At 71.1% G+C, this 55283-nt stretch carries 55 protein-coding genes; 31 read left to right on the forward strand and 24 right to left on the reverse strand.

Features of this window, described 5'->3' with window-relative positions; all coding sequences use genetic code 11:
• Positions 1-21 precede the first annotated feature (21 nt).
• The 3 genes from AC0IY1_RS17700 (at position 22) to AC0IY1_RS17710 (ending at position 4086) form a co-directional block, all read left to right on the forward strand.
• A complete protein-coding gene (locus AC0IY1_RS17700) occupies positions 22-714 on the forward strand; it encodes a PRC-barrel domain-containing protein (protein ID WP_471771431.1) in 693 nt (230 codons plus the stop codon).
• Positions 711-2063 (forward strand): MFS transporter, encoded by a 1353-nt coding sequence (locus AC0IY1_RS17705; RefSeq protein ID WP_055957476.1) that lies wholly within the window; start codon positions 711-713, stop codon positions 2061-2063. Before AC0IY1_RS17700 ends, AC0IY1_RS17705 begins: the two co-directional genes overlap by 4 nt.
• 256 nt (positions 2064-2319) lie before the next feature.
• The gene (locus AC0IY1_RS17710; protein WP_055957479.1) at positions 2320-4086 is read left to right on the forward strand and encodes an ABC transporter ATP-binding protein; all 1767 of its coding nucleotides are present in this window, start codon (positions 2320-2322) and stop codon (positions 4084-4086) included.
• 390 nt (positions 4087-4476) lie between these two features.
• Here the strand turns inward: AC0IY1_RS17710 and AC0IY1_RS17715 are convergent, their stop codons facing one another.
• Positions 4477-5691, reverse strand: coding sequence for a polyhydroxyalkanoate depolymerase (locus AC0IY1_RS17715; protein WP_055957482.1), 1215 nt, complete (start codon positions 5689-5691; stop codon positions 4477-4479).
• A 374-nt stretch (positions 5692-6065) separates the two neighbouring features.
• Between AC0IY1_RS17715 and AC0IY1_RS17720 the strand changes: the two genes are divergently transcribed.
• Entirely contained in the window at positions 6066-6722 is a 657-nt protein-coding gene (locus tag AC0IY1_RS17720) for a glutathione S-transferase family protein (RefSeq protein WP_055957486.1), read from the forward strand.
• Positions 6723-6943: 221 nt separating this feature from the next.
• Positions 6944-7213 carry a hypothetical protein gene (locus AC0IY1_RS17725; protein ID WP_055957488.1) on the forward strand — a complete coding sequence of 90 codons (270 nt, stop codon included), beginning with the start codon at positions 6944-6946 and terminating at the stop codon, positions 7211-7213.
• Between the two features lie 125 nt (positions 7214-7338).
• Here the strand turns inward: AC0IY1_RS17725 and AC0IY1_RS17730 are convergent, their stop codons facing one another.
• The gene (locus tag AC0IY1_RS17730) at positions 7339-8772 is read right to left on the reverse strand and encodes an ATP-binding protein (protein ID WP_055957491.1); all 1434 of its coding nucleotides are present in this window, start codon (positions 8770-8772) and stop codon (positions 7339-7341) included.
• Positions 8773-8782: 10 nt separating this feature from the next.
• Positions 8783-9511 (reverse strand): response regulator, encoded by a 729-nt coding sequence (locus tag AC0IY1_RS17735; RefSeq protein ID WP_055957686.1) that lies wholly within the window; start codon positions 9509-9511, stop codon positions 8783-8785.
• A 299-nt stretch (positions 9512-9810) separates the two neighbouring features.
• On the opposite strand from AC0IY1_RS17735, the gene AC0IY1_RS17740 reads away from it, so the two are divergent.
• From AC0IY1_RS17740 to AC0IY1_RS17755, 4 genes are all read left to right on the forward strand, one after another.
• Positions 9811-10089 carry an accessory factor UbiK family protein gene (locus AC0IY1_RS17740; protein WP_055957494.1) on the forward strand — a complete coding sequence of 93 codons (279 nt, stop codon included), beginning with the start codon at positions 9811-9813 and terminating at the stop codon, positions 10087-10089.
• A 303-nt stretch (positions 10090-10392) separates the two neighbouring features.
• A complete protein-coding gene (locus tag AC0IY1_RS17745) occupies positions 10393-10896 on the forward strand; it encodes a type III secretion system chaperone family protein (protein WP_055957499.1) in 504 nt (167 codons plus the stop codon).
• Entirely contained in the window at positions 10893-11720 is an 828-nt protein-coding gene (gene proC / locus AC0IY1_RS17750) for a pyrroline-5-carboxylate reductase (RefSeq protein ID WP_055957502.1), read from the forward strand. The genes AC0IY1_RS17745 and proC overlap by 4 nt, the downstream gene beginning before the upstream one ends.
• A 66-nt stretch (positions 11721-11786) precedes the next feature.
• On the forward strand, positions 11787-12602 hold the full coding sequence (locus tag AC0IY1_RS17755; RefSeq protein ID WP_471771293.1) for a TetR/AcrR family transcriptional regulator: 816 nt from the start codon (positions 11787-11789) through the stop codon (positions 12600-12602).
• A 4-nt stretch (positions 12603-12606) separates the two neighbouring features.
• On the opposite strand, the gene AC0IY1_RS17760 is transcribed toward AC0IY1_RS17755, so the two are convergent.
• Complete coding sequence (locus tag AC0IY1_RS17760) at positions 12607-12960, reverse strand: cupin domain-containing protein (RefSeq protein ID WP_055957505.1); 354 nt, start codon at positions 12958-12960, stop codon at positions 12607-12609.
• A gap of 166 nt (positions 12961-13126) precedes the next feature.
• On the opposite strand from AC0IY1_RS17760, the gene AC0IY1_RS17765 reads away from it, so the two are divergent.
• A complete protein-coding gene (locus AC0IY1_RS17765; RefSeq protein WP_156375837.1) occupies positions 13127-14038 on the forward strand; it encodes a DUF3471 domain-containing protein in 912 nt (303 codons plus the stop codon).
• Between the two features lie 288 nt (positions 14039-14326).
• On the opposite strand, the gene AC0IY1_RS17770 is transcribed toward AC0IY1_RS17765, so the two are convergent.
• On the reverse strand, positions 14327-15466 hold the full coding sequence (locus tag AC0IY1_RS17770) for an HPP family protein (RefSeq protein WP_471771295.1): 1140 nt from the start codon (positions 15464-15466) through the stop codon (positions 14327-14329).
• Between the two features lie 229 nt (positions 15467-15695).
• A complete protein-coding gene (locus AC0IY1_RS17775) occupies positions 15696-16922 on the reverse strand; it encodes an App1 family protein (RefSeq protein ID WP_055957514.1) in 1227 nt (408 codons plus the stop codon).
• 208 nt (positions 16923-17130) lie between these two features.
• On the opposite strand from AC0IY1_RS17775, the gene gntA reads away from it, so the two are divergent.
• From gntA to AC0IY1_RS17795, 4 genes are all read left to right on the forward strand, one after another.
• The gene (gntA, locus tag AC0IY1_RS17780; RefSeq protein ID WP_055957517.1) at positions 17131-17829 is read left to right on the forward strand and encodes a guanitoxin biosynthesis heme-dependent pre-guanitoxin N-hydroxylase GntA; all 699 of its coding nucleotides are present in this window, start codon (positions 17131-17133) and stop codon (positions 17827-17829) included.
• Positions 17819-18442, forward strand: a complete 624-nt coding sequence (locus tag AC0IY1_RS17785; RefSeq protein WP_055957520.1) for a DUF1989 domain-containing protein — start codon at positions 17819-17821, stop codon at positions 18440-18442. Before gntA ends, AC0IY1_RS17785 begins: the two co-directional genes overlap by 11 nt.
• 105 nt (positions 18443-18547) lie before the next feature.
• Positions 18548-19324 carry a ribonuclease HI gene (gene rnhA, locus AC0IY1_RS17790; protein WP_055957522.1) on the forward strand — a complete coding sequence of 259 codons (777 nt, stop codon included), beginning with the start codon at positions 18548-18550 and terminating at the stop codon, positions 19322-19324.
• A 65-nt stretch (positions 19325-19389) separates the two neighbouring features.
• Positions 19390-19935 carry a DNA-3-methyladenine glycosylase gene (locus AC0IY1_RS17795; protein WP_244477441.1) on the forward strand — a complete coding sequence of 182 codons (546 nt, stop codon included), beginning with the start codon at positions 19390-19392 and terminating at the stop codon, positions 19933-19935.
• On the opposite strand, the gene AC0IY1_RS17800 is transcribed toward AC0IY1_RS17795, so the two are convergent.
• A complete protein-coding gene (locus tag AC0IY1_RS17800) occupies positions 19922-21613 on the reverse strand; it encodes a methyl-accepting chemotaxis protein (RefSeq protein WP_055957528.1) in 1692 nt (563 codons plus the stop codon). The genes AC0IY1_RS17795 and AC0IY1_RS17800 overlap by 14 nt on opposite strands.
• Before the next feature lie 443 nt (positions 21614-22056).
• Here AC0IY1_RS17800 and AC0IY1_RS17805 point away from each other — a divergent pair, with 443 nt between their 5' ends.
• Positions 22057-22275 carry a hypothetical protein gene (locus tag AC0IY1_RS17805; RefSeq protein WP_156375838.1) on the forward strand — a complete coding sequence of 73 codons (219 nt, stop codon included), beginning with the start codon at positions 22057-22059 and terminating at the stop codon, positions 22273-22275.
• A 380-nt stretch (positions 22276-22655) separates the two neighbouring features.
• Positions 22656-24791: a carbohydrate porin gene (locus AC0IY1_RS17810; RefSeq protein ID WP_471771298.1), complete on the forward strand. Its 2136-nt coding sequence runs from the start codon at positions 22656-22658 to the stop codon at positions 24789-24791.
• A 22-nt stretch (positions 24792-24813) separates the two neighbouring features.
• Here the strand turns inward: AC0IY1_RS17810 and AC0IY1_RS17815 are convergent, their stop codons facing one another.
• Positions 24814-25107 carry a hypothetical protein gene (locus tag AC0IY1_RS17815; protein WP_146056431.1) on the reverse strand — a complete coding sequence of 98 codons (294 nt, stop codon included), beginning with the start codon at positions 25105-25107 and terminating at the stop codon, positions 24814-24816.
• Between the two features lie 112 nt (positions 25108-25219).
• Positions 25220-25849 (reverse strand): recombinase family protein, encoded by a 630-nt coding sequence (locus tag AC0IY1_RS17820; protein ID WP_055957539.1) that lies wholly within the window; start codon positions 25847-25849, stop codon positions 25220-25222.
• Positions 25850-26222: 373 nt separating this feature from the next.
• Here AC0IY1_RS17820 and AC0IY1_RS17825 point away from each other — a divergent pair, with 373 nt between their 5' ends.
• From AC0IY1_RS17825 to mnhG, 7 genes are all read left to right on the forward strand, one after another.
• The gene (locus AC0IY1_RS17825; protein ID WP_055957542.1) at positions 26223-26483 is read left to right on the forward strand and encodes a hypothetical protein; all 261 of its coding nucleotides are present in this window, start codon (positions 26223-26225) and stop codon (positions 26481-26483) included.
• 344 nt (positions 26484-26827) lie between these two features.
• Positions 26828-29761 (forward strand): monovalent cation/H+ antiporter subunit A, encoded by a 2934-nt coding sequence (locus AC0IY1_RS17830; protein WP_055957545.1) that lies wholly within the window; start codon positions 26828-26830, stop codon positions 29759-29761.
• The gene (locus AC0IY1_RS17835) at positions 29761-30129 is read left to right on the forward strand and encodes a Na+/H+ antiporter subunit C (protein WP_055957547.1); all 369 of its coding nucleotides are present in this window, start codon (positions 29761-29763) and stop codon (positions 30127-30129) included. The genes AC0IY1_RS17830 and AC0IY1_RS17835 overlap by 1 nt, the downstream gene beginning before the upstream one ends.
• A gap of 46 nt (positions 30130-30175) precedes the next feature.
• Positions 30176-31783: a monovalent cation/H+ antiporter subunit D gene (locus AC0IY1_RS17840; RefSeq protein WP_471771301.1), complete on the forward strand. Its 1608-nt coding sequence runs from the start codon at positions 30176-30178 to the stop codon at positions 31781-31783.
• Positions 31780-32268, forward strand: a complete 489-nt coding sequence (locus AC0IY1_RS17845; RefSeq protein WP_055957552.1) for a Na+/H+ antiporter subunit E — start codon at positions 31780-31782, stop codon at positions 32266-32268. Before AC0IY1_RS17840 ends, AC0IY1_RS17845 begins: the two co-directional genes overlap by 4 nt.
• A complete protein-coding gene (locus tag AC0IY1_RS17850) occupies positions 32265-32549 on the forward strand; it encodes a K+/H+ antiporter subunit F (protein ID WP_055957555.1) in 285 nt (94 codons plus the stop codon). The genes AC0IY1_RS17845 and AC0IY1_RS17850 overlap by 4 nt, the downstream gene beginning before the upstream one ends.
• Complete coding sequence (gene mnhG, locus AC0IY1_RS17855) at positions 32546-32887, forward strand: monovalent cation/H(+) antiporter subunit G (RefSeq protein ID WP_055957558.1); 342 nt, start codon at positions 32546-32548, stop codon at positions 32885-32887. Before AC0IY1_RS17850 ends, mnhG begins: the two co-directional genes overlap by 4 nt.
• A 324-nt stretch (positions 32888-33211) precedes the next feature.
• Here mnhG and AC0IY1_RS17860 read toward each other — a convergent pair whose 3' ends face one another.
• Entirely contained in the window at positions 33212-33394 is a 183-nt protein-coding gene (locus tag AC0IY1_RS17860; protein WP_156375839.1) for a hypothetical protein, read from the reverse strand.
• Positions 33395-33703: 309 nt separating this feature from the next.
• Here AC0IY1_RS17860 and soxC point away from each other — a divergent pair, with 309 nt between their 5' ends.
• Together soxC and AC0IY1_RS17870 are read left to right on the forward strand one after the other, a co-directional pair.
• Complete coding sequence (soxC, locus tag AC0IY1_RS17865) at positions 33704-35008, forward strand: sulfite dehydrogenase (RefSeq protein ID WP_471771304.1); 1305 nt, start codon at positions 33704-33706, stop codon at positions 35006-35008.
• Complete coding sequence (locus AC0IY1_RS17870) at positions 34989-35612, forward strand: c-type cytochrome (protein WP_244477444.1); 624 nt, start codon at positions 34989-34991, stop codon at positions 35610-35612. Before soxC ends, AC0IY1_RS17870 begins: the two co-directional genes overlap by 20 nt.
• A 58-nt stretch (positions 35613-35670) precedes the next feature.
• Here AC0IY1_RS17870 and AC0IY1_RS17875 read toward each other — a convergent pair whose 3' ends face one another.
• From AC0IY1_RS17875 to AC0IY1_RS17915, 9 genes are all read right to left on the reverse strand, one after another.
• Positions 35671-36687 (reverse strand): ABC transporter substrate-binding protein, encoded by a 1017-nt coding sequence (locus tag AC0IY1_RS17875; RefSeq protein WP_055957563.1) that lies wholly within the window; start codon positions 36685-36687, stop codon positions 35671-35673.
• 49 nt (positions 36688-36736) lie between these two features.
• Entirely contained in the window at positions 36737-38407 is a 1671-nt protein-coding gene (locus AC0IY1_RS17880; RefSeq protein WP_471771306.1) for a thiamine pyrophosphate-binding protein, read from the reverse strand.
• A gap of 100 nt (positions 38408-38507) precedes the next feature.
• A complete protein-coding gene (locus AC0IY1_RS17885; protein WP_055957567.1) occupies positions 38508-40238 on the reverse strand; it encodes an L-aspartate oxidase in 1731 nt (576 codons plus the stop codon).
• A complete protein-coding gene (locus tag AC0IY1_RS17890) occupies positions 40238-40843 on the reverse strand; it encodes a fumarate hydratase C-terminal domain-containing protein (protein ID WP_055957569.1) in 606 nt (201 codons plus the stop codon). Before AC0IY1_RS17890 ends, AC0IY1_RS17885 begins: the two co-directional genes overlap by 1 nt.
• 56 nt (positions 40844-40899) lie before the next feature.
• Positions 40900-41772 (reverse strand): fumarate hydratase, encoded by an 873-nt coding sequence (locus AC0IY1_RS17895; RefSeq protein WP_055957572.1) that lies wholly within the window; start codon positions 41770-41772, stop codon positions 40900-40902.
• Between the two features lie 26 nt (positions 41773-41798).
• The gene (gene sdhC / locus AC0IY1_RS17900; protein WP_055957575.1) at positions 41799-42179 is read right to left on the reverse strand and encodes a succinate dehydrogenase, cytochrome b556 subunit; all 381 of its coding nucleotides are present in this window, start codon (positions 42177-42179) and stop codon (positions 41799-41801) included.
• Entirely contained in the window at positions 42176-42505 is a 330-nt protein-coding gene (locus AC0IY1_RS17905) for a succinate dehydrogenase (RefSeq protein WP_055957578.1), read from the reverse strand. Before AC0IY1_RS17905 ends, sdhC begins: the two co-directional genes overlap by 4 nt.
• Positions 42502-43287 carry a succinate dehydrogenase/fumarate reductase iron-sulfur subunit gene (locus AC0IY1_RS17910; protein WP_082513235.1) on the reverse strand — a complete coding sequence of 262 codons (786 nt, stop codon included), beginning with the start codon at positions 43285-43287 and terminating at the stop codon, positions 42502-42504. The genes AC0IY1_RS17905 and AC0IY1_RS17910 overlap by 4 nt, the downstream gene beginning before the upstream one ends.
• A 3-nt stretch (positions 43288-43290) precedes the next feature.
• The gene (locus AC0IY1_RS17915) at positions 43291-44352 is read right to left on the reverse strand and encodes an ABC transporter substrate-binding protein (RefSeq protein WP_082513236.1); all 1062 of its coding nucleotides are present in this window, start codon (positions 44350-44352) and stop codon (positions 43291-43293) included.
• Positions 44353-44457: 105 nt separating this feature from the next.
• On the opposite strand from AC0IY1_RS17915, the gene AC0IY1_RS17920 reads away from it, so the two are divergent.
• The gene (locus tag AC0IY1_RS17920; protein ID WP_055957581.1) at positions 44458-45354 is read left to right on the forward strand and encodes a GntR family transcriptional regulator; all 897 of its coding nucleotides are present in this window, start codon (positions 44458-44460) and stop codon (positions 45352-45354) included.
• 191 nt (positions 45355-45545) lie between these two features.
• Here AC0IY1_RS17920 and AC0IY1_RS17925 read toward each other — a convergent pair whose 3' ends face one another.
• Together AC0IY1_RS17925 and AC0IY1_RS17930 are read right to left on the reverse strand one after the other, a co-directional pair.
• Positions 45546-46445: an ABC transporter permease gene (locus tag AC0IY1_RS17925; protein ID WP_055957584.1), complete on the reverse strand. Its 900-nt coding sequence runs from the start codon at positions 46443-46445 to the stop codon at positions 45546-45548.
• Positions 46438-47232, reverse strand: a complete 795-nt coding sequence (locus AC0IY1_RS17930; RefSeq protein ID WP_055957586.1) for an ABC transporter ATP-binding protein — start codon at positions 47230-47232, stop codon at positions 46438-46440. The genes AC0IY1_RS17925 and AC0IY1_RS17930 overlap by 8 nt, the downstream gene beginning before the upstream one ends.
• A gap of 524 nt (positions 47233-47756) precedes the next feature.
• On the opposite strand from AC0IY1_RS17930, the gene AC0IY1_RS17935 reads away from it, so the two are divergent.
• Together AC0IY1_RS17935 and AC0IY1_RS17940 are read left to right on the forward strand one after the other, a co-directional pair.
• Complete coding sequence (locus AC0IY1_RS17935) at positions 47757-47906, forward strand: hypothetical protein (RefSeq protein ID WP_156375840.1); 150 nt, start codon at positions 47757-47759, stop codon at positions 47904-47906.
• Between the two features lie 232 nt (positions 47907-48138).
• The gene (locus AC0IY1_RS17940) at positions 48139-48939 is read left to right on the forward strand and encodes a TerC family protein (RefSeq protein ID WP_055957590.1); all 801 of its coding nucleotides are present in this window, start codon (positions 48139-48141) and stop codon (positions 48937-48939) included.
• A 63-nt stretch (positions 48940-49002) separates the two neighbouring features.
• Here AC0IY1_RS17940 and AC0IY1_RS17945 read toward each other — a convergent pair whose 3' ends face one another.
• Both AC0IY1_RS17945 and AC0IY1_RS17950 read right to left on the reverse strand, forming a co-directional pair.
• Positions 49003-49167, reverse strand: coding sequence for a hypothetical protein (locus AC0IY1_RS17945; protein ID WP_200930235.1), 165 nt, complete (start codon positions 49165-49167; stop codon positions 49003-49005).
• A gap of 230 nt (positions 49168-49397) precedes the next feature.
• Positions 49398-50414 carry an NAD(P)H-binding protein gene (locus AC0IY1_RS17950; RefSeq protein ID WP_471771311.1) on the reverse strand — a complete coding sequence of 339 codons (1017 nt, stop codon included), beginning with the start codon at positions 50412-50414 and terminating at the stop codon, positions 49398-49400.
• A gap of 250 nt (positions 50415-50664) precedes the next feature.
• Between AC0IY1_RS17950 and AC0IY1_RS17955 the strand changes: the two genes are divergently transcribed.
• From AC0IY1_RS17955 to AC0IY1_RS17965, 3 genes are read left to right on the forward strand one after another with little or no spacing between them, the layout of a single operon-like run.
• Positions 50665-51417 carry an NUDIX hydrolase gene (locus tag AC0IY1_RS17955; protein WP_055957593.1) on the forward strand — a complete coding sequence of 251 codons (753 nt, stop codon included), beginning with the start codon at positions 50665-50667 and terminating at the stop codon, positions 51415-51417.
• 29 nt (positions 51418-51446) lie between these two features.
• Complete coding sequence (locus AC0IY1_RS17960; protein WP_055957596.1) at positions 51447-52442, forward strand: SPFH domain-containing protein; 996 nt, start codon at positions 51447-51449, stop codon at positions 52440-52442.
• A gap of 9 nt (positions 52443-52451) precedes the next feature.
• Positions 52452-53345: an NAD(+)/NADH kinase gene (locus AC0IY1_RS17965; RefSeq protein WP_055957599.1), complete on the forward strand. Its 894-nt coding sequence runs from the start codon at positions 52452-52454 to the stop codon at positions 53343-53345.
• Between the two features lie 110 nt (positions 53346-53455).
• Here AC0IY1_RS17965 and AC0IY1_RS17970 read toward each other — a convergent pair whose 3' ends face one another.
• A complete protein-coding gene (locus AC0IY1_RS17970) occupies positions 53456-55132 on the reverse strand; it encodes a methyl-accepting chemotaxis protein (RefSeq protein WP_055957602.1) in 1677 nt (558 codons plus the stop codon).
• Between the last annotated feature and the right edge of the window lie 151 nt (positions 55133-55283).

Here is a 55283-nt window from a genome sequence, read left to right on the forward strand (position 1 = left end):
TGGCCGGCCCGCCCGCACCGAGTGCGCCCGCCGAACCAGGCGCAGCCGGCGCAAGCCCCCGCACAGCCCGCGCCGGTGCCCGTCCAGCCGGCGGCGCCCGGAACCCCACCCGTGGCCGGCCCGCCCGCACCGAGTGCGCCCGCCGGGGCGCCCGCGACGGGCACGCCCGCCACCGTCCTGGACACCCAGGATTACGAGGGCGTCCTCGGCAAGGCCGTGCGCAGCTCAACCGGCGAGGATATGGGCCGGATCATCGACATCATCCTCGACAAGGACGGGCGTCCGCGCGCGGCCATCATCGATTTCGGCGGCTTCCTCGGGGTCGGCTCCCGCAAGATCGCGGTGGACTGGCGCGCCATGCGCTTCACCACCGACGGCAAGGCGAGCCGGCCGGTCCTCCAGCTCAGCCGCAACCAGGTTCGCGTCTCGCCGGAATACAAGCCGGGCGAGCCGATCGTGGTGCTCGGCCCGGCGAGCCCGGCCGCCCCGGCCGAGGGCGAGCAGGCCGCGGCACCGGCCCAGGGGCCGGTCGCCCCCCCGGCAATCGTCGCGCCGCCTCCGGCCTCCAGCGCCGCCCCGGGCACAGCGCCCACCCCGACCACAACACCTGCCGCGACCACAGCCCCTGCCGCGCCGGTGCCGCCCGCCCCGGCCGCCGCGCCGATGCCTGAGAGAGCGCCGGACAAACCGGCCGAGAAGTCGCCGGATCGATGACGGTTCCGCTTCCGAAGGATCGCCGGGCGCTCAAGCCGCGGGAGGTGGCGCGTCCGGAGTTCCGGCCACGGCCGCTCCCGCGCCGCGACGCCCTCACGGACGACGTCCCGCCGGGGACGGCAGCGGAGAACCCGGCCGACATGAAGGTGATCTCGCGCCGGAGCACGCGCGGCCTCGACGGGTTCGCGTTCTTCGTGGCGAACCTCCAGACCGGCTTCGGACCGTTCCTGGCCGTCTACTTCACCCAGGCGAAGTGGACGCAGTCCGATATCGGCTTCGCGCTGACCGTCGGGAGCCTCGTGAGCCTGCTCGGCCAGGTGCCCGGTGGCGCCTTCGTGGACGCCGTGCGCTCGCGCCGCTTCGCCGCCGGCTTCTCGGTCGTGGCGATCGCGCTGAGCGCCTTCGCGCTGGCCATGTGGCCGAACTTCCTCGTCGTGCTCCTGGCCATGGCCGCCCACTCGGCGGCGAGCTGCATCCTCACCCCCGCCATCGCGGCGATCAGCATCGGCCTCGTCGGGCATGCCCGGGCGGGCGAGCGGCTGGGCCGCAATGCCAGCTTCTCGGCCCTCGGCAATGCCGTGGCCGCCGCCGGCATGGGCGCCTGCGGCTACTACCTCTCGAACGACGCGGTGTTCTACCTCACCGCCGCCCTGATGGTGCCGACCCTGATCGCGCTGTCGCGCATCCGGCCGGAGGAGATCGACGGGCCGGCCCACGCCAAGGCGGCCGGGGCCACCGGCGCGCCGCAGGGCGAGGCCGGCCTGCGCGCCCTCCTCACCAACCGCGCGCTCCTGTGCTTCGGGGCCTGCATGACCCTGTTCTTCCTCGCCAACGCGGCGATGCTGCCGCTGGTGGGCAGCATGCTGACCCTGCGGGCCAGCGAGACCGCCACGGCGCTGATCGCCGCCTGCATCGTCGTGCCCCAGGTCGTCCTCGCGGTCTCGGCGCCCACCATCGGGCGGCTGGCCGAGCGCTGGGGCCGTCGCCCGCTGCTGCTCCTCGGCTTCGCGGCCCTGCCGATCCGCGGACTGCTCTTCGCCTACGTCGACAGCCCGGAACTCCTCGTGGCGGTCCAGATCTTCGACGGCATCTCGGCGGCGGTGTTCGGCGTGATGGTGCCCCTGGTGGTCTCGGACGTCACTCGCAGGACCGGCCACTTCAACCTCGCCCTCGGCGCGGTCGGCACCGCGATGGGCATCGGCGCCGCCCTGTCCACCTCGCTCGCCGGCGTGATGGCGGATCGGCTGGGCAGCCACACCGCCTTCCTCGGCCTCGCGATCGTGGGCTTCGCGGCCTTCGCCCTCGTGGTGCTCATCATGCCCGAGACGCGCCGCGACCCCGCGGTGTAACGTCGGGCGGGTCCAAAGACGGATCCGCGCGGCATCGAATTCGCTTGCCGCTCAAGCGATGTTCAGGTTTGCACGCTAAAACGCGCAAACCTCCGCCCGACACTGCAACGCTTGCGTTTGCTTCGCGTTGCGAGTTCGGGGGGCTCCGAAACCTGTGTGGGGCACGCGCGGGAAACCAGGGTCCGCGAGGACGCCTTAACAGAAGCCGGTCCACCCAACGTCCGGGCGGACCCTCGAAACCGGGACGGTCACCGTGATGGAAGACCTCTGCGTTTATGCCGATAGGCCGTTCGCCTTCGTGGGACGCTATCTGCGCCGACGCGCCCTGCCGCACCTCGTCATCCTGTGCGCCGTGCTCGGCGCCGTCGGATTCTCCGTCAGCACGGACTACGCGCTGAAGGGCGTGGTCGATGCCCTGAGCAAGGGACCGGATGCCGGCCTGATCTGGGGCGCGCTCGCCCTCCTCATCGCCTTCATCGCGGCCGACAACATGCTCTGGCGCGTGGCGAGCCTCGTCGGCTCCTTCACCTTCGTGGGCGTGACCGGCGACATCCGCCGCGACCTGTTCCGGCACATGACCGGGCATTCGCCGACCTTCTTCGCCGACCGCCAGCCCGGCACCCTGGCCTCGCGCATCACCGCGACCTCGAACGCGATCTTCACGGTCGAGAACATGTTCGTGTTCAACGTGATGCCGCCCTGCGTCGCCGCCTTCGGCTCGATCCTCTACATCGGCACCGTCAGCCTCACGATGGCGCTGGTGCTCGCCGGCATCTTCGCCGCCGTGGTGCTGCTGATGTTCAAGATGGCGGCCGCCGGCAAGCCGCTGCACCACGACTTCGCCGCCAAGGCCGCTTCGGTCGACGGCGAGATGGTCGACCTCGTCGGCAACATGCCGCTGGTCCGCGCCTTCTCGGCCTTCAAGCGCGAATACGTCCGCTTCGACGGCACCATCGGCCAGGAGATGCGCTCGCGCCGCTCCTCGCTGCTCTACCTCGAGAAGCTGCGCATCGTACACGCGATCCTCACGGTGCTGGCGGTGCTGGGCCTGCTCTACTGGGCGATCAACCTGTGGGAGAACAAGCAGGCCACCAACGGTCAGGTGGTTCTGGTCTGCACCCTCGGCATCCGCATCCTCGCCGCCACCCGCGACCTCGCCGTGGCGCTGGTGGACGCCACCCAGCACACCGCCCGCCTCTCGGAGGCGCTCCACACCCTGCTGCAGCCGCACGACCTCATCGACCACCCGGAGGCGGAGCCGCTCTCCGGCAGCACGGGCGCCGAGATCACCTTCGACCACGTCGCCTTCTCCTACCCGGACGGCCGCGGGGTGTTCACCGACTTCGACCTCGTGATCCAGCCGGGCCAGCGCGTTGGCCTCGTGGGCAAGTCCGGCGGGGGCAAGTCGACCCTGTTCTCGCTGCTGCAGCGCTTCTACGACGCGCAGGGCGGGCGCCTCCTGATCAACGGCCAGGACATCCAGCGGGTCACGCAGGAATCCCTGCGCGAGGCCATCACGGTGGTGCCGCAGGACGTTTCGATGTTCCATCGGACCTTGCGCGAGAACATCCGCTACGGCCGGCCCGACGCCTCCGACGAGGATGTCTGGAAGGCGGCCGCGGCGGCCCATTGCACCGACTTCATCGAGGCACTGCCGGAAGGCTTCGACACCATCGTGGGCGACCGCGGCGTGAAGCTCTCCGGTGGCCAGCGCCAGCGCATCGCCATCGCGCGGGCCATCCTCAAGGATTCGCCGATCCTGCTCCTCGACGAAGCGACCTCGGCTCTCGACGCCGAGTCCGAGGAGGCGATCCGGCACGCGCTCGCCAACCTGATGGAGGGCCGCACGGTCATCGCGATCGCGCACCGTCTCTCGACCCTGAAGGACTTCGACCGGATCGTGGTGCTCGAGGGCGGCCGCATCATCCAGGACGGCTCGCCCGACAAGCTGACCCACCTCGACGGCTTCTACCGCGAGCTGATGAAGAAGGAATCGATGTCGATGTCGCTCGCGGCCGCCTGAGGGCCGGTCTTCCGCGGTTCGGTCGGGGGGTCCCCGCTGGCGCAGGGCCGGGTTCAGACGGCGAGGAAGTGCGGTCGCCGATACGGATGATCGTCCCGACATCGTTCCCGCAGCACCGCGTCATCCTGGGGCCGCGCAGCGGAGCCCGGGATCCCGATACCCAGGTGGTGCAAGATCCGGCGCTGTCGTGCGGTTCGGGTGTCCGGGCTCGCCTGCGGCGACCCGGAATGACGGCGCGGTTCACGGGCCATCGCCCTGCCGGCGGGGCGAGGGCGTGGGCACCATCGGCGTGCATTGCCGGCCCACTGACCTGCGTCACGCCCACCGAGCCACCAACGGCGTCGGCCGGCGCGAAACGGGGGCGGATGAGAACCGCCCCCGGGGTCGGCGTCAGTTGTGCGACTGGATGAAGTTGCGCACCAGCGGGTAGGTCTGGGTCTCCCACTTGCGGCCCGAGAACACCCCGTAGTGGCCGACGCCGGCCTGGAGGTGATGGCTCTTCATGTGGTGCGGCAGGCTGGTGCAGAGGTCGTGCGCCGCCATGGTCTGGCCCACGGCGCAGATGTCGTCGCGCTCCCCCTCGACCGTCATGAGCGCGGTCTTGCGGATGGCGCCCATGTCGATCGGATTGCCGCGATAGGTGAGCTCGTTCTTGGCCAGGGTGTAGTCCTGGAACACGGTCTTGACCGTCTCGATGTAGAACTCCGCCGCGAGGTCGAGGACGGCGAAATACTCGTCGTAGAAGCCCTCGATCTGGCGCGCCTTCTCGGTCTCTCCGTTGGCGAGATGCCAGAACAGATCGGCATGGCCCTGGACGTGGCGCTTGGCGTTCATCGAGACGAAGGCCGAGACCTGCATGAAGCCCGGATAGACCCGCCGTCCGGCGCCCTTGTGCCGGTCGGGCACGGTGGCGATCAGGTTCTTCTCGAACCACGCGATCGGCTTCGAGGTGGCGAGGTGGTTCACCGAGGTCGGCGAGATCCGGCAATCCACCGGGCCGGCCATCAGCGTCATGCTGCGCGGATGCGCCACGTCCTTCGAATGCGCCATGACGGCCGCGGCGGCCAGCGCCTGCACGGCCGGCTGGCACACGGCGACGAGATGGGCGCCCTCCCCGATTACCCCGAGGAACTGCACGAGGTGGTCGACATAGTCGTCGAAGCCGAACGGGCCGGCGCTCAGCGGCACGTCGCGGGCATTGTGCCAGTCGGTGATGTAGACGTCATGATCGGGCAGCAGGGTCCGCACCGTGCCGCGCAGCAGCGTGGCGAAGTGGCCCGACAGGGGCGCCACCACGAGGACGCGGGGCTGATCGGTGTCGATGTCCTTCTTGAACCGCAGCAGCGTGCCGAACGGTGTCGCGAACGCCGCCTCCTCCGTCACCGGCACCTCGCGGTTGCCCACCATCACGCTGTCGATGCCGTAGGCGGGCCGTGAGAAGGTCAAGCCGGCCCGCATCATCATCCGGGCGCCGGCCGACCACCAGCTCAGCGGCTCCCGGAAGCCGGCCGCGGTCCAGGGCGAGACGGCGTCGTGGACGAGCCGTCCCCAGGCGCGCGTCTGCTCAGCCAGGTCCGACTGGGCATCGAAGGCACGATAGAGCATGCAGCCCGAACTCCTACGCGAACGGTCAAATCGCAGAACGTCCGCGGCAAGCGGGCGCGACGGCAGAGCCGCCGACGATGGGGCGCTAGGCTGCGGCAGGCGGGTCTCGGACGCAACGGTCTTAACGTGTGATATCCTGCGGTTGTTGTGCGTATGCATCACCTCGGATGTGTCGCGTTTCGCGTCGGAATAACTGGTGAACATCGCGCCGCCGGGTGTCGTGACTGTGAAAGGTCAACCTTCGCGATGGGAAAAGGCTCCCGCGTCGGTGGATCCTGCGCCGAGCGCACCGGAAACATCCTGCCTGTCGGGGCTGCGGGCGGCACGAGTCTTGGATCACGTGTCGGCGAGGGACCACCAGGGGGGACGGACCGATGCCCGCGGCAACGCTGACGATTTCAAGCCGGAACTACTCGTCGTGGTCGCTGCGAGGCTGGCTGGTCTGCCGCATGGCCGGCCTCGACTTCGAGACCGAGCTCCTGTCGGGGAACGACGCCTCCACCCGGGCGGAGCTGCTGCACCTGTCGCCCTCGTTCCTCGTGCCCCGCCTGGTCCACGGCGAGATCATCGTCTGGGACACCCTCGCCATCGCCCAGTATCTCAACGAGATCCGTCCGGAGGCGGGGTTCCTGCCGCGCAACGCCGTGGCGCGGGCCCATTGCCGCTCGATCTCGGGCGAGATGCACGGCGGCTTCATCAACCTGCGCTCCGCGCTGCCCATGAACCTCAAGGCGCGCCACACGAACTTCAAGATCTTCAATGGCGCGCGCGGCGACATCGAGCGCATCATCACGATCGTCGACGAGTGCCTGGGGCGCTACGACGGCCCGTTCCTGTTCGGCGAGACCCCGAGCCTTGCCGACGCCATGTACGCCCCCGTCTGCACGCGGTTCCGCACCTACGACGTGAGCCTGACGCGCCGGACCGAAGCCTATCGCAACACCATCCTGGCCTGGCCGCTGATGGCGGAATGGGCGGCCGAAGCGGCGCGGGAGCCCGACGAGATCGAGGAACTCGACATGGAGTTCTGAAGCGCCGAGTTTCAAAGCGCCAAGCTCCGCTCCGAAGCGCCAAGCTCCGAGGCGCGCCCACGTCGAAGCCGCACCGGCGCGGGAAGCCTTCGGCAGCGTCGCCCGCCGTCAAGGTGCGCGGTGGCACGTCGTCCCGGTCGAGCGCTTCCCATATCACTCTCATCGCAGTCGAGACGCAGAGACATACGGTTCTCGTCTCACACAGGAGTGATCATTTTCCAATGAACCATCGTCTTTTCGCCCTCGTTGCTGCAACTGTTCTTGCTGTTGCGGCCCCGGCGACCGGCAGCTTCGCGCGCGATCGGGTTGCACCGGCCTACGGCGATGTGCCGGCCTCGCGCTACGACGACATCACGACGGGTTCGATCCGCTCCTACGACGCCCCGGTGACCGGACGTTGCGCGGACAATTCGGCGAGCCAGGGCAATGCCAACCAGCAGAACTTCCCGGTCCAGCAATATGGCCAGACCTCGGGCGGCCCGCGCTGCTGACGCCCTGATGACGTGAGGCAAGCCGGCGCGAGGCGCACGGCTTCAGAGGAAGGCCCGCCCGCGAGGGGCGGGCCTTTTTCGTGTCTCCCCCCGGAGCGATCACGCCACGGGATTGCTCGGCGTGGTCACTCGGCGGCAGCGCGGTGGTCCGTATCGAGCGCAACGCTCGGCGCGGTGGCCGGGGCGGAGGCGGCCCGCGGCAGCTCGATCCGCGCCGTGAGACCGCGCGGGGTCCGGTTGCGCAGGGTGAAGCGGCCCTCGTGCGAATCCGCGATGGCCAGCACGATGGACAGGCCGAGGCCGAAACCGCTGGCCGTGTCGAGGTTGCGCGCCCGGTCGCCGCGCACGAAGGGCTGGAGCATGGCGTCCCGCTCCGCCTCCGGGATGCCGGGGCCGTCGTCACTGACCTCCACGGCGACACCGCGCTCGGTTTGGGTCACGGTCAGCCGCGCCGCGCCGCCATACTTCACCGCGTTGTCCACGAGGTTCATGATCGCGCGCTGCAGCTCGTCCGGCCGGCCCTGGACCAGCACGTGGCGGGTCTCGTCGACCCGGACATCGGCGCCGATATCGGCGAACTCGTCGGCCACGGTCTGGACGATGGAGGCGAGGTCGACCAGCATTTTCGCGCCGCCTTCCGGGCCGTGGCCGTCCCGGACGAAGGACAGGGCCGCCTCCACGAGGCCGTTCATCTGGTCGAGGTCGCGCAGGGTCATGGTCCGGGCGTGATCATCCTCGATGAACTCGGCGCGCAGGCGCAGGCGCGTGATCGGGGTGCGCAGGTCGTGGCTGATGGCCGCGAGCATCTGGGTACGGTCGTCGATCAGGCGTCGCACGCGGGCCCGCATCCGGTCGAGGGCGCGGGACAGGGTGACGACCTCGCGCGGTCCATTCTCGGGCAGATCCACGAGGTTCATGCGGGTGCCGAACACGTCCGCGGCCTCGGCGAGGCGCGCCAGGGGCGCCGTGAGCGCCCGCGTGGCCCAGAGGCAGATCAGCGAGACGGCCACGCCCAGGAACACGAAGGTGAAGATGATCGCGCCCTGCCGCATGGGCGGGCGGTCGTCGTCCGGCACCAGGGCGGAGAGCCGGGCGCCACCCGGCGTCGCGATGCCGACGCGCACGCCCGCGGTCGCATCCGCCGGGCGCCGGACCGCCCAGAGGTCGGTGATGGCGAGGGGCCGCCCGAAGCCGTCACGCAGGCGCTGGACCATGGAATGGTCGCCGATCCGGTCGCCCGCGGCCGTTTCGGGGCCGGCAATCTCCGGGACGGTGCCGTCCCAGGCCTCGATCCGCAGGGTGGGCAGCATCCGGGCGGCATTGGCGAGCAGCGCCGGACGATCCGCCGGGCTCGCGCCGTCGAGGAGGCGGGAGACCGTGGCGAGGCGGGTGGCGGCCACGCCGGGATGGTCGTCGGGCCGCCAGGGCTCGCGCAGGGTGAAGAACGCCAGGGTCGCCATGGCGTGCGCCAGCACCACGGCGGCGACGATGAGCAGGGCGATCTGCCCGGCGACGCTCGCGGGGACGAGGGCGCGCAGGCGGTTCCACGGGGCCTTCACGAGCGAGCCTTCATGTGCGGGTGACCTCGGGGGTGAAGAGGTAGCCGCCGGAGCGGATGGTGCGGATGATCTCCGGGTTGCGCGGATCCTGCTCGACCTTCTGGCGGATGCGACTGATCAGGACGTCGATGCTGCGCTCGAACGGGCCGGCGGCGCGCCCCTGCGTCAGGTCGAGGAGCTGATCGCGGGAGAGCACCCGGCCGGGACGCAGGCAGAGGGCGTGCAGCAGGTCGAACTCCGCCCCCGTGATGGCGATGCGCGCCTCCTCCGGGCTGAGAAGCTGGCGCAGGGAGACGTCGAGGGTCCAGCCCAGGAAATGCAGGCGACGCACGCCCTCCTCCGCCTCGGCCTCCGGGCCCGAGCCCCGCCGCAGGATCGCGCGGATGCGGGCCAGGAGCTCGCGCGGGTTGAACGGCTTGCCGAGATAGTCGTCGGCGCCGATCTCGAGGCCGATGATCCGGTCGATCTCCTCGGCCTTGGCGGTGAGCATCAGGATGGGGATGCGCGAAGTGGCGCGCAGGCGCCGGCACAGGCTCAGGCCATCCTCGCCCGGAAGCATCAGGTCGAGGACGACGAGGTCGACCCGGGCGTCGGCCAGGACCTTGTCCATGGCCGCCCCGTCCCCGGCGAGGCTGACCCGGCACTCGTTGGCGCGCAGGTAGCGGGCGACGAGGGCGCTGATCTCGCGATCGTCTTCCACGAGGAGGATGTGCGGATGGGTCGTGGTCGTCTGCGTCATGGTCCCGAGCATCGCGGCTCCCTCCGCATCCGGGGCCGGCGCCCGGACCCCATGCGGATCTGTCAACGCGCGAGTATGCGCCGACGCGCACGGAGTTCGAAGGGCCGGCGCGGCGGGGATTTGTAAATGCCTGTTTCGGACCGCCCCGCCGGACAGGGCCGGAAACATCCCCGTCGGGGCTCCCAAAGCACCGGCGCGGATTGCCGGGACGCCCGGGGATTCTTATGTCGTGGCGCACAGGCGCCGGTCTCGTGGCCGTCACGGACGGATGGCGGCCTCACTGCTCCCGGGAGACGACGATGCAAGGCTCGAACCGGCTGTTCGACGATTTCGCCCGCCTGATGACCGATGCCGCCGGAGCCGCGCAGGGTGTGCGCCGCGAGGCGGAGACGGTGTTCAAGGCCCAGGTCGAGCGCCTGATCCGCGACATGGACATCGCCTCCCGCGAGGAGCTCGACGTGCTGCGCGACCTCGTCTCGGCCCTGCGCAGCCAGAACGACGCCCTGGCCGCCCGGGTCACCGCCCTGGAGGCGAAACTCGGCGCCGATCCGGTGGCCGGAGCCAGCGAGGCGATCTGATTCCAGGTTGATTCGCAGGGGCTCCGGCCCCGCCACGCTTGTGCACAGGAAGGAACGGTGGACGGTCGCTTTCCTGTTCACCGGCTTCCCGGGCCGCTTTGAAACGCGAGTCCGGCACGGTCTATAGTGGGTCATGACCTGATTCGCTCCTGCCCCGAACCGCTCTGAACCGAACAGAATCGCCGCCTGCCACACCCTTCCGGGTGGGCGCGGAGCAAGTCCGGAACAGAGTGCCGACGGTCACCGGAACGAGTTTCACAACGACTTCGCCGATCTTCGACGAGATCGACACACTGGACCGCCATGACCCAACTCCACATCGAAGATCACGATCGGCACGAGCATCCCCTCGACATCGTCGAGCGCCTCGCGTCGCTGCGCGACTGGATCTTCGACCGGGCCGAGACCGACGAGATGTCCGTCTCCGTCGCCGGGCGCTGGGCCGACTACCACGTGGCGTTCACCTGGATCGAGGACGTGGAGGCGCTCCACGTCGCTTCCGCCTTCGACCTCAAGGTGCCGGAGCGCCGGCGCACCGAGATCCTGACCTTGGTCTCCCTGGTCAACGAGCAGCTGTGGGTCGGGCATTTCGACCTGTGGTCCACCGACAACGTCGTGATGTTCCGCCACTCGCTGCTGCTGACCGGCGGCGCCGCCCCGACCCAGGGCCAGTGCACCATGATGCTGAAGTCGGCGGTCGATGCCTGCGAGCGCTACTACCAGGCCTTCCAGTTCGTGCTCTGGGCGGGCAAGTCCGCCCGCGAGGCGCTCGACGCGGTGCTGTTCGAGACCGAAGGCGAGGCGTGAGCGCGCCCGTCGACGCCGCCCTCCCCGCCTCCCTCACCCTGGTGGGGGCCGGCAAGATGGGGGGGGCCATGCTCGCCGGCTGGCTGGCAGGCGGGCTCGACCCGGCCCGCACCACCGTTCTCGATCCGCAGGCCTCGCCCGAGATGCAGGCGCTCTGCGCCGAACGCGGGCTCGCCCTGAACCCCGCCGCCCCCCCGGTCGCCGACGCCCTGGTGCTCGCCATGAAGCCGCAGGGGCTGGAGGGCGCCGCACCCGCGCTGGCGCCGCTGATCGGCCCCGGAACCCTCGTCGTGTCGATCCTGGCCGGCAAGACCATCGCCAACCTGCGCGACCGGCTGCCCGGCGCCCGCGCCATCGTGCGGGCGATGCCGAACCTGCCCGCCAGCATCGGCCGGGGAGCCACCGGTGCGGTGGCCAGCCCGGAGGTCGATGACCGGCAGCGGGCGCAGGCGCACGCGCTCCTCGCCAGCGTCGGCCTGGTGGAGTGGCTCGACGACGAGGGGCTGATCGACGCCCTGACGGCGGTGTCGGGGTCCGGCCCCGCCTACGTCTTCCTCCTGGCCGAGGTGATGGCCGAGGCGGGCATCGCCGCCGGACTGCCCGCGGACATGGCCACGCGCCTCGCCCGCGAGACCGTCTCGGGGGCCGCCGCGCTCCTCGCGGCCAATCCTCGCGACGCCGCGCTGCTGCGCCGGGACGTAACCTCGCCGGGCGGGACCACGGCTGAGGCCCTCGCCGTGCTGATGCGCGACGGCGGCCTGCCGGACCTGATGCGCGAGGCCGTGGACGCGGCGCGGCGCCGCGCCGGAGCCCTCGCGGGCTGAGCCGGCCCTGACGATCCGGCCGCGGGACCCTACATGAAGGCCTGATTGGACGAGGATCGCACGACCATGGCCAAACGCCCCGGCTCTCCCAAGCCCGAAACCGACACGCACGAGTCTCACCCGCAGGAATCGGATGCCACCGGTACCGTGGCGGTGTCTGCCCCTGCCGAGAAGGCGCTGCCCCCGCGCGAGGCGGCGGTCGAGGCGCTGATGCGGCTCGCAGCCGAGCAGCCCTGGAACGACATCGAGGTCGGCGACATCGCCCGGGAGGCCGGCCTCACGCTGGCGGAGTTCCGCGACCTGTTCCCGTCGAAGGGCGCCGTTCTCGGAGGTCTGTCGCGTCTCATCGATCGCAAGGTGCTGGAGGGCGACAATACCGATCTCGCCGACGAGCCGACCCGCGAGCGCCTGTTCGACGTGCTGATGCGCCGCCTCGACGCGATGACGCCCTACAAGGACGCCCTGCGCCGGATCTCCTACGCCCTGCGCGGCGATCCGCTGTCGATGCTCGCCTTGAACGGGGTCGCGCTGAACTCGCACCGCTTCATGCTGGCCGCCGCCGGCATCAACACCGAGGGGCCCCTCGGCCGTCTCAAGCTCCAGGGCGTGGTCATCGCCTTCGCCCGCACGGTGGAGGTCTGGCTCGACGACGAAGATCCGGCCCTGGCCCGTACCATGGCGCGCCTCGACAAGGAGATTCGCAACGGCGAGCGCTTCATGGAGCGCGCCGACGATGCTCGCCGCCTCACGGCCCCCTTCCGGGCACTCGGGCGCTCGCTGCTCGATCGGGGTGGCCGCGCGCGCCGGGAACGGCACGCGGCGGACGACCGCAACGAGGATGCGGGCAATCCCCTCGGCGGCGATCCGGCCGCCGCGATCTGAAGCGCTAGTCCCCGGCCGGGCGGTCGGTCTCGCCGAGATGAACGGCGAGCCAGACCGTCGGCCGGTCGGGATCGGTGAAGGTGACCCGGTGCACGCACCCGGCCGGGATGAACAGGGTGTCACCCGGCGAGAGCGCGATCTCCGCACCCGCCATCGCGACGCGGGCCGCACCGGCAAGAAGCAGCACCCACTCGTCATGGGCCTGTTGGTAGGGCATGTCCGGCGGCGTGACCTGACCCTGCGAGACGATGCGCTCGATCCGGCAGCCCGGCCGCACGAGGAGTTCGGTGAAGACCTCGCCCGCCGCGGCGTCGGGCAGGTCCGCGAGCAGATTGCCCGCGTGGGCGGGGCGGGTCATGTGCCGAGTCCTCTTGCCGTTTTGCGGGTCCGATCCTAGCATCGCCTCGGCCTCCGGATAGGCCAACGGTCCGCGTAAAGGGCTCAGCCCATTCGTCGTTGTCTGATCATTCCCCGACTTCCTGCCCGAGAACGCGGACAAAGGGCGCTGAGGAAGGAAGGATTCGATGACGGCTACACTTTTATCGGGCGCCGCTCCCGTGCGTGCACTCCCCGTCCGCCCCAACCTCGAACACCTGCGCAACGAAGCCAAGTCGCGGTTGAAGCAGGAGCGCGCCACCGACCCGACGGCGCAGCTCGCGACGGCGCAACGCGATCTCGCCCGTGACTACGGTTTCCCTAGTTGGCGCCGTCTCTTGGCTGAAGTCCGGAAGTTGACCGAGGGGCTGACGGAGACCGGCAAAGAACGCATGGAGCGGCTCAGGATCGAGCAGGCGCGTCCGCGAACGGAAGTCCCGATCGATCCGACGGTCGTGGACGGATATCTCGGCTTCTACGAACTGACTCCAACGATTATCCTCGTAGTCCAGCGCGACCAAAACGATCTTATCGTCCGCCTCACCGGACAGGCGTTCTGCGCGATCGTGCCCGAAAGCCGTCGGAAGTTTTTCTATCGAAACAGCACCATCCAGGCACAGATCAGCTTCACCGTTGGTCCGGATGGCATTGCGACCGCCGCCACCCTTCATCAGAACGGGCTCGAACAGACGTCTCCGCGGATTACGGGAGACCGGGCGAACGCCATCGAGGCACGGCGGGAGGCGCGGCAGGCTGCGAATACGCCGGCCCCCGGAAGTGAAGCGGCGCTGCGGCGGATCATCGAGGCCACCCAGCAGGGCAGGCCGGAACTCGCGCGTATGAGCAAGCCGCTCGCACGGGCGTTCGACGAACAGTTGCCCGACAACTTGAGGACGGTGAGATCCTGGGGCGATCTCGTGTCGGTCGACTTCAAGGGCGTCTCTCGCATCGACGACAGCGATGTCTTCACCGTCGTCTTCTCCGCCGCAGAGAGCGAATGGCGGCTCACCATGAACGGCCCCGAGACGATCGAGAGCGCCAGCTTCCGATTGACGCCCTAGGACAGGTCCGGCGCGAGCTGCGCATCAGCGGCGGCGGCAGGGCGTCCCTGCCGCCGTACCGCACCGCGCAGCCGGCCGTCAGCCCCGTCCGAGGAGCCGATGGACCTGCCAGGTCAGCATCATGCTGGCCACCATCAGGGTGGCGTACAGGAGGTGGAGATAAAGCGGTGCGTCGTGCATCGGCTCGAACCCGTGGGCTCCGGTGCGAGGAGAGCTCGGCTCCCTGCAACAACCGCGCCACGGTTTGAAGACGGGCTGGGACGCCCGCCTGCCTTCCGTGCCCGCCACTCAGGCCGCCGACGCGGCGCTCAGGTCGAAGGCCTTGGTGGAGGCCAGGCGCGTCAGCACGGCGAGCAGATCGGTCTGGGTGATGATCCCGAGGATCCGACGGTCTTCGCCCGTGACCAGCACGGCGTGCGTGTGGCCGTTGGTCAGCGGCTCCACCAGGCTCACCACGGGCTCGCTGGCCTTGGCGGTCCGCGCCTCGGACATCACCTGCGCGATGCTGCCCTCCCCGCGCAGGGCCAGCTCGCGCAGGCCCAGGGTCCCGGCGAGGCGGCCCGCCTCGTCCACCACCGGCAGGGTCCGGATGTTGTGCCGGAGCAGGAGGTCACGCGCCCGAGCGAGCGGCTCATGCAGACCGATCGTCACCACGTCGCGGGACATCACCGCCTGGCAGTCCAGGGCGCCGTACGCCCGCACCAGGGCCTGGCTCTCGACCTCCCGCAGCAGCCGGTCGAGGTCGGTGCGGTCGATGTCGAGGGTCTCGTTGAGGTTGAGGAGCGCGGCGTCGACGTCGCGGGCATGGAAGCCGACCCGGATGGGGGCCGGCAGGTCGGCCGTACCGTGCACGTTGGCCGGAGGTGCCGCCGGGACGTGCGGATACTTGCGCCCGGAGATCCGATGGAAGGCGATGCCGAGGCTGACCAGGATGATGGAGTTCAGGCAGACCGGCACGAAGGGGAACAGGAAGCCCGAGGAGGCGATGGCCGGGCCGCCGATGAGCGCGGTGAGCGCCGCGGCCCCGCCCGGCGGATGCAGGCTGCGGGTGAACGACATCGCCGCGATGGCCAGCGAGACGCCGACCCCGATGGCCAGCACCGGATTGGGAATGAAGTGGGCGGCCGTGACGCCGATCAGAGCCGAGATCGTGTTGCCGCCGATGATCGGCCAGGGCTGGGCCAGCGGGCTCGCCGGCACCGCGAAGAGCAGCACCGCCGTGGCGCCCATGGGCGCCACGATCAGGGGAATGTGCGGGCCCTGGCCGACCATCCAGCCTGTCATGAGCCCCGTCAGGGCGATGCCGATGAGGGCGCCGAGGCAGCCGATCAGGCGCTCACGCAGGGTGGCGCCGGCCAGGATCGGCCGGAACAGGCGGGAGCCGAGCAGCGTGTCGGCGTGGCGGTCGGGACCGGCGGTGTCGGACATCCTGTGCCCCTGTCTCGCGAAGCGCCCGCGTCACGGGCAAACGCCGAAAATGCAGGCCGGCGCCTCTGGTATACCAGAGAGACCTTACAGGGCGAGGACGAAATTGCAAACGGTTCAGGCAGATTGCCCACCTCGACGGCAGAACGCTCCGGGCAAAACACTCCGGTCTGCCGCCAGGGGGTTCTCGAAACGGGCCACGAGCGCTGCAGGGCAGCCGCCTGCCGGCCGGTCAGGCCGGCGGGTCGGCGCGGCCGGGCTCGACGATGACGTTGGGCGGCGTCGGGCCGGCCCCGTCGAGGACCTTGCGCAGGGCGCGGGCACGGGTGCGGCCGGCGCGGCGGCGGGTCTCCGGCACGGCGCCGTATTCCCGCGCCACATCGGCCACGGCCGTCCGGGCGATCAGGCCGTGCTCGGCGGCATGCTCGGCCATGGCGAGGCTGTCCGCGGCGAGAACGAGGCTGCTGCCGGCGGCCTCCACCGCCTCGGCGAGCTTGGCGATCTCCTCCAGCCGCCCCGCATCCCGCGAGACGTTGCGGATATAGACCGCCGCCACCCGGCCGGGATGCGCGGCGACGATGCCTGCATAGACCTCGGGATCGTGCTGGCCGCTGTCGCCGATGAGCACGAAGGGCAGGTCGTGGTAGAGCGTCAGCATGTGGTCGATGAGGTGGCGCTTGTGGTCCTCGGCCCGGCGCGGCAGCGGGCTCGTCCAGGACAGGCCCCACTCGCGCAGGAACAGCACCGGCCCGACCGGGATCCGATGCATGACGAAGAACTCGCTGAGCATGTCGTAGATGCCCCACGGCGCCCGGGAGACGTAGAGCATCGGATTGCCCTCCGCCCCGCACGGCCCGGCATAGAGGGCGCGGTAGAGGGCGGCGGCGCCCGGAAAGGCGACGCGGTTCTCCGCATCCTCCACGAACAGCCGCCACAGCATCTTGACCTTGTTGGCCACGCCCGTGCGCATGATCGTGTCGTCGATGTCGCTGATCACCACCCGCCGGCAATCGGCCGAGGGGATGAACACCTGCCCCTTCGCCCGCACGGGCTCGGGGCCGGCCAGGTCGAGCTCCATGCTGTGCCAGGAGGCCTGCGGCGGCGCGGGCAGGTTCGGGCGCAGGTGGACGCGGAAGTAGCCGTCCCGGTCGGTGACGACCTGTTCCTCGCAGCCGAAGAAGCGCGCGGTGAGCACCGCGCCCGCCACCGTCCGGCGGGTGATGCGGCGCCGGATGTCGCGCAGTTCGGCGGTCCAGCCCTCGTCCGGGGCATCGGCCGCCCGGCTCGACTGCCGGAAGACCCGGCCGATGAGAAAGACCTCGTCACGGGAGCCGTAGCCGCGGTAGGTCTCGACCACCGTGCCGGCGCGCCCCTGGGAGCGCCGGACCGGCTTGGCCAGCAGGCGCAGCCCCCGCAGGGCGCCTTTCGCGAACCGGGCGGCCCCCTGTCGGCCGGTCATCGTTGCGTCGTCATCGTCGTAGGGCCCCGTCGCAGCATCGCCGGTTCAATGCCCGGCGCCGGCAAAGGTTCGGCGCCGGCCCCGGCAACCGTCGCCCACAAGGCTGTGGAGCATGCGTGCCATGCCGTCGCGCGAACGGAACTCGGCCATCGAGCCCCGGTTCATCCCATGCACCCTGCGTTCCGGGTGCTGTCAGCGTCGAGTTTCCATGCATCTCCCCACCGATGACAGCGGCCATCCCCTGGCCGTGGACTTCCAGAATTTCATCCGAAGCCAGCCCTTTCCCTGCGTCGGCGCGAAATCCGCCCTCTCGAAGGGCCAGATGAAGATCGTCGTGGCGCGCAGTATCGCCTCGAGCTGGGACGACCCCCGGCTCTATCCCGCGCTCCTGGCCTTCATCTGCCGCTATCGCGCCAAGCCCGACCTGTTCCAGAGCTTCGCCGTCATCTTCGAGGGGCCGACGGACCTCGGCGAGGAGGCCTTCGAGCGCCACCTCTGGGACCGCGTGCAGTCCCTGTCGGACAAGGACGCCTTCCTCGGCCAGCGCTACGACACCCGCGTCGAGGCCGACCCGAACGATCCGCACTTCTCGCTCTCCTTCGGTGGCGAGGCGTTCTTCGTCGTCGGCATGCATCCCGGCGCCAGCCGGCCGGCCCGGCGCTTCCCGCACCCGGTCCTGGTGTTCAACCTGCGCGCCCAGTTCGAGCAGTTGCGCGCCGAAGGGCGCTACGAGAAGCTGCGCAGCGCGATCCTGTCGCGCGACGAGGCGCTGGCCGGCTCGATGAACCCGATGCTCGCCCGGCACGGCGACGCCTCGGAGGCGCGCCAGTACAGCGGTCGGGCCGTCGGAGCGGACTGGGTCTGCCCGTTCCGGGGTCGCGACGCGGAGGCCCGCGATGCCGCCTGAGACCCACGCGCACCCGGCGACCCTGCACGAGATTGCGCCGCGCTCCGGCGTGGCCTTCACCCTCGACAAGGGCGAGCGCCTCACCGTGATCGACCCCCAGGGCGAGCAGGTGGCCGACCTCCTCGCCTTCGTGCGCGGCGACCTCGACGAGGTGATCTCGTCGGGCCGCACTCTGGATTACGCCAGCCGGATCTATCTCACCACCGGCGACCCGATCTATTCCAACCGCTCGAACGTGCTCCTGCGCATCGTCGAGGACACGGTGGGCCGCCACGACTTCCTGCTGACCCCGTGCTCGGCCGACACCTTCCGGATCATCTACGGCGACACCCATCCGCACCGGGGCTGCTTCGGCAACCTCGCGGCGGCACTGGCACCCTACGGCGTCGTGCCGGACCGGATCCCGGTGGCCTTCAACGTGTTCATGAACGTCACGGTGGACGGCGGCACGGGCGAACTGAAGGTCGAGCCGCCGCTCAGCCGAGCCGGCGACCACGTCACCTTCGAGGCCGAGTGCGACCTCGTGATCGGGCTGACCGCCTGCTCGGCCCTGCAGTCCAACAACAACAGCTTCAAGCCGATCCGCTACCGCATCGACCCCGCCCGCGCCTGAGGCGGGTGCCCGAGGGGGCCGCGGTCGTGCTATGGGCGGCGCCCGGATGCCCCGGCGCCGCCTCTCCCCGGGGCGGCCCGTCGTGAACAGGTCGAAGCGAGCCCCATGCGAACCATCGTCTATGCCGACGGCGGATGCGATCCCAATCCCGGTCCCGGTGGCTGGGGCGTGGTGATCGAGGCCGAGAGCGGCCGGATCGAACTCTGCGGCGGCGACCGGGCCACCACCAACAACCGCATGGAACTGACCGCCGCGATCAATGCCCTGCGCCACTTCCCGGAGGGCGCGCAGATCGAGATGCGCTGCGACAGCCAGTACGTCATCAAGTCGGTGACCGAGTGGATGCGCGGCTGGAAGGCCAAGGGCTGGCGAACCGCCACCGGCCCGGTGAAGAACGTCGAGCTGATGCAGGAACTCGATGCCCTCGCGGCCCGCCGCGACGTGCGCTGGACCTGGGTCCGGGGCCATACCGGCGAGGTCGGAAACGAGCGGGCCGACCGGCTGGCGGCGCAGGGCCGGCGCGAGGCCCTCGGCCTGCCGTCGCGCCCGGAGAGCGGGCCGGCACCGCTCACCGGCACCGCAGCCCTGCGCGCGGCGGTTGCCCCCGCCGTCTCGCAGGCTGCCTCGCAGACTACCTCTCAGGCTGCCTTGGCCACGGCGCCCGCCGCGGCCGAGCCCGCGCCCGCGCGCACGAGCGCGATCCCCCTCGACCTCGGCCTCGGCCTGGAGGTGTCGCGCGCCGCGAAGGCCTCCGGCCTGACCCCGCAGGCCTACGTGGAACGGGCAGTGCGGCTCGCCCTCGACCTCGGACCCGAGGGGCTGGAGCGGGCCCGTGCCGACCTGCGCAGTGCCAAGGGTGCCAAGGGCGCCTCCCCCCCGTGACTCCGTCGAGCCGTCCCCTCGGCCCGCCCCTACGGGCCGGGTTCTTTGCCCGGCCGGCGGCGGACGTGGCCGCGTCCTTGATCGGCTGCGACCTGCGGGTCGACGGGATCGGCGGGATCATCGTCGAGACGGAAGCCTATGATCGGAGCGACCCGGCCTCACACAGCGTCAACGGTCCGACCCGGCGCAATGCCAGCATGTTCGGGCCGCCCGGGCACGCCTACGTCTACCGCTCCTACGGCATCCACTGGTGCCTGAATCTCGTCTGTGAGCCGGGCAGCGCCGTGCTGATCCGGGCGCTGGAGCCCCGCCACGGCCTCGAAACCATGGCGGCCCGCCGGGGCTTGTCCGATCCACGCCGCCTCTGCGCCGGGCCCGGCCGCCTGTGCCAGGCCCTGGCCGTCAGCCTCGCGATGGACGGCCTCGCCCTCGACGCGCCCCCCTTCGCGCTGGCTGCCCCCGAGACGGCCCCGGCCTGGATCGCCGATCGCCGGATCGGCATCTCCCGCGCGGTGGAGACACCCTGGCGCTTCCTGCTCGCCGGCTCGCGGGCGTTGAGCCGGCCGGCCTCGCCTCACGCGACGCCGGGCCGTTCCCTCACGCCGCCCTGACCGTCTCCAGGAAGCGGGTGACCTGCACGGTCAGGTGCTCCGACTGGGCCGTCAGGTCAGAGGCCGACACCAGCACCTGACGGGCGGCGGCGCCGGTCTCCTCGGCCGCGTGGGCGACGCCCGAGATGTTCTCCGTGACCTCGCTGGTGCCGCTGGCGGCCTGGCCGACGTTGCGCACGATCTCCTGGGTCGCCGAGCCCTGCTCCTCCACCGCCGCGGCGATCGAGGTCGTCACCTGGCTGATCTCGCCGATCCGGCCGCTGATGGTGCGGATCGCCCCGACCGCGTGCTCCGTCGAGGCCTGGATGCGGCCGATCTGCTCCTCGATCTCGTGGGTCGCCCGCGTGGTCTGGTTGGCGAGCTCCTTGACCTCGGCGGCCACCACCGCGAAGCCGCGGCCCGCCTCGCCGGCCCGTGCCGCCTCGATGGTGGCATTGAGTGCCAGCAGGTTGGTCTGGCCCGCGATGGTGGTGATGAGCGCCACGACGTCGCCGATCCGCGCCGCAGCGGTGCTGAGGTCCTGGACGAGGCCGGCGGTCTGGGCCGCCTCCTCCACCGCCCGCAGGGCGAGGTTGGCCGACCCGTCGACCTGGCGGCCGATCTCCTGCACGGAGGAGCCGAGCTCCTCGGCCGCGGCCGCCACGGTGTTGACGTTGGAGGCCGCCTCCTCGGCGGCTGCCGCCACCGTCACCGACTGGTCGGTGGTCCGGGCCGCGTTGGTGCTCATCGCCTCGGCGGTCTCCTGCAGCGCGCCGGCCGAGGCCGACACCGTCGCGATGATCGAGCCCACCGCCGCCTCGAAGCCGTCGGCGAGCTCGTGCATGGTGCGCTGGCGCTCGGCTGCGGCCGCCGCATCGGCGATCTGCCGGCGCTCGGCCTCCTCCGTCGCCTTGCGGGCGACCAGGGCGCGGATCTCCTCCACCGCACGGCCCACGGCGCCGACCTCGTCGCGCCGGTCGCGCCCGAGGATCACCGCGTCGCTGTCCCCGCGCGCCATCCGGCGCAGGGCCGCGACCAGTTGGCCGATCGGCCGGGTGATACCGAACACCGCAACGAGCCCAGCCGCCGCGAGGCCGACGAGGAGGCCGAGGCCGCCGAGGAGCAGGGTGTTGGTCCGCGTCCGATCCGTCAGCGCCGCGAGATTGCGGGCGCCCTCGTCGACGAAGGTCCGGATGTCCCGGCCGAGCGCGCTTCCCTCCAACACCATGGCGTCGAAGGTCGGGTCGACGGTCTGGTGCAGCAATGTGACGGCCTCCGCCTTGAGGCCGCTGCTGGCCAGGGTGCGCGCCTCGGAGCTGTCGGCCATGAAGCGGTTGACCTTCTGCTTCAGGCCGTCGATGCGCGGCGCGAAGCTGGGGGCGGCATCGCGCAGTTCCGCCAGCACCTTGTTCAGGCGCTCGCTCGCCTCGTCGAATCCCTTGTCGGTCTTCTGCATCTCGTCGGGGCTGGCCTCGGCGATGTTGCGGAAGTTGAAGTAGCTCATCGTGAAGACCAGCCGGTTGACCGTCCGCAGATCGGCGATCGCCTTCGTATCGTGGGAGACGAAGCGGCTGTAGGCCTCGTCGATCGTCGTCATCTGGGTCGTGGCGTACCAGAGGCAGCCACTGACGATGACTCCGATCAGGCTGACCACCGCGATCAATTTGGTGATGATGCTGAAGCGAGCGAGCAAAGCCACGAGAGATCTCCGGACCAATATCGGTGCCAGGGCTAGCAGCCGGAAACTTAAGGCCCCGCTAAAGGATCGCAGTTGCTCACCGTTTGCGCTGACCTGCAATGGCATTGCATTATATTTACTTTCTGGTTTGTGTCTGAAGGTCTCCAATTACGGACTTGCTCCAGGTCTTTGCCGAATTGATCCGGCAGAAATACCTGGCGAAACGTGCGTTGCCGGTGGCAGCCGCTGGAGCGGAGCGCCGGCACAGGCCCGAAAAAACCCGCCTCGGCGTGAGCCGGGCGGGGATGAGGTCTTCGAGCTTGGGTCGTCGGTGCAACGGCCGGCCGGCGCTATGGTTCCGGTCCGCGCCACCTGAACCCGGGACCGAATGTCCGCGTTTCCCGGGCGAGGCCTGCCCGTCAGGCGATCCGGGTGCATTGCGCGCCATCCGCCAGGGAATGACCATGCCCGCCACCGACGACCGGAAGACCCAGTATCTCGCCGAGCGCGATCGCCTGATGGCAGAGCTCGCCGCACTCGGACAGGTCGCCCATACGGAAAAGCGCCAGTTCGAGGACGGGTACGCCCTGCGCGACATGGACGAGAGCACCCGGGAAGGCCTTCGGCTGCGCATCGGAGAATTGACGGCGCTCATCGAGAAGATCGAAACCGGCACCGCCTAGCCGGGAATGGACCGGCTGCAGCGACCGAAAAAAAGAGGCTCGCAAGGGCGGTGCCCTGCGAGCCGAGACGGTCCGAAACCTTGGAGACGCCCAGGCTAGACCGCAGCTCCCGTGCCTCGCATCCCCCAAATGGAGGGTGACGAGAGGGTCATCCGGTCTTCGTATGAAACCGCTACGGGGTCGGAACGTCGCGAAAAAGCTCCCTCCCAACAGGCTGGGCTTCGGACGGCGGGCCCCACGGACCAGAGATCCCGACCGGGTCGCCCTTGCGCTGTTTGCGCAACAGTCGCCTCGATCCTGTCCAGCCCTGGATTAAACCATATTGTCATAGTTATAGCACCGTCTATACCGCGGTCTGGGACCAGAGGCGCGGGGGCGGCATGTCGAGAGTGGATCGCTATGGGCGCAGCGGCTCTGGCCGCGTGAGGCTCACGGGCCTCGCCCTGCTCACCCTGACGGCCGCTTCGAGCGCCCACGCGGCCGATCTCGGTGCGCCGCGCCCGCGGGCCACCGCGCCTGCGTTCGTCGATTGGTCGGGCCCCTATCTCGGGATCGAGGGCAGCGCCGGCAATTCCTACGGCGCCTACAACTTTCGCGACACCACGGTCGGTGGCCGCCCCGTCCGGGCATTCAAGACCGGCGACGCCACCGGTCAGTCCGACCTCGGTCGCAACGCCACCACCGCCGTCGGCGGCCTGTTCGGCGGTTACAACTGGCAGACCGGCCCCTGGCTGTACGGCATCGAGGCCGATGTCGCGGGCGCGAACCTGAAGCGGCCGGTGCTCCTGCCCACCCCCGGCTTCGTCGGCGACGGCGATCCGGGTCTCGGCCTGATCCGGGCCAAGACCGACGCCTACGGAACCCTGCGCGGGCGCTTCGGCTACGCCTTCGAGCGGTCGCTGGTCTATGCGAGCTTCGGGCTCGCCGGCGCCAATGCCCGCCTCCTGGCGAGCTATCCGGATCCCGGCACCGGCCTCGTCACCCCTGCGCGGCGCGACCTCGCCTCCCTCGGCTTTACGCTGGGTGCCGGCGTGCAGTTCGCCGTGACCGAGAGCCTCGCCCTCGGGATCGACTACCGCTATCTCGACCTCGGCGACAACGGCCGCGTCAACCTCGGCGCCGTCCCGGGCCTCGGCCCGGTCACGACGCACCAGGATTCCTTCACCTCGCACCAGATGATGGCGCGCCTGTCCTGGCACCCGAACGGCTTCGTGCTGCCACCGGAGGTCGACGAGGCCGCCCCCCACGATCCCGGCGACGGCTCCGGAGACCGGTTCTCGCTCCACGGCCAGACCACCTTCATCGCCCAGGGGGTGCCGGGCTTCCGCGCGCCCTATACCGGCCCGGCGAGCCTGATCGGCCATCAGGTGCAGTCGACTACCACCGCCACCGCCTTCCTGGGGCTCAAGCTCTTCGAAGGCACGGAACTCTACTACAATCCCGAATTCTCCCAGGGCTTCGGCCTGAGCCGGACCCTGGGCGTTGCCGGCTTCGTCAACGGCGAGGCGCAGAAGGCGGGCGCGCCGTTTCCGAAGCTGCGCTCCAACCGCTACTTCGTGCGTCAGACCTTCGGCTTCGGCGGTGAGACCGAGGACGTTCCGGACGGCCCGAACCAGGTCGCCACCCGGCGCGACATCGAGCGGATCACCGTGGTGGCGGGCAAGTTCGCCCTCGGCGACTACTTCGATGGCAACATCTACGCCCACGACCCGCGGGTCGACTTCATGAACTGGGGCATCTGGGCCTCCGGCGCCTACGACTTCCCCGCCAACCTGCCCGGCTTCACCCAGGGCGTGATGGTCGAGTACAACCGCGCCGCGTTCGCGATCCGGGCCGCCTACACCCAGGTGCCGAAGGAGCCCTCCAGCGACGTCCTCGACCCCCGCGTCTTCCGCCGGGCCGGCACCACCATCGAGTTCGAGGAACGCCACGTGCTGCCGGTCCTCGACCAGCCCGGAAAGCTGCGCCTCGGCTTCTTCAGCAATGTCGGCAACACGGCGGATTTCCGGGAGGTGGTGTCGCTGACCCAGGCCGGGCTCTTCGGTGACATCAACGACGCGGCCGCCGCCACGCGGGCCGCACGGCGCAAGACCGGCTTCTACCTGAATCTCGAGCAGGCGGTGACGCCGGACCTCGGCGTCTTCGCCCGCTTCAGCGCCAATGACGGCCGCACCGAGAGCCTGTCCTTCACCGATATCGACCAGTCCGTCTCCGGCGGCCTGTCCCTCAAGGGCACCGCCTGGGGCCGGCCCGGCGACACGGTGGGCCTCGGCACCTCGATGAACACGATCTCGCCGAGCCATCGCGCCTTCTTCGCCAACGGCGGCGTCGGCCTCCTCATCGGCGACGGCCGGCTCAACTATGCCCCCGAGCGCGCGGTGGAGGCCTACTACGCCTTCGCCCTGAGCAAGTCCCTGACCCTGTCGGTCAATTATCAGCACGTGGAGAACCCGGCCTACAACCGGGACCGCGGACCGGCGGACTTCTTCGGCACCCGCATCCACGCGGATTTCTGAACACGACGGCGCCGGTCTCGCGTCAGGAGCGCGGACGCTCCGGCTGGTCGCAGCGATAGGCCCGCCCGTTGAGCGACGCGACCGGCACGAACCGGCCGCCCGCGGCCCGGCACTCGGCGACATGCGCGTCCATGGCCCACTTGTCGGCGAGGGCGAGGCTGAGCGGGACGACCGTAACCACCAGCAGCAGCGCGACCACGGCGCAGACGGCCCAGCCGATCCCACGGGGCGGCGGCTCCGGTGGATGGAATCGCTCAGGTGGAAGCGGCGCGAGGAACGCCAGCGTGGTGAGCCCGAGGAGAGTGGCGCCGCCCATGATCATCCCGCATCGGTCAGGCACCCCAACCTATCGGATGCCGGCGCCCAGGGGAGGCGACCATACGAAGCAGCGCCCCCGCCGAGCCCCGGGGCACCGGCCGGCCCCGGCCTCACGCCCAGCGCGCCAGGGCCGCCTCCGCCTCCGCGGCGTTGTCGCGGATGCGGTAGACGGTCTGCCGGCTGAGGCCCGTGGCGGTGGCGATCGCCGAGATCCCCCTCCCCTCGACCAGGGCGGAGCGCACCGCCTCGTACTGCGCCCGGCTGAAGCTCGGCTTGCGTCCGCGATAGACGTCGCTGCGCGCCCGCGCCTGGGCGATGCCGGCCTTCTGCGCCTCACGCATGGCCTCCGCCTGGGCCTGGGCCGTCGCCGCCATGAAACCGATGAGGGCATCGCGCACGGCCTGTTGCATCGGATCCGCCGTGGCCCCGTCGAAGGTCAGCCGGTGGATGACCGTGCGCACCACGACGCCTCGGCGCATCATCTCTCGGAGCGTGTCGCAGACATCCGCGTAGTTGCGGCCCAGGCGGTCCACCCAGCGCACCACCAGCACGTCGCCCCGCCGCAGCAGATCGAACAGTCGGCGCCCCTGCGGCCGCTCGCGCAGGCAGGTGCTCAGGCCCGACACCCCGTCATCGGCCACCACCTCGTCGATCACGAAGCCCGCGGCGACCGCCTGCGCCTCCTGGAGGGCGATGGTCTGGTCTCCTGTCGAGACCCGGGCATACAGAATGGTCTTCATCGATCACGACCGCACCTGGACATCAGGCCCGCACGACGCCGTCCGTCCGTTCCCGTGTCAATCCATTCAACGGGAGGAGGGCCGAGGTGCGGCGGCGTGATGCGGCGGCTCGACACCCCGGAGGCTTGGCATCCGGAGGCTTCGTCCGTCGCCGACCCGCAAGGCCGAGGCTGCCGGCTGACGACGTCGTCCAAGATGTATTCATGATGCATCGAGACTTGATCAGACCCTGATCTCAGGCCCCAGCGTTTAATCCTGCCCTCCACGTGCCTGGACGCACGTCATGGATGAGATCGAGGCCCCATATTGGGTTCAGACAGATGAAACGAGCCAATTAACCCGGCTTGCACTGTATAGGAGCTCGATAGCCTCAATGAAGACCCGTATCGCCGCCATCGCCGCCGCTCTCGTCCTCGGCGCTGCTCCGATCTCGTCCGCCATGGCCTACGACAGCCCCGCCCGTTACACGTCCTTCGCGCCCTACGATGTCGAGACGACGGGCTCGGTGAACGACATGCGCCGTCCCCCGGCCTATCTCGGTTGTCCGATGAGCTCGGCCGCCGAGGGCAACGCCAACCAGCAGAACTTCCCCACCCAGCAGTACGGCCAGACCTCGGGCGGTAACCGCTGCTGATCGGACGCGGGAAGGAGACTCACATGCTGCTGAAAGGCTTCTCCTACGCCATGGTCGCGGCCTTTGCCGGCGGCCTCGTCTTCACCATCGTCGGCTCGGCCCAGGCCTATCTCAACCTGTAAGCCGTGCCTGGACCGACAGGATCCCCCACCGACCCGCCCGGCCTTCGCCGCGGCGGGTCGCGTCGTGAGCGCGGGCAGCGCCCGTTGCCCAGCGCTCGCCACCCGGTCTCCGGGAGGCTATAGCCGTCGGGCGTGCGTCAGTGCGTCCCCGCTCGCGGAAGGGCGCCTCCGGCCGATCCCGAGGCTGCCCGTGTCTGCCCGTTCCTCTCATCGCTCGAGCTGATGCCGCCTCAACTCCTCCTTGCCATCGCCGCGATCCTTCCCTTTCTGGGCAGCGCGGCCGTGATCAGCCTGCCCGGACATGCGCGCAACGCCGCCGCGATCCTGGCCGGGTCGATCCTGCTGGCGTGCCTGGCCTGCATCGGGCTCCTCTACCCGGCGGTCTCCGCGTCCGGCAGCAGCCTCGTCTGGGCGGTGGATTGGTTGCCGACGCTCGGCGTCCAGTTCGTCCTGCGGCTCGATGGCCTGGCCTGGCTGTTCGCGATCCTCGTGCTCGGGATCGGCGCGCTCGTGGTCCTGTACGCCCGCTACTACATGGCCGCCGAAGATCCGGTCCCGCGCCTCTTCAGCTATCTCCTCGCCTTCGTCGGCGCGATGCTGGGAATCGTGCTCTCGGGCAATCTGATCCAGCTCGTCGTCTTCTGGGAACTGACGAGCATCGTGTCCTTCCTGCTGATCGGCTACTGGACCGACAACGCCTCCGCCCGCGATGGGGCCCGGATGGCCCTCACCATCACGGCGGCCGGCGGGCTCTGCCTGTTCGTCGGCATGGTGCTGATCGGGCAGATCGTCGGGAGCTATGACCTCGGGGTGGTCCTGGCCTCGGGCGACGCGATCCGCTCCAGTCCGCTCTACCTGCCGGCCCTGGTGCTGGTGCTGGCGGGCGCCCTGACCAAGTCGGCGCAGTTCCCCTTCCATATCTGGCTGCCGCGCGCGATGGCGGCCCCGACGCCGATCAGCGCGTACCTGCACTCCGCCACGATGGTGAAGGCCGGCATCTTCCTGATGATCCGCTTCTGGCCCGTGCTGGCCGGCACCGAGAGCTGGTACTGGATCGTCGGCACCGCCGGCATGGCGACGATGCTGGTGGGGGCCTGGAGCGCGATCTTCCAGCACGACCTCAAGGGCCTGCTCGCCTACTCCACGATCAGCCATCTCGGGCTCATCACCCTCCTGCTCGGCCTGGATTCGCCCCTCGCCGTCGTGGCGGCGATCTTCCACACCGTGAACCACGCGACCTTCAAGGCCTCGCTCTTCATGGCGGCCGGGATCATCGACCACGAGACCGGCACGCGGGACATGCGCCGCCTCAGCGGGCTGTGGCGGGCGATGCCCTACACGGCGACGCTGGCGATGGTGGCTGCCGCCGCGATGGCGGGCGTGCCCCTCCTCAACGGCTTCCTCTCGAAGGAGATGTTCCTGGCTGAAGCCGTCGACAATGCGGGCGAGCACTGGCTGAACCTCGCCCTGCCGGTGCTGGCGACGCTCGCGAGCGCCTTCACCATGCTCTACTCGGTGCGCTTCATCCGCCAGACCTTCTTCGGGCCCGCCCCCCACGACCTGCCGCACGCACCCCACGAGCCGGTCCGGTGGATGCGCATCCCGATCGAACTCCTCGTCCTGGTCTGCATCGCGATCGGCCTCGTGCCGAACCTCACCATCGGGCCTGCCCTGGCGGGCGCGGTCCGGTCGGTCCTCGGCGCACGGACGCCGGACTACGACCTCGCGATCTGGCACGGCTTCAACGCGCCGCTGGCCCTGAGCGTCGTGGCGCTCGTCGGAGGCGTCGCGCTCTACGTCGCGTTCGGGCGGCGGATCAACCGCAATCCCCGCGGCGGCCCCTGGCTGATGGACCGGATCGACGGCGGCTGGCTGTTCGAGCGGGCGATGACGGGCCTCGTGACCGGTGCCCGGCGGCTTGAGGGGCACCTGGGCAGCGAGCGCCTCCAGGTGCAGTTGCGCATCCTCTTTCTGACCGTGCTCCTGGCCGCCATGATGGCCGGAGCCGACCGGGGGCTCGATCTCTTCGCTTCGGGAAAAACAACGGCGTTCGACCCCGCCTTCGCGCTGATGTGGCTGGTGGGCGCGGCTTGCGCGATCGGGGCGGCGGAGCGGGCGAAGTACCATCGCCTCTCGGCCGCCATCTTCGTCGGCGGCGCCGGGCTCGTGAGCAGCCTGACCTTCCTCTGGCTCTCGGCGCCCGACCTCGCGGTCACGCAGATCCTGGTGGAGATCGTCACCACGGTGATGCTGCTGTTGGGCTTGCGCTGGCTGCCCAAGCGCGACGCCGCGATTTCGGCGTCGGCCTCCGAGACCGCGCGCGCCCGGCGCCGGCGCATGATCGATTTCTGCATCGCGGCCTTCGCCGGCCTCGGTCTCGCCGGGCTCGCCTACGCGGTGATGACGCGGCCGGCGGTCGACGGCATCGCGCGCTGGTTCGTGGAGGAGGCCTACCCGCGCGCTGGCGGGCGCAACGTCGTCAACGTCCTGCTGGTCGATTTCCGCGCGTTCGACACCCTGGGCGAGATCTGCGTGCTCGGCATCGTCGGCCTCACGGTGTTCGCGCTGCTGCGCCGCTTCCGCCCGGGGTCGGACAGTCTGCAGCGTCCCAAGCAGCAGGTCAGCCACGATGCCTACGACGCGGCGCGGGCCGACCGCAGCCCCGGCGACACTGCCGCCGATGCCCTGCTGGTTCCCCGGGTGGTCACGACCTGGCTGTTCCCCTTCATCGTCCTGCTCGCCCTGCACCTGTTCCTGCGGGGACATGACCTGCCCGGCGGGGGCTTCGCGGGCGGCATCGCGCTGACCATCGCTTTCGTGCTGCAATACATGGCCCAGGGGGCCGAGTGGGTGGAGGAGCGCCTGCGCATCCGACCCATCGCCTGGATCGGCGTCGGCCTGCTGGTCGCCGTCCTGGCGGGCGCGGGATCCTGGCTGTTCGGGCGGCCGTTCCTCACCGCCTACTTCGCCTACTGGGAGCCGCCGCTGCTCGGAAAGGTGCCGGTTGCGAGCGCGCTGGTGTTCGACCTCGGGATCATGGTCCTGGTGGTGGGGGCGAGCGCGCTGATGCTCGTCGCCTTGGCGCACCAATCGGTGCGTCGGACGCGGGCGGCCGAAGCCGAGGCGGAGCGGATCGCCGAGAGGGAGCCGGCCTGATGGAACTCGTCCTGTCGCTGGGCATCGGCGTCTTCGCTGCCTCGGGCATCTGGCTGATGCTGCGCCCGCGCACCTTCCAGGTCGCCCTCGGTATTTCGCTGCTGAGCTACGCCGTGAACCTCTTCATCTTCGCCATGGGACGTCTCACGGTCGGGGCGCCGCCGGTACTCGGGGCCGGCGCCGAGGTGGTCTCCGTCGACGATCCGGTGCCCCAGGCCCTGGTCCTCACCGCCCTGGTGATCGGCTTCGCGCTGACCGCACTCTTCCTCGTCGTCCTGCTGGCCGCCCGCGGCATCACCGGAAGCGATCACGTGGATGGGCGCGAGCCCGCCCAGGCCGAACCGCAGCCCGGGAATCCGCACCCATGAGACGCTCCCCCAGCAGGAGGCCTCCCTCCGCGATGGCCCGTTGCCGATGACCTCGTCCGTCCTGACTGCCACCGCGGAGACCGCCTGGTCGGACCACCTCGTGGTGCTGCCGATCGTGCTGCCGATCGCCGTGGCGGGGGTGATGCTCCTGTTGGACGAGCGACGGCGCCGGCTGAAATCGGGGCTCAGCCTCGTCACCGTGCTTCTGCTCCTCGGCATCGCCCTGATGCTGGCCCTGCGCGCCGATGCAGCGGCCCAGGTCTACCGCCTCGGCAACTGGGACGCGCCCTACGGCATCGTCCTGGTGGCCGACCGGCTCTCGGCGATGATGCTGGTGCTGGCCAGCGTCCTCGGCCTGTGCGCCCTCGTCTTCTCCTTCGCCCGCTGGGGCCGGGCCGGGCCTCGCTTCCACGGCCTGTTCCTGCTGCTCCTGATGGGCGTGAACGGGGCCTTCCTCACCGGCGACCTGTTCAACCTGTTCGTCTTCTTCGAGGTGATGCTGGCCGCCTCCTACGGCCTCGTCCTGCACGGCTCGGGCGAGACGCGGATCCGGGCCGGCCTCGGCTACATCGCCGTGAACCTGGTCGCCTCGCTGTTCTTCCTCGTCGGCGTCAGCCTGATCTACGGAACCATGGGGACGCTCAACATGGCGGACCTCGCGCGGTGGCTCGCGGCGCCGGCGGCCGCCGAACCGGCCCTGTTCGAGATCGGCTGCGCCGTGCTGGGCATCGCCTTCCTGATCAAGTGCAGCGCCTGGCCCCTCGGCTTCTGGCTGCCGACGACCTACGCGGCGGCGAGCGCGCCCGCGGCCGCGATCCTCGCCATCCTGAGCAAGGTCGGCATCTACGTGGTGATCCGGCTGAGCCTGCTCCTGTTCGGTTCGGGTCTGTCCGCCGGCTTCGGCCAGACCTGGATCCTCGCGGCCGGGCTTGCGACCATGGCCTACGGGACCATCGGGATCCTCGCCGCGCGGGAACTCACCCGGGCCGCGGGCTACGCCGTGATGATCTCGTCCGGCACGATGCTGGCAGTCCTGGGCACTGGCAGCGCCGCGGCGCTCGCGGGCGCCCTGTACTACCTCGTCGGATCGACGTTGGCGGCCGGAGCCCTGTTCCTCCTCGCCGAGATCCTGCAGCGCGGCCGTGCGCCGGGGCAGGCCCAGCAAGCGGTCTTTGCGGACGAGTACCGCGACCCCTTCGACGACGCCGACGCCATCGAGATCGGCCGGACGTTTCCGGCGGCGGTCGCACTGCTGGGCAGCGGCTTTCTCCTCTGCACGCTGATGCTCGCCGGTATTCCACCCCTGTCCGGGTTCGTCGGCAAGCTCGCGATGTTCACCGGACTGGCCACCGGCCCGATCACGGCCGTGGCCTGGTGGCTGATCGCCGCCCTGACGCTCTCCAGCTTCGGCACCCTGGCGCCGCTGGTGCGCCTCGGCATCCAGAACCTCTGGGTTCCGAGCGTCGACCCGCCCCCGGTCCTCCGAACGTCCGAGTTCCTGGCCCTGTCCGGACTGCTCGCCGCCTGTCTGGCCCTCGCCCTCTGGGGCGGCCCGGCCCTCGCCTATGCGGACGCCACCGTCCGTTGGCTGGCGCAACCGCAGGATTACGTCCGGGCCGTTCTCGGCGCGGCCCAGGGAGGCGCGGGCACTTGAGACGGTTCCTGCCCTACCCGCTGCTGACGGTCGGCCTCGCCCTGACCTGGCTCCTGCTGAACGCACCGGTCACACCCGGAAGCGCCGCGCTGGCGCTCCTGGTCGGGTTGTCGGTTCCCGCCGTGATGCGGGCCCTGAAGCCCCAGGCCGTGCCCCTGCGCGCGCCGGGTACCCTCGCGCGCCTCGCCGTCGTCGTCCTCTACGACATGGTCCGGTCGAACATCGACGTCGCCCGGATCATCCTGGGGTTGCGCCGCGGCGAGCGGCGCACCGGGTTCGTGACGATCCCCCTCGACCTGCGCGAGCCCTTCGGCATCACGGTCCTGTCGATCATCCTCACCGGCACCCCCGGCACGCTCTGGGTGCAGTACGATTCGCAGACCGGCTGCCTGCTCCTGCACGTGCTCGACTATACGGGCGGGGACGAATGGGTGCGGCGCGTGAAGGATCGCTACGAGCGCCCCCTGATGGAGGTCTTCGCATGAGCGCCACCACCGTTCTCGACTGGGGGCTCGGCCTCGCCCAGGGCATGCTGGTGCTGGCCATGGCGCTCGCCGCGTGGCGGATGCTACGCGGTCCGCGCGCGCAGGACCGCATCCTCGGGCTCGACACCCTCTACCTCAACGGCATGCTGGCGATCGTGGTCCATGGCATGCGCACCGGCAGCGGCCTCTACTTCGAGGCCGCGCTGATCCTCGGCATGATCGGCTTCACCGCCACCGTGGCGCTGGCCAAGTTCCTGATGCAGGGTGAGGTGATCCAGTGAGCGGCGCGGAGCTGCCGCTCTGGGCGGCCTGGCTGGTGGTCGCCCTGGCGGTCGTCGGAGCCGCCTTCGCGCTGACCGGCGCCCTCGGCCTCATCCGCCTGCGGACCTTCTACGAGCGCGTCCACGCGCCGACCCTCGGGGCGACGCTGGGCATGGCCCTGATCCTCATCAGTTCCATGCTGCTCCTGTCGCTCATCGAGGGCCGGCTCGTCCTGCGCGACGCCCTGATCGGCGTATTCCTCACCGTGTCGACGCCCGTCACGCTCCTGCTCCTCGCGCGGGCCGCGGCACATCGCGACCGCCACGAGGGCACGCCCGGCGCGCCGCCGGAGGTCTGACGCTCGCTCCGACCAGCGCCCGGCTTTGCCGGACCGGGCCGCCGCGATGGTCGCGTTCAGGGCTAAGAGGTTGATCTGGCTCGCGATTGCCGACCTGCCGGAGGCGGTCGCGCGCAGGGCGCCCTGCAACACCGACGACCGGGTCCTGGGCGCGGACGGCCTCTGCCGCGGGTTCGAGGCCAGCGGCGCTCCGGTCCTGGATCGTGACGGCGCGGTGCGGGAGCGGGTCGGACACGACGCGATCCGGGCCGGGCGCTGGGGATGGGTGGCGTCGCGTCGTGCGTTTCGCGGGGCGACGGCATCGGGCCGCCCCGGACAAATTGCTCAGTTGGCCGTCCGATCCGACGCGGCCGGCGCGAAGGTCCAGCCGTTCAGGGAGCGGGGAATCGGCAAGCGCGCAAGGTCCAGCCCACACGAGGCTTTGTAGGCGTGCTCCTCGGTCAGCATCTTGAGCCCCTGCTCCGCCGACTCGCAGGTTCCGAGAACGTCATGGTCCAGCAGAACCACGTAACAATCCTTCTGCGCCAGGAGCGTTCGCTGGATGCGGAGCGCTCCTTGAGGCGTGTCACAGAGCCAATAACCACCCATTGCACGCACCTCCGCCTGAGATCCGGGAGCGAGATCATGGGGCGCGCACCCGATTCCTGTCCAGAACCTTAATGCATACCATTTGGTATGACATGCAAAATTCCGCCGGCGCGCCTGGCCTGCCGCGATGCCGGACCTTCGAAGGCCCGAGAGGGGATGACGGGGTCGGGGGAGCGGTTCTACACTCCCGCCCCCGACGACGGCCCCGATCCGGTGAAGGAGTGCAGGGTGAGCGGAACAGAATCCGACGAAGACCGCCTCCGGAATACCACGCGGGTCGTGTCGAGGTCGCGCCGGTCCTTCCTGGCGCAGGGCACCGCCCTCGTCGGCGGCGGCCTGATGGCCGAACGCGCGGTGGGTCCGGCCACGGCGCAGGAATCGGCCGACGGTCCGCCCGGCGTACCGCCGTGGATGACGACCCCCGGCGCGGATACCGGGGCGCAGCCCTACGGGACGCCGTCGCCGTTCGAGAAGAACGTCGTCAAGAACATTCCGAAGACCCTCAAGCAGTATACCTCGGCCTCGGTGCGCACGCCGCTGCAGGAGCTCGACGGCATCATCACGCCCAACGGGCTGTTCTACGAGCGCCACCATGGCGGGGTCCCCGAGATCGACCCGGCCCAGCACCGGCTGATGATCCACGGCCTGGTCGAGCGGCCCCTGGTCCTCACCATGGCGGACGTCCGGCGCTTCCCGAGCGTGTCGCAGATCCATTTCATCGAGTGCTCGGGCAATCCCGACTTCAAGGCGATCCGGGCGGGCCGCACCGCGTCCGACCTGGTGGGGCTGGTGAGCTGCGCCGAATGGACGGGCGTGCGCCTGAGGACGGTGCTGGAGGAGGCCGGTCTCAAGCCGGGCGCCAAGTGGGTGATCGCCGAGGGCGCGGATTCGGCCGCGCTGACCCGCAGCCTGCCGATCGCGAAGTGTCTCGACGATGCGCTGCTGGTCTACAGCCAGAACGGCGAGCGCCTGCGCCCGCAGCAGGGCTACCCCCTGCGCGTGCTGCTGCCCGGCTACGAGGGCAACATGAGCGTGAAGTGGCTGCGCCGGCTCAACGTGACGGACGAGCCGGCCTATTCCCGCGAGGAGACGGCGAAGTACACCGACCTGATGCCGGACGGGACCGCGCGGCAGTTCACCTTCACCATGGAGGCGAAGTCGGTGATCACGCGCCCCTCGGGGACGCAGCGGATCGTGCCCGGCTTCAACGAGATCACCGGGATCGCCTGGAGCGGGCGGGGCAGGATCGCCTGGGTCGAGGTCTCGGTCGATGACGGCCGGAGCTGGCAGGAGGCGCAGCTCCAGGCACCCGTCCTCGACAAGGCGCTGACCCGGTTCCGCCTGGCCTGGAGCTGGGGCGGAGAGGCCGCCGTGATCCAGAGCCGGGCCACCGACGAGACCGGCTACGTGCAGCCGCTCTTCTCCGCGCTGGCCGGGGCCCGGGGCCTGAACTCGTTCTATCACAACAACGCCGTCATCCCCTGGCGCATCGCGGAGAGCGGAGAGGTCTCGAATGGCTATCCCAAGGCGTGACGGCGCCGCGCGCCCGATGGGCGCGAGTCCCGCGACCACCCCGGCCGCCATCGGCTTTTCCGCCATCGGCTTGGCCGCACTCACCCTGGCCGCGCTCACCCTGGCCGCGCTCACCCTGGTCGGCCCGGCCTCGGCCGAGACCCGCTACGGGATCGGGCGCCCCGCCACCGCGGCGGAGATCGCCGCCTGGAACATCGACATCGACCGGGACGGCCGCAAGCTTCCGCCGGGCCGCGGCAGCGTCGCCCAGGGCGGCACGCTCTTCGCCGAGCGCTGCGCCGCCTGCCACGGCGAGAAGGCCGAAGGCGGCCTCGGCGACCGGCTCGTGGGCGGCCAGGGCACGCTCGCCTCGGCCACGCCGGTGAAGACGGTCGGCAGTTTCTGGCCCTATGCCCCGACGCTGTTCGACTACGTCCGCCGCGCCATGCCGATGAACGCGCCGCAATCGCTCACGGACGACGAGGTCTACGCCGTGGTCGGCTACCTGCTGAACCTGAACGGCCTGGTGCCGGACGACGCCGTCCTGGAGGCCAGGACGCTCGCCGCCGTGCGGATGCCCAACCGCGACGGCTTCGTGCCGGATCCGCGCCCCGACGTGCCCTGAGGCGCGGCCGGAAGCCGGGGCCTCGGCTGCCGGGCTTGAGTCAGCGGCCCGGCTCGACTCAGCTGCCCGGCTTGGCGTGGACGTTGGCGAAGAACAGCTCTCGCCAGTCCTGGGCGCCGCGGCGGATCACCTTGGTGCGGGCCATGAAGGTCACCACGGGGAGGATCGCCTGGGGCGTGGTCGTGAAGGTGACCTGGGGCGAGGCCAGGATCGACGCGATCAGGCCGACATCGGAGCCGTCGCGGGCGAGGCGCGCATAGGCCGCGGCGGCGGCCCGGGGGTCGCCCGCGATGGACGCCACCGCCTCCTCGAGAGCGGCCGTGAAGGCGGCATGGACGGTGGGGTTGGCCTCCACGAAGGCGGCGGTAGCCCAGACCACGTTGAAGGTCGAGGGCCCGCCGAGCACGTCGAAGCTGTTGAGGATCGTCCGGATGCCGGGCCTGCGCAGCTCCAGCTCCTGGATCGGCGCGGCGGTGAAATGCGCGGTCACCTCCTGGCCGGCCAGGAGCGCGGCCATGCCGTCCGGGTGCGACAGGGTCACGGTCAGGCGGTCGAGGTCGTTCCGCCGCGCCGCGCCGAGTTCCTTCTCGGCCGCCATCTGCAGGAACATGGCCTGGACCGAGACCTTCACGGCGGGCAGCGCGATCTTGTCCCGGTCGGTGAAGTCGGCCAGCGACCGGATGCGCTCCGCGTTGGTGTTCATGAGGAGCGGCATGGCGTTCATCGCCGCCACGCCCTTCACCGCCAGGCCGGTGCCCTCGGTCTTGGACCAGAGCAGGACGAGGGGCGGCACGCCGCCGGCCACGAACTGGATCGAGCCCGACAGGAGCGCATCGTTCATCGCGGCCCCGCCCGCTAGGGTGACGTAGCGGGCGGCGAGCCCCGTCAGGCCCCGGGCCGCGGCGTGCTTCTGGAGCAGGCCCTGGTCCTCCATCAGCATCAGCGGCAGGTGCCCCAGGCTCGGCTGGCGCGCGATGCTGACCGCCTGCACCTCGGCCCGGGCCGGGCGCAGGCCCGCGAGGAGGGGCAGTCCCGCGCCGAGCAGCCCCCGGGCCAGTACGTCGCGTCGGCGCATGTGAACCTCCCTGGACCGGACTCGCGAGGGTGGGGGCGGTCGGCCCGCCTTACGGAGCGGAGACCTTCGGCCGGCGGATCACCGGGGCGGGCACGCTGTCGATCAGCACGTTGAGGCAGGCCGGCAGGCCGCTGGCATGGGCCTCCTCCAGCGCCCCGGGCAGGTCCTCGGCCCGGGTCACGAGGGCGCCGTGGCCGCCGAGCGCCGTGACGACGCGGTCGTAGCGGGAGCTGAGGAGGTCGCAGTGGCGGGCCCGCGCCGCGCCGTACTGGCGCAGCTGGATCTGGTACTCGGCGTTCCAGCGGGCATCGTTGCCCACCACCGCGATGAAAGGCAGGCCGTAGCGCACGGCGGTGTCGAACTCGGCCATGTGGAAGCCGAAGGTGCCGTCCCCCAGGACCGCCACCACGGGCCCCGCCGGGTCGTGGAGCCGGGCCGCCAGGGCGAAGGGCAGCGAGGCCCCGATGGTGCCCGAGACCCCGTTGATGAGGCGCCGGGGGGCCTGCACCAGGGCCTGGGGCCATTGCCCGATCTCGCCCCCGTCGCAGATCAGCGTGCCGCCGGGATGCCGGTCGAGGAAGGCGGCGACCCCGCGGCACAGCTCCACCGGATGGAGGCGGCCCTCGGGACCGCGCCGGTCGTCCCAGTCCGCGGGCCGGTACGCCACCGCGGCCCGCACGGCGGCCGGCCAGTCCGTCCCGTCGCCGGGGCGGCGCGCCGCGTCGGAGGAGCGTGCGCGGCAGGATCGGGCCAGGGCCGCGAGGGTCGCCAGCGCATCGCCCGCGCCCGCGACGGCGAGGCGGGCCGGGTCGACCCGCGCGACGAGGGTGGGATCGGGGTCGATGACGACGAAGCGGCAGGCCGGCGCCACCGCGGGCGCCTCGCCGAACTTCAGGGTGAAGTCGAGGGGCTTGCCCACGAGCACGAGGCAGTCGGCCTGGGCCAGCACCTCGGCGAAGGCACCGAGACTCGGATCGTTGAGGCCGCGCGGGCTTTCCATGCCGAGGACCGGCAGGCCCGAGGCCGCCTCCAGCGCCGCCATCCGGGCGCGCCCCGCGGCGCCGCAGGCGACCGGGCCGCACAGGATCAGCGGGCGCTGCGCCCGGCCGAGCTCCGCCATCACCGCCGCGACGAGGTCGGCGCCAGGCTCGCCGGCCCGGATCGCGGCCTCGGCTGGGACTGAGGAAGGAGGGACGGCCTGGGCCGGTGCCTCCAGGAGGTCGACCGGCAGGCTGAGATGCACGGGCCCCGGCCGGCCCTCGCGGGCGATCCGCAGGGCCCGGGCGATGTCGTCCGCCAGGGTGTCGACGGAGGCGGCGGTCCACGAGGCCTTGGTCATCGGCCGGGCGATGTCGGCCTGGGCGAGTTCCTGGAAGGCGCCGCGCCCGATCTCCGACAGGCCGGCATGCCCCGAGAGCAGCAGGACCGGGCTCTCCGCCGCCAGCGCGGTGAACAGGGCGGCGGCACCGTTGGTCTGCCCCTGGCCGCCGGTGACCAGGGCGACGCCGACCTCCCCGGTCAGGCGCCCCCAGGCATCGGCCATGTGCACGCAGGCGGCCTCCTGGCGGACATGCACCACCGCGATGTCCGTGCCCAGCAGGGCGTCGAAGATCGGCATGATGTGGTTGCCCGACAGGGTGAAGATGCGGCGGACGCCGAGGCGCTCCAGCGTCTCGACGACGATGTCGGCGCCGCGCGGCCGGCCCGGGGACTGGTCCATGACGTCTCTCTCCGCGCTCCGTCGGATGGGGGTGCGGCCTCAGGCGGCCGCGTTGAGGGGGTGCGGCCTCCGGCGGCCGCGTCGAGGTGGGGGTGCGGCCTCAGGCGGCCGCGTCGAGGAGGGAGGCGCCCGGGCGCACATGGGTGAAGGCGACGGGCTCCAGGGTGACGTCGAGTCCGTCCCCGGCCTGGCGCACCACGGTGTAGTGCGAGGTGGCGAGATCCGAGGTCTCGGGGAAGTCCTCGCGGAAATGCGCCCCGCGGCTGTCGGTGCGGGCCAGGGCCGCGGCCTGGATCGCCTGGCTGACGAGGACGAGGTTCTCGAGGTTGAGCCGGTCCATCCAGGTCAGGTTGTAGCGGCGGTCGCCGTCGGGGATGCCGGCCTCCGCCACCGCGGCCGCGAGGCCGTCGAGGCGCTCGCCCGCCCGGGCCAGCCCGGCCGCGTCGCGCAGGATGCCGACATCGTCCCACATGGTGGCGTAGAGGGCCTCCCGGATCGCCTCCAGGTCTCCGGCCGGGCGGCCGAGGGGACCGTAGGCGCGGGCGAGCCCGGCCTCGACCGCGTGGGGATCGGGCTCGGCCAGGGTCCGCGCACCGCGCACCGCGCGGGCCATGGCGGAGCCGGCCAGCCCGCCGAACACCGTCGAGTTGGCGACGCCGTTGCCGCCGAGGCGGTTGGCCCCGTGCACCCCGCCGGTATCCTCGCCGGCCGCGTAGAGGCGCGGCAGCGCGGTGCCGCAGCCGGGACGGAAGGCGACCCCGCCCATCATGTAGTGGGCCGTGGGGATGACCTCGACCAGGCCCCCGGCGAGGTCGAAGCCGCAATCGGCGCAGCGCTCGACCATGCCCTTGAACTTGGCGGCCACGTCCGCGGTGCCGAGATGGCTCATCTGGATGTAGACGCCGCCATGCGGCGTGGCATGGCCGTCGCGGATCCGCCGCATGATCGAGCGGCTGACGACGTCGCGGGTCGCCCGCTCGGCGCGGGGATCGTAGTGCTGCATGAAGCGCTCCTGCGACGCATCGAGCAGGTAGCCGCCCGCGCCCCGGAGCCCTTCCTCCAGCACCGTGCCGGTCATCCGGGTGCCCGCGCCCGCCAGCAGGCCGGTGGGATGGAACTGGACCATCTCCATGTCGCGCAGGGGCAGGCCCGCGCGGAGCGCCATGGCGAGCCCGTCGCAGGTCTTGTCGCCGGAGGGCGTGTGGAACTTGTACATGGTCGGGCCGCCGCCGGTGGCGAGCAGGGTCGCCCGGGCGCGGACCAGGACCGGGATGCCGGTCCGCATGTCGAGCATCAGGACGCCGGCGAGGCCGGAGCCGTCGGCGGCCGGGATCAGCTCGAGGGCGCGGTGATCCTCCAGGCGCCGGACGTCGCGGCGCCAGACCTGCTCGGAGAGGCGGTTGATGATCTCGATGCCGGTGAGGTCGCCCTTGTGCACCGTGCGGTCGAAGGTCTGCCCGGCGAAGGCCTTCTGGTGGACGCTGCCGTCGGGGTTGCGGTCGAAGAAGCAGCCGAGCTCGGTCTCCAGCTCGCGGATGCGGACCTGCGCCTCCGTGACCAGGGTCCAGGCCAGCTCCTGGTTGTTGAGCCACTTGCCGCCCTCGATCGTGTCCATGAAGTGGCGCTCGACCGAATCGCCCGGGGCGAGGGCGACGTTGTAGCCGCCCTGGACCATGCGGGTGCAGCCGCACTTGCCGAGCAGCCCCTTGACCGCGACGGTGACCTCCAGGTCGGGGGCGGCCTTCTTGGCGTGGAGGGCGGCGAACAGGCCGGCGCCCCCGGAGCCCAGGATGAGGATGTCGGTCTCGATGGTCGTCGGCACGGTGCGCATCAGGCGGCTCCCAGGCTCTCGATGATGGCATCCCGCCGGCTGGCGACGTCGCGCTGGACCTCGGCGAAGAGCGAGCCGCCATGGGAATCCATGCCGACCAGGAGGGGTCCGAAGTCGCGGATCGCGAACTTCCACAGGCTCTCGGGGTGGAGGTCGTCGAGGTCGATGTCGTCGATCCGCTCGATCCAGGTCGTCTCCAGGGCAGCGGCGCCGCCCACGATGGCGAGGTAGGCGCCGCCCTGCTCGGCGAAGGCCTCCAGGGTCTTCGGCCCCATGCCGCCCTTGCCGACGATGAGGCGGACGCCCTCGCGCCGCATCAGGGCGTCGGTGAAGCGCTCCATCCGCATGGAGGTGGTGGTGCCGATGCAGAACGGCGCGTAGCCCACGGGCGCCTCGGGCGAGACCGGCACGCGGTGGACGTTGGGCGCGGTGTGGATGACCGCGTGGCCGGACAGGTCGAGATGGGTCCGGCGCTCCCGGTCGAACATGTGGATCAGGGTGGCGTCGCGGATGCCGAACAGGGTCTTGCGCAGGGTGACGGTGTCGCCGATCTTCAGGGCGCGGGCCTGCGCCGCGTCGATCGGCATGTCGAGAACGTGGTGCATGGCGCTGCCCTCCCGGCGGCCGCGTCTGTGAAGGCGTCTGGTGGCGTGCGCCGGGCTCAGTCGAAGGCGATGCCGCCGGGCGTGAAGGTCGCCCGGGCCCGGCGGGCCGAGTGGCACTGGATGTTCACCGCCACCGGGTTCTGGGTGATGTGGGTCGCGGCGACCTCGACATGGACCGCGAAGCTGGTGGAGCGGCCGCCGAGCCCTTGCGGGCCGATGCCGAGCTCGTTGACGGCGCGCGACAGCTCCGCCTCGATCCGGGCGCCCTCGGGATCGGAGCAGGCGGTGCGCAGCTTGCGGGTGGCCGCCACCTTGGCGAGGTGCATGCACAGGTCCGAGGTGCCGCCGATGCCGACGCCCACGATGGTCGGCGGGCAGACGCGGCCGCCGAGCTCGATCACCCGGTCGATGACGAAGCGCTTGACCGCGTTGATGCCGTCCGAGGGCAGGAGCATCTGCAGGAACGAGCCGTTCTCCGAGCCCGAGCCCTTGGGGATCATCTCCACCGACACGGTCTCGGGCCGGTCGTCGAAATCCACGTGGATGATCGGCACGCGGAGGCCGCAGGAGGTCTGCTCGTTCACGCGGGTGATCGGGTGGACCACGGAGGAGCGCAGGGAGTGCTCGGTGGTGGCCCGGGCGCAGCCGCGTCGGATGGCGGCCTTGAGGTCGATGCCCTCGACGCGCACGTCGCGCCCGATCACCACGTTGTAGATCGGGATGCCGGTGTCCTGGCAGAGGATGTTCCTGGTGCGCTCGGCCACCGCGATGTTCTCCACCATGGTGCCGAGGATCGCCCGGCCGGTGGCGCTGGTCTCGTCGCGGGCGAGATCCGCGAAGCCCGCCTTGATGTCCGGCGGCAGCAGCTTCAGGGCGCGGACGTAGAGGTCCTTGCACACCGCTTCGACTTCGGTGAGGTCGAGGTCCATGCCGGTCTCCTTTCAGGGGGTTGGGCTCAGGCGCCGCCGAGCAGGAACAGGAGCCCCACCGCGAGGCCCGCCGCCACGCAGGCGGAGACGACGAGCGCCGTCCGCTCCCGGGCGACGAACCACTCCACGGCCAGCACGCGCAGGCCCAGGACCATGTGCAGGGCGAGCGCGCTGACGAGGCCCCATTCGGCCGTGCGCACGAAGCCGTTATGGGTCAGCCCGAGGAAGCTCTCGAGGCGGTCGGCCCCCTGCAGCGCGGTGCCGAGGGCGATGAAGTGCATCGGCAGGAACAGCGCCAGGGCGATCCCCGAGAGGCGATGCAGCAGGGCGGCGGCGAAGCCCGCGCGCGGACGGGCCGCCCGGAATGCGCCGCGCCGCGGGCCGGCGGTCTGCGTCCCGGCGCTCATGCGACGTAGACCGCTAGCGCCGCCCGCAGGCCGAGGACGAGGAGGAGCGCCGCGACGGCGAGCATCGCCCCGTCGAGGGAGCGTCCGCGCCAGGACGTCCACTCCCGCAGGATGCTGCGCAGGCCGATGGGCGCGTGGATCGCCGCCGCCACCACGAAGAGGCCGTAGAACAGCAGGAAAGCGTGGTTGCCCTGCGTCCGGCCGAGGATCTCCCCGGCGGTGAGGCCGCCGCGCACGGCGTACAGGATCGTGCCGAGATGGACCGCCACCGCCACCGCCAGGATCACGGCGGTGCCGCGCTGCGCCACGTAGAGGAGCGGGCTCATGCCGACCTCCGGAAGTGCCGGGCACCGAGCCGCTTCAGGGCGGACCGGGCGGTGGCGCGCTTCAGGCCCGCGATGGCGAAGGTCGGCGCCAGGGCCTTCGGGCAATGCTCGGTGCAGCTCATGTGGGTGTGGCAGGACTGGCAGCCCGCATCCCCGGACACGGCCTCCAGCCGCGCCTCCTGGCCCCGGTCGCGGACGTCGTTCACCAGGGTCCAGGCCCGGTTGAGGGCGGCCGGGCCGAGATAGTCCGGGTTCCAGGTAACCACGTCGCAGGCGGCGTAGCAGACGCCGCAATTGATGCACTCGATGCCGGCATCCACCGCCCGGCGCGCCGGCGAGTCCGGCGCCACCCGGGCGAAGTCCGCGGGCGGCGCGTCGCCGGGCTCGAAGGCGCCGTGGGCGGCCGTCCACTTCGCGAAGAACGGCTCCATGTCGACGGCCAGATCCTTGATCACCGGCAGGTTGCGCAGGGGCTCGAGGGTCAGGCCGTCGTCCTCCGCCACCGCCGCGACCCGGGTGCGGCAGGTCCAGCGCGGGCGGCCGTTCACCGTCATGGCGCAGGAGCCGCACATGCCGACCCGGCAGGCGAAGCGGTAGGCGAGCGTCGGGTCCTGCGCGCGCTGGATCTCCGTGACCACGTCGAGGATGGTCTGGGCCGGGCGCCGCGCCACGGTGAAGGTCTGGAAGCCGTCGTCCCGCCGGATGCGCACCGTCAGCGCTTCGCCCGGCACGGCCTCGACCGTGGGGTCGGCCCGGGAGGGGGTGGGAACCGGAGCGTTCATGCCTCAGCGCTCCGCCTTGGCGACGGCGCCGGGGAAGAACAGCTCGCCCTGGTCGGTGGCCTTGGCGGCCACGAGGCCGGCGCGGTTCATGTAGTCGAGATAGGCCAGCATGTTCAGGGGCGCACTGGTCCACTGGGTCTGCGGCGCGCGGATGATCTCCACCGCCTCCGCCTCGGTGAGCCGGGCGTTCTCCGCCTTGATCCAGAGGGCGGCGACCCGGGCCGGCTCGGCCTTGATCAGGGCCAGGCTCTCCTCCAGGGCGGCCCGGAAGGCGGCCACGATCTTCGGGTTGGCGGTGACGAAGCGGCTGCTCGCCCAGACGAGGTTGAAGGTGTGCGGCCCCCCGAGGACGTCGTAGCTGTCGAGCACCTTGCGGGCCTTGGGGTCCTTCAGCTCCATCTCCTGGAACGGCGGCGACCCGAAATGCGCGGTGATCTCGGAGCGGCCGCCGAGCATCGCCGTCTGGGCGTCGGGATGGCCCATGGAGACCGTGAGGGGGTCGAGCTTGCCCTGCTGGCCCGGCCCGAAGGCCTTCTCGGCGGCCATCTGCAGGGTGATGGCCTGGATCGAACTCTTCACCGTGGGCAGGGCGATCTTGTCCTTCTCGGTGAAGTCCTTGATCGACGTGACCGCCGGGTTCACGCTCACCAGCCAGAGCGGCATGGCGTTCAGGGCCGCCACGCCCCTGACCTGCAGGTTGCCCCGCGTGCGCCCCCAGATCGTGAGCATCGGCCCGACCCCGCCGGCGGCGAAGTCGAGGTTCCCCGAGAGCAGGGCCTCGTTCATGCCCGAGCCGCCGGTGAAGCGCAGCCACTCGGTCTTGAGCTCCAGCCCCTGCTGGCGGGCCTGCTTCTCGAGGAGCTTCTCCTCCTCCATCACGGTGAGCGGCAGGTAGGAGATGCCGAACTGCTTGGCGAGGCGCACCACGGAGGCCTCCGCCCGGGCGGATCCCGCGCCGGCCAGGAGGCTCGCGGAAAGACCCGCCGCGAGACCGGCCGAGATCACGGCCGCGGCGCCGCAGAGCCGGACGAGACGGCCAAAAGCCACGAGACGGCCGAGTGCCATGGGTTCCTCCTGCGCAGGCCCGAATTCTCTGGTCCGGTGCCGAGCGCCACGATAGCCTCGTGCCGACCCCTGTCAACGGTCATATGTCATATACATGAGTTGTCGATGTCGAACCGCATGCGCGCCCCCGCCGATCCCGAGGCGCATCCCGACGTCCGGTCGCCGGACGCGGCCGAGGACGCCGCCAAGGACGCGGCCCGGGTCGAGCCCAAGCTCGAGGCCCGGGTCGAGCCCAAGCTCGAGCCCAAGGTCGAACCCAAGCTCGAACCCATGACGTCGCTGATGACGGAACCCCTGGCGAGTCGCCCGCTCTACCTGCAGGCCCGCGACCTGCTGCTGCGCCGGATCGTGGACGGGACCTGGAAGCCGGGCGGCTACCTGCCGAGCGAGCCGCAGCTGGCCCTCGACCTCGGCGTCTCCATCGGGACGATCCGCAAGGCCATGGAGGACCTCGTCGGGCAAGGGCTGCTGGAGCGCCAGCACGGCCGCGGCACGCAGGTCGTGCCCCATTCCAGCGACCGGTCGCGCTTCCGCTTCCTGCGCTTCGTCCACGGCGACGGGCGGCCGTTCCGCCCCGTGGCCCGCGTCCTCTCGGCCGGGACCGCGCGGGCCGACGCGCAGGACCGGGCCGCCCTCGGGCTGGCGGCGGGTGCGCGGGTGCTGGTCCTGCTGCGGACCCGCAGCGAGGACGGCGTGCCGCTGATCTACGAGCGCATCGCGCTGCCGGCCGAACCCTTCGCCGCCCTGAAGCCGGAACCCGGCGCCGAGATGCTGGAGGAGATCTACGTGCTCTACCAGGCACGCTGCGGCCAGACCGTGGCGCGGGCCCGGGACACGATCGCCACCGACCGGGCTGGCCCCGCCATGGCGGACGCCCTCGGCTGTGCGCCGGGCGCGCCCCTGCTGCTGGTGCGCCGGGTCGCGGTCGCCCTCACGGGCGACCCCATCGAGTATCGCCAGAGCTGGACGGCGGCGCTCGACTACCGCGCCGACCTCGACTGACGGAGCGGAGGCCGGTCGGGCACCCCTGGGCGGCGCGCGAAGCCCCCGTCCGCGCCCCTGAGGGATCGAACGGATCGGGTCCCGGACCCTCTCCGATCGCTCCCTCCGGCGCCTGTCACGCGCGGGTCCCACACGGGCGGGGAGGCCCGCTCCGCCCGCGCCGATCGGAAAGCGATCGACCGGACGCGGACTTACGCCTGCATGCCCCAGCGCTGCAGGGTGTGGCGCTCGATGGTCTGGAAGATCAGGTTCTCGACGCAGAGACCGATGAGGATCACCGTCAGCAGCCCCGCGAAGACATTGGGGATGTCGAGCATGTTCTTGTTCTCGAAGATGAACCAGCCGAGGCCGCCCGAGCCCGAGCTGACGCCGAAGACCAGTTCCGCCGCGATCAGGGTGCGCCAGGCGAAGGCCCAGCCGACCTTGAGGCCGGTGAGGATGCTGGGGAAGGCCGCCGGGATCAGGATCTTGGTGATCAGCCGGCCGCCGCGCAGACCGTAGTTGCGCCCGACCATCTTCAGGGTCCGGCTGACCGAGAGGAAGCCCGAATGGGTGTTGAGGGCGATGGCCCAGGTCACCGAATGGACCAGCACGAAGATCAGGCTGCCGTTGCCGAGGCCGAACCAGATCAGCGCCAGGGGCAGCAGCGCGATGGCCGGCAGGGGATTGAACATCGACGTCATCGTCTCGAGGAAGTCGGTACCGATGCGCGAGCTGATCGCGATGCCGGTGAGCAGGGTCGCCAGCACGATCCCGAGGCCGTAGCCGATCAGCAGGACCTTGATCGAGCCCCAGGCCCGCAGCACCAGGGTGCCGTCCGCCACGCCCCGGCCGAAGGCCGCCACGGTGGCGGTGAAGGTCGGGAACAGGAGGTCGTTGTCGAGGTAGCGCCCGTAGGCCTCCCAGATCAGGGCCAGCACCGCCAGGATCACGAGCTTGCGCAGCCAGCCCTGGTTGTAGAGACGCTCGACGGTCGAGAGCGGCTTCTCGACCACGGCGCCGCCATAGGCGCCGCCGGTCTCGCGGACGATCTCGGGACGGGCGGGCCGGAGGAGGACGGGTGACACGAGCGCCTTCGCAGTCCTAGACATTCTCCGCCTCCTGGATCTCTTCGGAAAACAGCATCTGATGGATGCGCTGCTCCAGCAGCAGGGTCTCCTGCGGCGAGCCGGCGGTGTTGAGCTCGGCCTTGACCTCGCCGGGATGCGGCGAGAGCAGGAGGATGCGCGAGCCGATCTTGATCGCCTCCGGGATCGAGTGCGTGACGAACAGCACCGTGAAGCGGGTCTCCTCCCACAGGGCCAAGAGCTCGTCCTGCATCCGCCGGCGGGTGAGCGCGTCCAGGGCCGCGAAGGGCTCGTCCATCAGCAGGATGTCGGGCTCCATCGCCATGCCGCGGGCGATGGCCACCCGCTGCTTCATGCCGCCCGACAGCATGTGCGGATAGCTGTCGGCGAAGGCCGAGAGGTTGACCTTGTCGATATAGTGCATGGCCCGCTCGTCGGCGGCCCGGCCCGACAGGCGCCCCGAGGCCTCGAGGGCGAAGGCGACGTTCTGGCGGACGGTCTTCCAGGGCAGGAGCTGGTCGAATTCCTGGAACACCATCATCCGGTCCGGGCCGGGCTCGGTGATGGCCTGGCCCTTGAGGCGGATCTGCCCCTCCGTCGGCGCCATGTAGCCGCCCACCGACTTCAGCAGGGTGGATTTCCCGCAGCCCGAGGGTCCGAGCAGGACGAAGCGGTCGCTCGGGAAGACCTGGAAGCTGACCCGGTAGGTCGCCGTGACGAGGTGGTGGGGGGTCTTGTACTGCAGCGTAACGCCGTCGACCTCGAGCAGCGGCACCGTGAAGGTCGAGGGCAAGCCTGTCACCAAGCTCATGGCATCCTCCCGTTAGCCACGCGTAGGGCGGCCGTGCTGATTTTGATGAGCGGTCTGGAGCCGCTTTGCCTTCGGACGTTCGTCCACCGGAGTTCCGGGTTCGCCGGAATCCGGTGTTCGCCGGAGCCCCGAACCGTCGGCCCCGGCAACATCGTTCGCCCGCCTCCTCGATACCAAGCAGGATCCTTCCTGTAAATATAATAGCTATCTATTATAAGACAGGTTTTTATTCTTGTTCGACAGGGTTTCGGCGCCGCCGGCTGCCTCCTCGGCCGCGGCGCGGAGGCGTCCTCGGTCCCGGTCCACCCCGGCAAGGCGCGCGCCGCGCGCGGCGTGCCGCTGATCCGATGCTCGGGCCGGAACCTGGTCGCTCCGCAGCACAGTCCGCCTCCGCACGATCCCCGATCGGCCAAGGATTAGAACCTGTTCTGCGATGTCTTCAAGTCTCGTGTGGCGAGATCTTCCAATCGGTCGATTGCGCCGTCACGGGCTCTCGCCGGGACTTCGTTCTACGACACAGGCTCTTGAGAAGAACCATTCCGAGCGACCCCGATCCTGCGGGGCGCATCGTCCTGGTCCTGCTCGGGACATTCGGCCTCTGGGCCGCGAGCGACCGGCCGCGCGGCGGCGCGGCGCGCGCGGATCCGGGCACGACGCAGCGCATCCTGGAATAGGGTGGTACAGTGCCTGGGGAGGCCGAAGCCGGTCCGCTCGCCCTGCAGGCCCTCGTCGCGCGCGAGGTCGCGCGGCGGACGCCCGTGCTCCGCTCCGCCGTCGAAGCCAATCCCTCGATCGTGTCCGAAACCGGTCCGCCGCGCGCGGCCGTGCCGGTCCCTTCAGCATCCCGAGCGCGTTGCCCGGTCCCCCATCGCTTCGCCGAGCCGGAGCAGCAGAGGCGTTTTCCGCGTGGATTCCTACTTCACCTCTTCCTTCCTGCTGTCGCTCCTGCAGATCGTCTGGATCGACATCATCCTGTCGGGCGACAACGCGGTGGTCATCGCCATGGCCTGCCGCGGCCTGCCCGAGCGGCAGCGGCGGATCGGCGTCTTCGCGGGCGCCCTCGCGGCGGCCCTGCTGCGGATCTTCTTCGCCGTCATCATCTCGCAGCTGCTGGCGGTGCCGCTCCTGAAGGTGGTGGGCGGCCTCATCCTGCTGCACATCGCCGTCAAGCTCGTCTGCGGCGAGGCGGAGGACGAGAGCGCCATCCAGGAGCATTCCAGCCTGCCCAGGGCGATCTGGACCATCGTGGTGGCGGATGCCGTCATGAGCTTCGACAACGTCGTGGCGGTGGCGGGGGCCGCCAAGGGGCACGACGCGCTCTTCATCATCGGCCTCGCCCTGTCGGTGCCGCTCCTGGTGGTCGGCGCAAGCCTGATCACCCGGCTGATCGACCGGTTCCCGGTCCTGATCTGGTTCGGCGGCGGATTGCTGGGCTGGGTGGCCGGCGAGATGATCGGCACCGATCGGCTGGTCCAGCGGCACCTGATCGAGGGGCTGCCCGCGGCCCTGCAGGGCGCCGTCCCGCACGCGATGGGCGCCCTCGGGGCCGCCCTCGTGGTCGGCATCGGCCTGCTGCTCAAGCGCCGATCCGAGCGGGCGATCACGCGGCCGCCGTCGGCCGCCGTGGGCCGGGCCGAGGCGGACGTCCGCGGCAGCCGATCCGCAGCGCCCGCGTCAGGCCTCGGCCGCGGCGGAACACAGACCTGAAAAAGCCCCGCCTCGAGGAGGCGGGGCCGATGGCTCCGGTCGTCAGGAGAGGGTGACGGGCCGTCAGGCGGCCAGCTTCACCGCCGAGGCCGGGGCGTTGTCGTTCACGACGACGAGCTCGCCCGCCGCGGTGACGGCAGCGTCCTTCGGGGTCAGCCGGTCGGCCACGAAGGCCACGAGCGCCACGTTGGCGGTACCGGCGAGGGCGACGAGAAGCAGAGCGGTCATGAAGGGCGGTCCCGAGCGGTGATGGCGTTGCAGCGCTTATGACGCGTCCCGCCGCTCCTTGGTATGCCAGATACGATATGCCAGATATACCAGTCTTGCATGGATGACGGCGCCGGCGCGACTGAAGCCTCTCTTTATTGCATTATGCTGCGCGATGCTGATCTCGCAACACGGTACTATTCTTCAGCATAGCCGGGTGGCGCGTGCTGGTCCGAGCGCGCCGCGCCGCCTCAGAACACCGCGTGGTCGCCGCGCTCGGCGACCGCCTCGCCGCGGATCAGCTGGGCGTAATAGTCGAACAGCGTCTCCGACCCCGTCGCGGGGGTCATCGCGTCATCGTATCGGCCGGTGGCGGGATCGCGCACGAGCATGGACTCGGTGGCGTAGTAGCGGCCGATCCGGGCGAGTTCGGCCTTGGCCGCCAGCGCCGGCACCCCGCGTCCGAGCGTCGCCAGGACGGCGACGATCCCGTCGAGCAGGGCGACCGGAACGTGCCGGAACCGCGGTTCGCGCCCGAGCAGCGCGAACAGTCGCTCACCCTGCGCCCGCGGCGTGATGGCGTCGCCCGGTCCGCCGATCGGCAGCACGCGATTGCGCCGCGCCGGGTCATCGAGGCAATCCGCGAGGTAGCGGCCCAGGTCCCCGTCACTGATCGGCCTGCAGGCCGTCAGGGTCCCGTCACCGAAGACCAGGAAGGGCTTGCCGCGCTTCACGCGCTCCACTTGGCCCGAGAGGGATTTGAAGAAGGCCGTCGGCCGAACGATGGTGTAGGTGAGCCCCGAGGCGACCAGGACCGCTTCGAAGGCCAGCTTGGCCCGCTGAAAGGCGAGGATCGGCTTCTGGACGCAGATCGCCGACAGCAGGACGACCTGGGTCACGCCGGCCGCCCGGCTCGCCTCCAGGGCGTTCCGCGACACGCCGTAATCGATCGCCCAGGCATCCGCGGGCAATCCGGTCCGCGACGCGAGACACGAGACCAGGACGTCGAACCGTTCGCCGCGGATGCCGTCGCGCGCCAACGACGCGGGATCCGCGAAGTCCACGATCCGTTCGGAGGCGCCCGGGGGCGCTCGGGGCGGGTCGGCTGCACCGGTCGGGGGCGTGGGACCGACCCGGCGCCGGACGAGGCAGACGACCGCATGCCCGCGGGCCACGAGCGCCCGCGCGGTGGCCCGTCCGATCGTGCCGGTCGCCCCCAGGAGGAGGACGCGGCGCGGCCCCGGGCCGTCCGGTCGATCCAGGCTCATGCGCGCGTCCTCCCGGTGCTCGGACATCCCCGGCGCCCGGCGTTTGTCGGGGATACGGGGGAACCGCTTATCCCGATACGACGAACGCCAAGACAGACCCTAGCCGAACGGCACCGCATAGCCCTCCCCGAACGTCCGGTCGTGGCCACGCCCGGCGCCGCCGACCCATCGGGCGCCCCCCGGGAGCACGGGCTTGACTTATATCCATTTTGCATCTTAGTTAGATGTGAAATGGACATAAGGCCCCGCCGTGACCGAGGACGACTTTCTCCGCGCGTATGACCCCGCCGCCTTCCCGCGGCCGGCCCTCACCGTCGATCTCGTCCTGATGGGGCTGCGCGCCGGCCGTCCGGCCGTGCTCCTGACGCAGCGCACCCAGCACCCGCATGCCGGCCGCTGGGCGCTGCCCGGCAGCTTCGTGCGCCCCGACGAGACCCTGGACGGCGCGGCCGAGCGCGTGCTGCGCGAGAAGGCGGGGTTCGCCCCGGCGGCGGTGGCGGACACCCACCGGGAGCAGCTCTACACCTTCGGCGCCCTCGACCGCGACCCGCGCATGCGCATCGTCACCGTGGCCTACCTCGCGCTGATGCCGGAGGCCGCCTTCGCCCGGGCGCTGGCGCAGGAGGCGGGGCTGTCGGCCGCCCTCCTCGCGGTGCCCTGGGCGGGCGAGGCGGGGGGCCCGGTCGCGGCCTTCGCAGCGGGCGACCCCGACCGGGCGACGCCGCTGCGCCTCGCCTTCGACCACGCCGCGATCCTCGCCCTGGCGGTGCAGCGGATGCGGGGAAAGCTCGACTATTCCGACGTCGCCTTCGCGCTGCTGCCCGAGGCCTTCACCCTGCGCCAGTTGCAGGACGTGCACGAGGCGATCCTGGGCACCGCCCTGAACAAGCCCGCCTTCCGCCGCCGGATGCTCGACCGCGGCTGGCTCGTCCCCACCGGCGCCCGCGAGGCCGGCACCTCGTTCCGGCCCGCCGAGCTCTACCGCTTCCAGAAACCGCTCTGAACCCAGTGCGCGCCCCACAGGAGGGTCCCATGGCTACGATCCGCAACCTCGGCCCGGTCGCCCAGCTCAGGAGCGAGGCGAGCAGCCACGTCATCCGCTACCGCAACGGCCGCATCCGGCAGAGCGGGCGGGGCCTCGTCTTCTGGTTCCGGCCGGAAACCGCGAGCATCAGCGAGGTGCCGATGGACGACCGGGAGATGACCCTGTTCGTGCGCGGCCGCAGCCGGGACTTCCAGACCGTGGTCGTGCAGGGGACGATCGGCTGGCGCGTCGTCGACCCGGAGCTGCTGGCGAGCCGCGTCGACTTCTCCCTCGGGCTTCGCACCGGCCGGCCGCAGGGCGAGCCGATCGAGCGGATCGAGGCGCGTCTCGGCGGCATCGCCGGCCAGGCCGTCCTGGAGGTGATCGGCGCCAGCCCGGTGGGCGCCCTCCTGGATGCCGGGCCCGAGCCCCTGCGCCTGAGCCTCGAGGCGGTGCTGGGGACGGCCCCGGCCCTGGCGGAGATCGGCCTCGCGGTGGTCTCGGTGCGGCTCACCAACCTGGCGCCGTCGAGCGAGCTGGAGCGCGCCCTGCAGACGCCCACCTTCGAGGCCCTGCAGCAGAAGGCCGATGCGGCGACCTTCGCCCGGCGCGCCCTGGCGGTGGAGAAGGAGCGGGCCATCGCGGAGAACGAGCTGGAGACCCGGACGGAGCTGGCCCGGCAGGAAGCGCTGCTCATCGCGCGGGAGGCGGAGAACGCCCGCGACCGCGCGGCGGGCCTCGCCGAGGCGACAGGGCTGGCGGCGGCGGCGGAGGCCGAGCGCATCCGTCTCGTCGAGGGCGCCCAGGCCGAGGCCGAGCAGCGCCGGGCCGCGATCTACCGCGACCTTCCGCCGGCCGTGCTCCTCGGACTGGCCGCCCGCGAACTCGCGGGCAAGCTGGAGACCATCGAGCACGTCAACGTCACGCCGGACCTGCTGGCGAGCGCCCTCGGGGCATTCCGCGGGGCGGCCCCGCCGGTCGCACCCCCCGCCCCGCCCCGCTGAGGACGCGCCATGGCGGTCATCACCCCGCGCGCCGTGTTCGTCGTCCGCGAGACCGATTACGAGGCCCTGCTCGCCCGGCACGCCACCCGCGGCCAGGCCCGGTTCTTCCTGGAGAGCCGCGGACAGAGCCTCGCGGAGGTCGAGGACCGGCACGCCCGCTTCCACGCCGTGCTCGGCCAGGCGCGGGCCGCGGTGCCGGGGGACTGGCGGCAGGCGCTGGCCCGGCGCATCGACCTCGATCGCTTCCTGTTCGCCCCCGAGGACGTCGTCGTCACGGTGGGCCAGGACGGCCTCGTCGCCAACGTGGCGAAGTACCTGCGCGCGCAGCCGGTGATCGGCGTCAATCCGGCCCCCGACCTCTACGACGGCGCCCTCGCGCGGGTCGCGGTGGAACGCCTGCGCACCCTGCTCCCGGCCAGCGCCGCGGGAGCGGCCCCGGTGGAGCGGCGCACCATGGTGCAGGCTGCCCTCGACGGCGGCCAGCGGCTCGTGGCCCTGAACGAGATCTTCGTCGGCCACCGCAGCCATCAATCCGCGCGCTACCGGATCGCGGTCGACGGCACCGCCGAGGATCAGTCGTCGAGCGGCCTCATCGTGGCCTCGGGCACCGGCCTGACCGGCTGGGCTCGCTCGATCGGCGAGGCGACGCACCTCACCGTCGGGATCGGCACGGAGGAAGCGGCGGTCGGCTACTGGGTGCGCGAGCCGTTCCCGAGCGTCGCCACCGGGACGACCCTTCGGGCGGGCCGGCTCGCCGGGGCCGTCCTCGCCGTCACGTCACGGATGAACGAGGGCGGCGTGGTCTTCGCCGACGGGATCGAGCAGGACTTCCTCGCCTTCGACTGGGGCCGCCGGGTCGACCTCGGGCCGGCAGATCGGGCCCTGACCCTGGTGGTCGGCTAGGGCTGCGGTACGGGCCTGGGGCGATCCCAGGCCATCGGGCCCCCGCCGGATCGGGCGGAGGCCTGGCCGGGACAGGCCCGTCGCCCGTCCCGCGCGACGAACGCCCCCGCTCAGGCGGCCCGGATGGTCGCGAGGAAGCGTCCGACTTCCTGGTTCAGCTGCTCGGCCTGGCGCGAGAGGTCCGATGCCGCGCCGAGGACCTGGCTGGCGGCGGCGCCGGTCTCCTCGGCCGCAGAGGCCACACCGGAGATGTTGCTGGTGACCTCGCCCGCGCCCGCCGCGGCCTGGTTCACGTTCCGGACGATCTCCTGCGTGGCCGCTCCCTGCTGCTCGACGGCAGCCGCGATCGACGCGGCCACGCCGCTGATCTCCTGGATCCGACCGGCGATCCCGCCGATCGACGTCACGGCCCGCCGGGTCGACGCCTGGATCTGCCCGATCTGCTGCGAGATCTCGTTCGTCGCCTCCGCGGTCTGCTGCGCCAGGACCTTCACCTCGGAGGCCACGACGGTGAAGCCGAGGCCGGCCTCGCCGGCACGGGCCGCCTCGATGGTCGCATTCAGCGCCAGGAGGTTGGTCTGGCGGGCGATCGACGCGATCAACCCGACCACGTCCCCGATCCGCGTGACGGCCGCGCTCAGGTCCCGCACCAGGGTCGCGGTCTCATCCGCCTCGCCGACGGCGGCCCGGGCCAGCTGGGCCGAGCCGGTGACCTGCCGGCCGATTTCCTGGACCGACGAGCCGAGCTCCTCGGCGGCTGCGGCGACGGTGCCGACGTTCGAGGTGGCTTCCTCGGCGGCGGCGGCAACGGTCGTCGACTGGCTGGCGGTCTCGGTCGCGGTGGTGGTCATCGCCTGCGCGGTGGCCTGGAGTTCGGTGGCTGCCGAGGAGACCAGGCCGATGACGCCACCGACGGCCGATTCGAAGGCGTCGGCCATCTGGTACATCCCGGCCCTGCGCTGCGCCTCGGCGCTCAGGCGCGCCTGCGCCGTCTCGGCCTCCAGCACGCGCGTGCGGATCAGGTTGTCCTTGAAGACCTGCACGGCGCCGATCATGCGCCCCACCTCGTCGGCCCTTTGCGCGGCCGGGACCGCCTGGTCGAGATGGCCGGCGGCCAGCCCTTCCATCGCGCGCGTCAGGGTGTCGACGGGCCGTGCCACGCCGCGTCCGATCAGCGTCGCCAGGATCCCCAGCAGGATCGCGGCCACGATCGCGGCGCCGAACAGCCGCACCAGGGTCGGCCGGAGCTGGGCCGCCGTGTCGTCGGCGTAGATGCCCGAGCCGATGATCCAGCCCCAGGGCTCGAACCCCTGGACATACGAGATCTTGGCGACCGGAGCCGCGACGCCGGGCTTCGACCACATGTAGGGGACGAAGCCGGCCCCGGATTGGCGGACCCGCGCGACCATCTCGGCGAAGAGAGGCTTGCCGGTGGGATCGGTGATTCCGCCGATGTCCTTGCCGATGAGCTCGGCCTTGGGGTGCAGCACCATGCGGGGCTGCATGTCCTGGATCCAGAAATACTCGCTGCCGGCGTAGTGCAACCCGCGCACCGCCGCCACGGCCGCCGCCTGCGCCGCCGCGCGGTCCATCCGGCCGGCGCGCGCCTCCCCCTCGAAATAGGACAGGACGCCGTGAGCGGTCTCCACGAGATCGCGCGTCTTCATCTCACGGGCGTCCGTGATCGCCTGCGAGAGATCCCAGGCCGACAGGCCGATCAGCGCGGCCATGCACAGGAGGGCCGTGACGGTGATGAGTTGGATTCGCGTACCGATGCGGAAGGTCATGGATGCCTGGACTCTGGAGATGCCTGGATTCTGGACTGGCCCCGCAGGCGGCGGACGGGCCTTGGCCTGCCGGCCGCCTGCGGGGCGATGGATGTCTGAAGGGGCGAGAGCCGCACGCCACCGGCGCGCGGCGCGATGTCTTCACGCGGAG

This window comes from Methylobacterium sp. AC690 (assembly GCF_979256535.1).

What these genes read in the sequence shown, in the direction of transcription:
- AC0IY1_RS17755 (WP_471771293.1), top strand. Translation starts at nt 11,787, where the DNA reads ATGGCCAAACGCCCCGGCTCTCCCAAGCCCGAAACCGACACGCACGAG.
- AC0IY1_RS17930 (WP_055957586.1), bottom strand. Translation starts at nt 47,232, where the DNA reads ATGAGCTTGGTGACAGGCTTGCCCTCGACCTTCACGGTGCCGCTGCTC.
- AC0IY1_RS17920 (WP_055957581.1), top strand. Translation starts at nt 44,458, where the DNA reads ATGTCGAACCGCATGCGCGCCCCCGCCGATCCCGAGGCGCATCCCGAC.
- AC0IY1_RS17885 (WP_055957567.1), bottom strand. Translation starts at nt 40,238, where the DNA reads ATGCGCACCGTGCCGACGACCATCGAGACCGACATCCTCATCCTGGGC.
- AC0IY1_RS17760 (WP_055957505.1), bottom strand. Translation starts at nt 12,960, where the DNA reads ATGACCCGCCCCGCCCACGCGGGCAATCTGCTCGCGGACCTGCCCGAC.
- AC0IY1_RS17820 (WP_055957539.1), bottom strand. Translation starts at nt 25,849, where the DNA reads ATGAAGACCATTCTGTATGCCCGGGTCTCGACAGGAGACCAGACCATC.
- AC0IY1_RS17705 (WP_055957476.1), top strand. Translation starts at nt 711, where the DNA reads ATGACGGTTCCGCTTCCGAAGGATCGCCGGGCGCTCAAGCCGCGGGAG.
- AC0IY1_RS17840 (WP_471771301.1), top strand. Translation starts at nt 30,176, where the DNA reads ATGACCTCGTCCGTCCTGACTGCCACCGCGGAGACCGCCTGGTCGGAC.
- AC0IY1_RS17970 (WP_055957602.1), bottom strand. Translation starts at nt 55,132, where the DNA reads ATGACCTTCCGCATCGGTACGCGAATCCAACTCATCACCGTCACGGCC.
- AC0IY1_RS17915 (WP_082513236.1), bottom strand. Translation starts at nt 44,352, where the DNA reads ATGGCACTCGGCCGTCTCGTGGCTTTTGGCCGTCTCGTCCGGCTCTGC.
- AC0IY1_RS17715 (WP_055957482.1), bottom strand. Translation starts at nt 5,691, where the DNA reads ATGCTCTATCGTGCCTTCGATGCCCAGTCGGACCTGGCTGAGCAGACG.
- AC0IY1_RS17835 (WP_055957547.1), top strand. Translation starts at nt 29,761, where the DNA reads ATGGAACTCGTCCTGTCGCTGGGCATCGGCGTCTTCGCTGCCTCGGGC.
- AC0IY1_RS17745 (WP_055957499.1), top strand. Translation starts at nt 10,393, where the DNA reads ATGACCCAACTCCACATCGAAGATCACGATCGGCACGAGCATCCCCTC.
- AC0IY1_RS17965 (WP_055957599.1), top strand. Translation starts at nt 52,452, where the DNA reads ATGGCGGTCATCACCCCGCGCGCCGTGTTCGTCGTCCGCGAGACCGAT.
- AC0IY1_RS17905 (WP_055957578.1), bottom strand. Translation starts at nt 42,505, where the DNA reads ATGAGCCCGCTCCTCTACGTGGCGCAGCGCGGCACCGCCGTGATCCTG.
- AC0IY1_RS17785 (WP_055957520.1), top strand. Translation starts at nt 17,819, where the DNA reads ATGCCGCCTGAGACCCACGCGCACCCGGCGACCCTGCACGAGATTGCG.
- AC0IY1_RS17775 (WP_055957514.1), bottom strand. Translation starts at nt 16,922, where the DNA reads ATGACCGGCCGACAGGGGGCCGCCCGGTTCGCGAAAGGCGCCCTGCGG.
- AC0IY1_RS17925 (WP_055957584.1), bottom strand. Translation starts at nt 46,445, where the DNA reads ATGTCTAGGACTGCGAAGGCGCTCGTGTCACCCGTCCTCCTCCGGCCC.
- AC0IY1_RS17850 (WP_055957555.1), top strand. Translation starts at nt 32,265, where the DNA reads ATGAGCGCCACCACCGTTCTCGACTGGGGGCTCGGCCTCGCCCAGGGC.
- AC0IY1_RS17950 (WP_471771311.1), bottom strand. Translation starts at nt 50,414, where the DNA reads ATGAGCCTGGATCGACCGGACGGCCCGGGGCCGCGCCGCGTCCTCCTC.
- AC0IY1_RS17710 (WP_055957479.1), top strand. Translation starts at nt 2,320, where the DNA reads ATGGAAGACCTCTGCGTTTATGCCGATAGGCCGTTCGCCTTCGTGGGA.
- AC0IY1_RS17945 (WP_200930235.1), bottom strand. Translation starts at nt 49,167, where the DNA reads ATGACCGCTCTGCTTCTCGTCGCCCTCGCCGGTACCGCCAACGTGGCG.
- AC0IY1_RS17960 (WP_055957596.1), top strand. Translation starts at nt 51,447, where the DNA reads ATGGCTACGATCCGCAACCTCGGCCCGGTCGCCCAGCTCAGGAGCGAG.
- gntA (WP_055957517.1), top strand. Translation starts at nt 17,131, where the DNA reads ATGCATCTCCCCACCGATGACAGCGGCCATCCCCTGGCCGTGGACTTC.
- AC0IY1_RS17720 (WP_055957486.1), top strand. Translation starts at nt 6,066, where the DNA reads ATGCCCGCGGCAACGCTGACGATTTCAAGCCGGAACTACTCGTCGTGG.
- AC0IY1_RS17880 (WP_471771306.1), bottom strand. Translation starts at nt 38,407, where the DNA reads ATGGACCAGTCCCCGGGCCGGCCGCGCGGCGCCGACATCGTCGTCGAG.
- AC0IY1_RS17770 (WP_471771295.1), bottom strand. Translation starts at nt 15,466, where the DNA reads ATGTCCGACACCGCCGGTCCCGACCGCCACGCCGACACGCTGCTCGGC.
- AC0IY1_RS17740 (WP_055957494.1), top strand. Translation starts at nt 9,811, where the DNA reads ATGCAAGGCTCGAACCGGCTGTTCGACGATTTCGCCCGCCTGATGACC.
- AC0IY1_RS17890 (WP_055957569.1), bottom strand. Translation starts at nt 40,843, where the DNA reads ATGCACCACGTTCTCGACATGCCGATCGACGCGGCGCAGGCCCGCGCC.
- rnhA (WP_055957522.1), top strand. Translation starts at nt 18,548, where the DNA reads ATGCGAACCATCGTCTATGCCGACGGCGGATGCGATCCCAATCCCGGT.
- AC0IY1_RS17810 (WP_471771298.1), top strand. Translation starts at nt 22,656, where the DNA reads ATGTCGAGAGTGGATCGCTATGGGCGCAGCGGCTCTGGCCGCGTGAGG.
- AC0IY1_RS17870 (WP_244477444.1), top strand. Translation starts at nt 34,989, where the DNA reads ATGGCTATCCCAAGGCGTGACGGCGCCGCGCGCCCGATGGGCGCGAGT.
- AC0IY1_RS17825 (WP_055957542.1), top strand. Translation starts at nt 26,223, where the DNA reads ATGAAGACCCGTATCGCCGCCATCGCCGCCGCTCTCGTCCTCGGCGCT.
- AC0IY1_RS17910 (WP_082513235.1), bottom strand. Translation starts at nt 43,287, where the DNA reads ATGAACGCTCCGGTTCCCACCCCCTCCCGGGCCGACCCCACGGTCGAG.
- AC0IY1_RS17765 (WP_156375837.1), top strand. Translation starts at nt 13,127, where the DNA reads ATGACGGCTACACTTTTATCGGGCGCCGCTCCCGTGCGTGCACTCCCC.
- AC0IY1_RS17805 (WP_156375838.1), top strand. Translation starts at nt 22,057, where the DNA reads ATGCCCGCCACCGACGACCGGAAGACCCAGTATCTCGCCGAGCGCGAT.
- AC0IY1_RS17725 (WP_055957488.1), top strand. Translation starts at nt 6,944, where the DNA reads ATGAACCATCGTCTTTTCGCCCTCGTTGCTGCAACTGTTCTTGCTGTT.
- AC0IY1_RS17895 (WP_055957572.1), bottom strand. Translation starts at nt 41,772, where the DNA reads ATGGACCTCGACCTCACCGAAGTCGAAGCGGTGTGCAAGGACCTCTAC.
- AC0IY1_RS17830 (WP_055957545.1), top strand. Translation starts at nt 26,828, where the DNA reads ATGCCGCCTCAACTCCTCCTTGCCATCGCCGCGATCCTTCCCTTTCTG.
- sdhC (WP_055957575.1), bottom strand. Translation starts at nt 42,179, where the DNA reads ATGAGCGCCGGGACGCAGACCGCCGGCCCGCGGCGCGGCGCATTCCGG.
- AC0IY1_RS17815 (WP_146056431.1), bottom strand. Translation starts at nt 25,107, where the DNA reads ATGGGCGGCGCCACTCTCCTCGGGCTCACCACGCTGGCGTTCCTCGCG.
- AC0IY1_RS17875 (WP_055957563.1), bottom strand. Translation starts at nt 36,687, where the DNA reads ATGCGCCGACGCGACGTACTGGCCCGGGGGCTGCTCGGCGCGGGACTG.
- AC0IY1_RS17735 (WP_055957686.1), bottom strand. Translation starts at nt 9,511, where the DNA reads ATGACGCAGACGACCACGACCCATCCGCACATCCTCCTCGTGGAAGAC.